The following is a 57,671-nucleotide window of genomic DNA, read 5'->3' on the forward strand; positions in this document are numbered from 1 at the left end:
TAGAATTGATGAAGTTACTAATAAAGTTATTGAAAATAACGATGATGGTTTTTCTTTAAAGGAAGAATTAGATTTAATTCATATTAAAACTAAAAAAATAAATCATTTTGTATTAACACTTGCGTATACTTTTGCTTCAGGTGCATTTAGTCTAATGATTGGTACCAACTGGATTTCATTTGGATTTTCTCTTTTATTAGGTGCGTTGGTTTATTTTATGGTATATCTATCTACTAGATCGTCCTATTTAGAAACTGTTTTAGAATCTCTAGTTTCATTTGTAATAACAGTTCTGGCTTGTTTAATTTATTTAGTTTTCCCTGATTTTAATGTAGGTATAAGTATACTTTCAGCAATTATTATATTTATTCCGGGATTGGCAATTACAACAGCTTTGGAAGAAATCACCTCTAAAAGTTTAGTTTCGGGTGGTGCAAAACTATTCGATTCATTAATATCACTTTTCAAACAGTTTTTTGGTGCTTTATTAGGCGTTACATTAATGTCTTCATTTATAAATTTTCAGCTTTTAAACCATACTTCAGAAATGCCAAATTGGATTATGTTTTGTGCAATTCCAATTTTTTCAATTACTCTTTTACCCATTTTCCAAGTTCGAAGAAAAGATATGTTGTTAGGTGTTCTAACAGGTGTTACAGGATTCTTTTTAACTGTTGCATTTTCTAATTATGGAATACTTATTAGTACTTTTATAGGAACAATTGCAGTTGTTACTATTAGTAAATTATTTAGTAAAATAACAAAATCACCAAAAACAGTTTACTTAATACAAGGAATTATAATGTTGGTTCCAGGTAGCAAATCTTTTATGGGTTTAAGTAATTCTTTTTTAAAGTCATCTATTATAAATACAACAAATTTATTTGAACAAGTTGCTTTTATATTAATGGGAATTATAGGTGGATTAATATTTGCTGGTGTATTTAGACAACCGTCTAATTAAAAATAAAAGCGCTTACAAACTTTGCAAGCGCTCTTAATTATTATAAACTTAAAACCAAATTATTAATCGGTTACAATTATTAATCTTGAAATATTTAACTTATTTGTATTTGAAAGATTAAGAATATATGTTCCACTTGATAATTCTTCAACATTAATAAATGCATCTGACTCCAAACTATTTACTTCTTTCTCTTTAACTAATCTACCATTTAAGCTAAATAATTTTATAGAATTAATACTGTTATTATTTAGAATTTTAATATTTAAATTACCCTTTGCAGGAACAGGATAAACTAAAATATTTTTACTAAATTCATAATCATCTACAGAAAGTACCTTATCTCCATAAAATTCAATTTCTCCAATAGCACTCCATGCGCTTTCTCTATTATCACCACTAGCATTAAATCTTCCATAGCCAATTACTTTTACATATTGCGCTTCAGCAGAAACTTCGTACTCATTAAATTCTGTAGTTCCTGTAGCTGTAAATAATAAATCTCCTGAAGTTGGTAAAATTAAAGAAAAGTCAGAATCTTCTGTACCTGTAGTAGATACTAAAAATTGAAAACCAAAAGCATCACTTTTATTTGTAGTATTAAATTGAATAAAATCTAGTGTGTATATATCACCCAAATTATAAATAATATATTCTCCATCTCCTTTATAATCTCCGGTTAATACATCACCATCATCGGCTGTCCATACAGAACCCATATCTTTATCTAACGTATTTATTGCTAATTCAGATTTAGAAGTATTTTCTTTTGAAACAAAAAATATAGATACTGGATCATCTTCTTCTCCAGTATTAATTAAATTTGAACGAGGAGCACCTTCTTGAGTTATAGTTAATGTTTTTATAATATCACCATCTGTACCTTCACCTGTAAAAGTTACCGTACCAGTTCTAACACTTAATTCAACATTAGCAGTAACTGAAACTAAAACTGTTGCATTACCAGTACCTGAAGTTGTATCACTACCATCAATAGTTATCCAAGTATCGTTAGATTCAGCTGTCCAAATAACATTAGCAGTAACTGAAACTTCATTGTCACTCGATGCTTCATACCCTAATGTAGATAAAGAACCAACAGTTAAAGATTCTGGTATTTCAATATTACAATCACCATCAGAAATATTAAGGCCTTCAAAATCTAAAAAACAAGCACCAATACCGTACCCAACCATTTCATCTGTTGTTGGAGCATAAGAACCCATATCAGCTCCTTTACCTTCAGATCCTGTTCCAGAAAACGTAAAAATATCATCACCAGAAGCTGTAGCCGTAATTCCGGTTTCTTCTGAAAATTCAGTAACATCTAAATCTTCTCCTAAAGTAGTTCCTGTAAAAACATTTCCTGTATAGGTTAATGCTGTACCTAAATTTGCAAAAGAAGTTTCTGTATCACCTGAAATAACATCTGTTATATTTTGGTTACCCGTTTCAAAATAAATTAAATTATTAGCAACTGTTCCTGTTGGATCAGTTGAACCTTTATCTACATTATAAAATAAAGGTGAATATGTGTTCATTATAGTATTATTTGATAAAATAATATTTTCTGTTTGTTGATATCCGTTAGAAGCATCTTCTTCAGAACAATCAACAGCAGGATCAGCACTTCCTCCAATAAATGTAATACCATTATTCCATTTAGCTTGTGATACAGTTGTAACACAGTCTTGGATATAATTATTTGTAATTGTATGATCACTATCAGTAATTCTAATACCTCCTGTACCATCAACATTTTCACCTAAAAAATAATTTCCATCAACAGTGGCATTAGAACCATGACGAAGCACTAAAGATCCTCTAGATCTTCTAAATGTGTTATTAGTATAAGTGTTATTTTTACTTTTATTAGTTATAATTTCATTTTCACCATCGGCCTGAACAAAATAGTTGTTACTAACTGTAGCACCACTATTTACCATTTGATATTCACTTGTACCTATACGTATAGTCTCGCTATCTCCAGCATTTGATATATTACCTTCATCATCTACATAATCAGCATACAGCTCTAACATTTTTTCAAAATTGTAGAAATAATTATTGCTAATTGTATGCCCTACTAAATCACATCTTGTATTGACAGTTTCAAAACCATTATCTGGTTCGCCATCTTCAGGTTCGTCATAAGGTGGTCCCCAAGCATTGTATGCATATTCTGCTAGAATAATAGCACCTGCAGTTTGTTTATTCATAAATGAACAGTTTATTACAGTATTATGTGTTCCATACAAAACAATCCATCTATGTTTTTCTATAGCTGGAGAATCTTCAGGATCTGCCGGATTTAAACCTTCTTCTAATTCTTGTGGATCAACTCCTAACCCATCTATTGCACAATTTTGAATGGTACTATAATGTGCAAAATTATAACCATTTCTAAATTCAATAAAATTACTTGCTCCATAACCACCTTTCCAGTGAAAACCATCTACCACTAAATATTCACCAGTTGCAATTACATCTCCTGTATCATCATCTGTTTCACCTCCAATAGTTAACCTTGGACCACCAGTAAAAATAACACCTCCTGGTGTTTCGGCTCTAAAAACAACTGGATTTTCTTCTGTTCCAGAACCTAGAAATCTCATGCGTTCATCAGTAGTATATGTACCATTTTTTAATATAATTAAATCTCCAGGTTGGTATATAACATCTCTTAATGCTTCAGGGTCATCAATATTATAAGTCATGTTTTGAGAAAACACACTTGTTGAAAATAAAAATAGAATACCAAAAATAAATTTGCTATAAAGTTTTAATAAGTAATAATTTTTCATGTTTAAAAAAATTAGTTGATAATCAGTTAAATATATAGGTTACATCTGGTTTTCCAGATTGGTTAACCAAATATAATACTAATTTTTTAATATTTATACAGAACTACTTAAATATTTAATCGTTACAAAAAACATACTAAATTATATAATAAAGTATTATGAGTAGATATTTTTGATGATTGTATAATCCTTTATTTATTATCTTATAATTTACAAAACACAAATTCTATACTATAACTGAAATTAATTCACAACTATTAAACTTTACTTGCAATCATCTATATTATAACACTTTACAAATATATTGTTATAGAAATAAATGGTAAATAGATTCTTACTTAAACAGAATAATATTTAAAACAAGTAAACAAAATAAATAGGACTTAATTAATCTATCAAAATCTAATACTAAATTATGTTATTTACTTACTTGTAAAATAGTTTTTAATTTCATAATTTGCCGTGCTACACTTAACCAAAAATTATACAATGTCCAAAAAAGTTACTCGATTATTCGATTTTCCTCAATATCAATTAGAAACATTCAATTTATCCAATGCATTTAATACAAAATACAATGGTAAATGGGTTGCAACTTCAACAAAAGAATATATTGAAAAAGCCAACGCAGTGAGCAGAGGCCTTTTAAAATTAGGAGTTAAACCTGGTGATAAAATAGCTGTTTCTTCAACAAACAATAGAACTGAATGGAATATTTTAGATATTGGTATTTTACAAGTTGGCGCTATTGGAGTTCCTATTTACCCTACAATTGCAAAAGATGATTTTGAGTACATATTCAATCATGCTGAAGTAACTCTTTGTTTTATTTCAGATGGAGAATTGTATAAAAAGGTTTCTAAAGTAAAAAAGAATGTACCTACACTTAAAGAAATCTATAGTTTTGAAGATGTTAAAAAATGTAAAAACTGGAACGAAATTATTGAATTAGGTAAGGATACAAGCACTCAATCAGATGTTCAAAAAATAATGGATAGTGTAAAACCTGAAGATTTAGCTACTATTATTTATACATCTGGAACAACTGGAACACCAAAAGGTGTTATGCTATCTCATAGCAATATTGTAAGTAATACTTTAGATTGTCAAAAAGTAATACCTATGGAAAAAGGTAACTTTAAAGCTTTAAGTTTTTTACCTGTTTGCCATATTTTTGAAAGAATGTTATTATACTATTATCAATATGCGGGTGGTCAAATATATTTTGCTGAAGCTATTGACAAAATTGGAGATAACTTAAAAGAAGTTAAACCTAATTTTATGACCGTTGTTCCTCGTCTTTTAGAAAAAGTGTATGATGGAATTATAAATAAGGGTTCTGAATTAAAAGGTATTAAAAAAGCTCTATTCTTTTGGGCGGTAGATTTAGGTTTAAAATGGGAACCTTATGGAAAAAACGGTTGGTGGTATCATCAAAAATTAAAAATTGCCGATAAATTAATTTTTAGCAAATGGCGAGAAGCACTTGGTGGAGAATTAAAAGATATGGTTTCTGGTAGTGCAGCCTTACAACCAAGACTGGCAAAAGTTTTTTCAGCAGCTGGAATGATTATTATTGAAGGTTACGGATTATCTGAAACTTCACCTGTAATTTCTGTTAACATGTACAAAAATAACATGATGAAAATTGGTTCAGTTGGTAAAGTTATTGATAATGTTGAAGTTAAAATTGCAGAAGATGGAGAAATACTTGTAAAAGGACCAAATGTAATGATGGGTTATTATAAAGATCCTGAAAGAACAGCTAGTGTTATGACTGGCGATTATTTTCATACAGGAGACAAAGGTGAATTAGATGAAAATGGATTCCTTTCAATTACAGGTCGAAAAAAAGAAATTTTTAAAACTTCTGGTGGAAAATATATTGTTCCTGCACTTTTAGAAAATTCAATGAAAGAATCTCGATTTATTGAACAAGCTACAGTAATTGGTGAAGGTCAAAAATTACCTGCTGCAATTATTCAACCTGCATTTGACTTTTTACGTGATTGGGCAAAAATTCATCACGAACCAATTCCAGGTAGTAATCAAGATTTAATAGAAAATCCACATATTATTGCGCGTATTGAAAAAGAAATAAAAAAGGCTAATAAAGGGTTTGGAAAATGGGAGAAAATTAAGAAATTTGAATTAACACCAGATCTTTGGGGAATTGAAAATGGGTTGTTAACCCCAACTATGAAACCTAAAAGAGATGAAATATTAAAAAAATATAAACATTTATATAATAAAATTTATGAAATTTCTGAATAGAAACTTTTCTATCAGAATAGGTTTGTTATTTTTGTGTAAAATTAACTAGATGGAACAATTTATAGTATCGGCACGTAAATATAGACCTCAAACTTTTGGGGATGTAGTTGGGCAAAAAGCAATTACAAATACGCTAGAAAATGCTATAAAAAATAATCATTTAGCGCAAGCACTTTTATTTACGGGTCCAAGAGGTGTTGGAAAAACTACATGTGCTAGAATATTAGCAAAAAAAATAAATGAGCATGCTGGTGAAACTAGTGAAGATGATTTTGCTTTTAATATTTTTGAATTAGATGCTGCTTCTAATAACTCTGTTGATGATATACGAAGCCTTTCAGACCAAGTTAGAATTCCTCCACAAACTGGAAAATATAAAGTTTATATTATTGATGAGGTTCATATGTTATCACAATCGGCTTTTAATGCCTTTTTAAAAACATTGGAAGAACCACCTGCACACGCAATATTTATTCTTGCAACAACAGAAAAACACAAAATTATTCCAACCATTCTTTCTCGATGTCAAATATTTGATTTTAAACGAATTGGAGTTTTAGACGCTAAAGAATATTTAGCAAAAATTGCAGCACAAGAAAATGTAAATGCTGATGATGATGCTTTGCATATTATTGCTCAAAAAGCTGATGGAGCAATGCGAGATGCGCTTTCGATTTTTGATAGAGTTGTTAGTTTTTCTGGTAGTGAATTAACAAGAAAAGCCGTTACAGAAAACTTAAACGTTCTAGATTATGATGAATATTTTAAAACTACCGATTTAATTCTTGAAAATAATATTCCTCAAGTTTTAGTTCATTTTAATACTATTTTATCTAAAGGATTCGACGCTCACCATTTTATTGCTGGTTTAGCCAGTCACTTCAGAGACTTATTAGTTGCAAAAGATGGAGTTACTGTAGAATTATTAGAAGTTGGAGATAATGCAAAAAAGAAATATTTAGAACAATCTAAAAAATGTGATTTACGTTTTTTAATTAAAGCAATAGAGTTAAGTAATGATTGTGATTTAAAGTATAAAACATCTAAAAATCAACGATTACTAGTTGAACTTACCCTAATGCAATTAGCCTCTATCACATTTGATGGAGAAAAAAAAAACAATAAACCATACATAATTGCAGCGCTTCATTTTAACAAAGGAACTATAAAAGCTGTTTCAAAAAATAAAAAAAATCAACTTTTAGAAATTAAACAAAAAGTAAAAAAACAAGCAGTTACCGAGACTAAACCTACTGTTAAATTACAAGAAAACAAACCATTACCCAAACCAAAACTTAATATAAAAAACAGAAGACCTTCTGCCCTTTCATTAACAAGTATTGATCGAAAAAAGAAACTAGAAGAAATTGAAGTTGATATTGAAGTAGTTCCAAATAAACCTACTGATGATTTTGCCGAAAACAAAGCTATTTTACTTTGGAAAAAATACAGCGATCAATTAAATAAAAAAGGTAAAAAAAGTGCTTCATCTGTTATGAGATCCAATCAACCTAAAATAATTGATAACAATATTCATTTTATTGTAGCATCTGGTATGATGAAATCTCAATTAGAACAGGTGAAATATGGCTTAATGGAGTTTATTCATAAAAACTTAAACAACTTTAAAGTTGAGCTGATTATTGAGGTTAATGAAGAAGAAAATAAAAAATACGCATATACTCCTCACGAAAAATACCAGAAATTACTTGAAAAGAATAGCGCAATAGATTTATTTAAAAAGAAATTCGATTTAGATTTATAACTTCTAAAAAATAGAATAGATATGATGTTAGGATTACAGTTTGAAACTGAAACTTCGTGGGCTGAAATAGCAAAAAATGATTTACAAGAAATATTAACCGACCATGCTTATGCTGAACAAAAAGCATCTGCGAATGCAACATCAATTATTATTAACTATTCTGAAGAAACAGAATTAGTACAAGAAATGGCGTTGATTGCTATCGAAGAAATGGAGCATTTTAAAATGGTACATGATATAATGGTAAAAAGAGGTATGGTTTTAGGCCGACAAAATAAAAACGATTATGCTGCGCACCTTCAAAAATATTTCCCAAAAACTAAAGACAGAAACGAAAGTTTAATTCAAAGGCTATTAGTTGCTGCGCTTATTGAAGCAAGAAGTTGTGAACGTTTTAAAGTGTTTGCAGATAATATGAAAGATGAAGAATTATCTAAATTCTATTTCGATTTAATGATTTCTGAAGCAAATCACTACACTACTTTTTTAGGTTTTGCTCGTAAATATCAAGATAGAAATATTGTAGATGAAAAATGGAAAGGTTTATTACAATATGAAGCCGATTTTATGAAATCTAGAGGAATTACCGCTAAAGTTCACGGATAATATATGTTTAGTAAAGAAGAATCAGCAAGATTAAGAAAAGAATTTTGGACTAGTTACGGAAAATCATTTCCACGTAAATGGATTTTATACAATACAAGAATTAAAGATTTCAGTTTTAAATTTGTTGCAGACACAAAAAAAGCAATGGTTGTACTTGATATTGAATCTTTTGATAAAACTAAAAACCAATTACTTTTTGAACAACTTTTAGAATTAAAAAGTAATCTGCTTGAAGATTACTTACCCGATGCAATTTTTGATGAGTTATACCTATTAGAAAATGGTAAATTTATTCACAGAGTGTATGTAAAATACAACGGAGAATTTAATATATACAATAAAGATACTTGGCAAGGCGTATATTTATTTTTTAATGAAGCTATGCATCAATTCGAAGAGTTTTTTGAAGACTTTGAAGACTTTATAAGACGTGCAATTTTTTAATTTTTTAAAGCCTCTAAATATTGACTTACAAATTCTTTTACACCATCAGATAATTTAGTTTGTGGTTTAAAATTAATATAATTAAACAAACTTTCAACATTAGCATAAGTAGATTGTACATCTCCAGGTTGCATTGGTTTAAAAACAATTTTACCTTTTTTACCTAATGCTTTTTCAATTTCATTTACAAAATCCATTAAAGCAACAGGACTATTATTTCCAATATTAAACAATTGATATGCTTTAGAACTTTTTGAAGTTTTTGGTTTTTTAGGATCAAAATCAGTACGATTTTCTTTAGGAGCTAATGGCAATAAACGTTTAATACTTTCAACAATATCAGCAATATATGTAAAATCTCTACTCATATCACCATTGTTAAACACTTCAAACTCTCTATCTTCAACAATAGCTTTTGTAAAAATATGCAATGCCATATCTGGCCTTCCGTATGGGCCGTAAACCGTAAAAAAACGTAAACCAGTTGAAGGAATATTGTATAAATTAGCATACGAATGCGCCATCATTTCATTGGCTTTTTTACTTGCAGCATACATAGCTAATGGATGATCAGTACAATTATCTTCTTGAAAAGGAACATCTTCACTTAAACCATATACAGAACTAGATGAAGCAAAAACTAAATGCTCTACAGGAAAAGCTCTACAGCTTTCTAAAATATTTAAAAATCCAGTAATATTACTATCTACATAACTATGTGGATTCTCTAAAGAATACCTCACTCCTGCTTGTGCAGCAAGATTTACCACATAATCAAATTTTTCTTTCTTAAAAAGAGCTTTCAAATTTTCTAAATCAGTTAAATCTAATTTTATAAACGAACAGCTCTCAATGGTAAGTAATTCATTATAAACAATTTCAGAAGTATCAAAACCTAAATTTTGAAGTCTTGCAAATTTTAAATTAGGATCATAATAATCATTTATATTATCTAACCCAACAACATTATAATTGTTTTTAAGTAATAATTTGGCTAAATGAAATCCAATAAACCCAGCCATTCCAGTAACTAATACTTTTTTCATAAAAAAATTGCTTTAGAACAAAAATAGAATTAAATACTAAAAACAGCTAAAATAAATATGAAGTATTTTAAAATAGTAACAATAATTTCAAATCAAACTTACTAAATTTGAATACCAAATATTAACATTATGAAGAAACAATTAATAGAATGCGTTCCTAATATAAGTGAAGGAAGAGATATAAATAAAATAAATACCATTGCTAAAGTTGTAGAAACAGTTGAAGGTGTTAAGTTATTAGATATTGATCCTGGTAAAGCTACAAACCGAACAGTAATTACATTTGTTGGTGAACCTGAAAATGTAATTGAAGCTGCTTTTAGATTGATTAAAAAAGCTTCAGAATTAATTGATATGAGTAAACATAGCGGAGAACATCCACGTTTTGGAGCAACCGATGTTTGTCCATTAGTTCCAATTTCCAATATTGCATTAGATGAAGCTGCAGTTTATGCACATAAATTAGGTGAACGAGTAGGAAAAGAATTAGGAATACCGGGTTATTTTTATGAAAATGCAGCTAGAGAAGATAAACGTAAAAATTTAGCAAGTTGTAGATCTGGAGAATATGAAGGATTAAAAGAAAAGTTAGTAAACCCAGATTGGAAACCAGATTTTGGACCTTCAGAATTTAATAATTCCGTTGCTAAATCTGGAGCTATTGCAATTTCAGCAAGAGATTTTTTAATTGCCTATAACGTAAATTTAAACACTACTTCTACCCGACGTGCAAATGCAATTGCTTTTGATATTAGAGAAGCTGGAAGAATAAAACGTGATGGAAATCCTTCAACAGGTAAAAAAGTTTTAGATAAAAATGGAGAACCTATTAGAATTCCAGGAAAACTAAAAGCTGTAAAAGGTATTGGTTGGTATATTGAAGAGTATGGAATTGCGCAAATTTCATACAATCTTACAAATATTTCTATAACATCTATGCATAAAGCTTTTGATGAAACTGTTAAAGCTGCAACTGATAGAGGTTTAAGAGTAACCGGTTCAGAGTTAATTGGATTAATTCCCTTACAAGCAATGCTAGATGCTGGGAATTTCTTTTTACAAAAACAACAACGTTCTTTAGGAATTTCAGAAGATGAAAAAATTAAAATAGCAGTAAAGTCGTTAGGTTTAGATGATTTAAAACCCTTCAACCCAAAAGAAAAAATTATTGAATACTTATTAGACGATGATTCAAAAAAACTAATTGACTTATCAGTTAAAGATTTTGCCGAAGAAACTGCAGGAGAATCTATAGCTCCAGGCGGTGGATCAATTTCAGCTTATGTTGGTACTTTAGGAGTCTCATTAGGAACTATGGTGGCAAACCTTTCGGCTCATAAAGCTGGTTGGGATAATAAATGGGAGTTTTATTCAAAATGGGCAGAAAAAGGACAAGCTTATAAAAACAAATTATTGTTTTTAGTAGATGAAGACACCAATGCGTTTAATAAAATTATTGCAGGTTTTAGGTTACATAAAGGAAATACTAAAGAAATACAATTAAGAACTGAAGCTATACAAAATGCCACAAAATATGCTACTGAAATTCCTTTTCAAGTAATGGAAACAAGTTATAATTCTATGGAAGTTATGGAAGCAATGTTAAAAGAAGGGTTACAAACTTCACTTTCTGATGCTGGTGTTGGTGTTTTATGTGCCAGAACTGCAATAATTGGAGCTTATTATAATGTTAGAATTAATGCGAAAGATATAAAAGATAAGGTTTTTACTGAAGATATTTTGGCTAAAGCAAAAACTATTTATAATAAAACACTAAAAAAAGAAAAAGAATTAATGGCTATTATAGATTCAAAAATATAAGGTTTAAATACTATTAATTAGTGTAAACAAAAAAAGGTCTGAATTAATTCAGACCTTTTTACTTTTGGGTGGAAGACCGGATTCGAACCGGCGACCCTCGGTACCACAAACCGATGCTCTAACCAACTGAGCTACAACCACCATTTCAACGGATGCAAATTTAAAAACATTTATGTTTCTATACAAGCATTTTTTATATTAATTTATCTAGCGATTTTATAGCTACATAACGCTCTGATGTAAAGCCTTCTGCGTGTTCTACACCAATCAATCTTCCTAAATCTTGAGCTCTATATGTTATACTATCTAAAAAATTCTTGCTTGAAATCGGCGAAGTTGGCTCTTTACTTGTCGGATCAAAAAATTGTGACTTATACGCTAAAACTGCTTCTACTTTCTTATTCATAAAATTAGATACATCCACAACAAAATCTGGTTCAATATTTTTCCATTGTATATAATGGTATACATATTTTGGTCTCCAATGCTCCTGCTTAATCCCATTTTCTTCTGTTTCTATTTTTCTTAAACCAGATAAAAAACATGCATTAGAAGTTAATTTACTTCCTTTTGAATGATCAATATGTCTATCATCAATTGCATTACATAAAACAATTTCAGGTTTATATTTTCTAATAACTTCTATAATTTTTAATTGATTTTCTTTATTATTTTCAAAAAAACCATCTGCTAAAGCTAAATTTTCTCGAACATCAACACCTAAAATTTTTGCAGCATTAGTTGATTCTGAATCTCTAATTTCTGCAGAGCCACGAGTTCCTAATTCTCCTCTAGTTAAGTCTAAAATTCCGACTTTTTTACCTAAAGAAATTTCTTTTGCAATAGTTGCTCCGCAACCTAATTCAACATCGTCTGGGTGTGCTCCTATTGCTAATATATCTAATTTCATAAAATATTATTATCTAATTATTGCAAATATAGGTAATTTTTAGTGCTTAATATCTAGGCATTAAAATACTAATAACTCTTAAATAACTAAATACTAGAAAATTAACATATACAGTTTAAAATTAAAATAAACGGTATGGTTTTTACAATAAATGGTAAAATAAATTAGGTTAACTAAAAGTTATTTTCTAAATTAGCCATTGTTAAGTAATTATAAAACCCCTTAACCCCATGAAAAAAGTATTAACATTACTACTCGTTTTAATTTCTACTTCGTTTGTGTTTTCACAAATTTCAAATTCTGAAAAAGAAGCTTTATTAGATTTATATAGTTCAACAAATGGAAATGATTGGAATAATTCTTGGGAATTAAATTCTGATGTTAAAACATGGCACGGTATTACTATCCAAAATAATAAAGTTATTGAAGTTAACTTAAGTATGAATGGTTTGGTTGGTGTAATTCCAGCATCAATTTCTAATCTAAAAAATTTAGAAGTTTTAGATTTAGGTTTTAATAAATTAAGTGGTCAAATTCCTTCAGAAATTTCAGAATTAAAATCTTTAACAACACTTAAATTATTTATGAATTCACTTACTGGTGAAATTCCAAGTACAATTGGTAACTTAACTAATTTAGAAGAATTTACTTGTTTTAATAATAATTTATCTGGAGTACTACCATCTTCTATTTATAATTTAAAAGAATTAAAAATTCTTCATTTAAGTAGTAATCATTTAAATGGTGAATTAGATTATAGAATTGGAGAATTAAAAAATTTAAAAGTATTGAGTTTATTTGACAATAGTTTTGTAGGTACACTGCCTATTGAAATTGGTTTATTAGTTAATTTAACTGAATTAACATTATCAAATAATTCTTTTGAAGGAAATGTACCTAATGAGTTATCTAACCTTTCAAAACTTAAAACACTTTACATAAATAATAATCAATTTATAGGAACCTTAAGTAAAAACATAAAAAATTTACCACATTTAACTATGCTAGAATTTGATTTAAATTTAGATATAATTAATGATGCTAAAGCTAACCCAATATCACTTTCTACTATTAGTCCTAATTAAAAATATCCTTAAAAACATATAAAATATCCTTCAATTTAGTTTGAGGGATTTTTTTTTAACATTAATTAACATAGTTGTATATGCAACTATTGTTTTTTATAATACATTTGCTAAAAATTAAAAAAATGTCTTTTGAAGATAATCTTATACCTTGGATTGGTAAAACCGGTAAATTAATTGGGGCTACTTTAAATAAAATTTTAAAGGATAAAAACATAAATCTTACACGAGAACAATTTGTAATACTAAAATTACTAAAAAAAAACAATGGTATACCGCAACATGATTTAGCCTTTATAACTGAAAGTGATAAAACTTCACTTTCAAGGTTAATTTCAAACATGGAAAAAAATAATTTACTAATAAGAAAATCTACTAAAGAAGATAAAAGAATAAAAAATGTTTATTTAACAGAGTTTGGATTAGAAATTTTTAAAATAACAGAACCTATAATTTTAGAATCTATCCAAAAATTTCAAAAAGGTATAACAGATAACGAAATAAATCAAGCAATACAAACAATAAGTAAATTACAAAACAATATTATAAAAGAACATTCAATTAAACTATGCGACAAAAAATAATAATTGCTGGAAGTATACTACTTCTAGTATTAGCAGTATTTGCAGGGACAAAAATTGCTGAAATGGGGTCTAAAGAAAAACCTAAATTCAATAAAGTTGTTAAAACCGTTTACACTAAAACAGTTAATAATAAAGCTATTCCAGTAAAAATAATTACAAGTGGAAATTTAGCAGCTAAAAACAAAATTGATTTATATACTGAAGTACAAGGTATATTAAATCCTATGAAGAAAGAATTTAGAGCAGGAACTAAATTTTATAAAGGACAAACTATTTTATCCATAAATAGTGATGAGTTTTATGCAAATTTACAAGCGCAAAAAAGTGCTTTTTTTAATAGTTTAACCTCCGTAATGCCAGATATTCAATTAGATTTCCCTAACCAATATGTAAAATGGCAAAACTATCTTAACTCGTTAGATATTAATAAAACTACTCCAAAATTACCTTCAACCAATTCTGATAAAGAAAAATTTTTTATCTCTGGAAGAGGAATTTTAACCAGTTATTATAATGTTAAAAATTTAGAAGCTAAATTAATTAAATACAATATTAGAGCTCCATTTAATGGAACTTTAACAGAAACTTTAGTTGCCGAAGGATCTTTAGTTAGATCTGGACAAAAACTTGGTGAATTTATAAATACTGATGTATTTGAACTTGAAGTAAACGTAAATGAAGCCTATGCAGATTTACTAAAAATTGGAAACAAAGTTACCGTTAGCAATATTAATAATACAAAATCTTGGGAAGCTACAGTAATTAGAGTTAATGCAAAAGTAGACCAAACAACACAAAGTATAAAAGCTTATTTACAAATTAAAGGTGAAGGTTTACGAGACGGTATGTATCTAAATGCGGCTTTACAAACTAAAAAAATTGAAAATGCAACTGAAATTCCAAGAAAGCTTTTAGTTGAAGACACAAAAGTATTTATAATAAATGACACTATTTTAAACCTAAAAACAATAAATCCTGTTTATTTTAATAATGAAACAGTAATAATTAAAGGTTTAGAAAACGGAACTACAATGCTTTCAAGAAGCCTTCCTGGAGCTTATGATGGAATGTTAGTTAAAACAATAAATGAAACAGAATAATGAAAAAGGTTATAACATATTTTATAAAATATCCAGTAGCTGTTAATATTTTCATATTTGCATTTATTATATTTGGAGCCTTTGGATTTTTAAGTTTAAAATCCTCGTTTTTCCCATTAACAGATTCAGATATTATAAATATCTCTATTTCTTATCCTGGTGCTTCACCAGAAGAAATGGAAGAAGGTATAGTGCTTAAAATTGAAGATAATTTAAAAGGTATTATAGGTGTAGATAGAGTAACTTCAGTTTCTAGTGAAAATTCAGCATCAATTACTGTTGAAGTTGAAAAGGGTAAAAAAATTGATGTAGTTTTAGTAGATGTTAAAAATGCTGTAGATAGAGTTCCCTCCTATCCTTCTGGTATGGAGCCTCCAGTAGTTGCTAAAGTTGAAACAGTTAGGCAAACAATTTCTTTTACAGTAAGTGGTGAAAATTTATCATTAGCAACTATAAAACAATACGCTAGAAATATTGAAAATGATTTAAGAGGAATTAAAGGAATTTCACAAGTTTCATTAAGCGGATTTCCAGATGAAGAAATTGATATTGCAATTAAAGAAAGTGATTTACGTGCTTACAATTTATCTTTTCAAGAAGTAGCAAATGCTGTTACTAAAGCAAATATTTTAATTTCAGGAGGAAATATTAAAACCTCAAGTGAAGATTATTTAATTAGAGCCAGAAATAAAAAATACCAAGGTATAGAACTATTAAATATTGTTGTAAAAACAGATGCTTCTGGAAATATTATTCGTTTAAGCGATATAGCAACAGTAAAAGATACTTGGTCTGAAACACCAGACAGAATTTTTTACAATGGAGCAATGGCTATAAATATTGCTGTAACCAACACAAATAGTGAAGATTTATTACTCTCTGCTGAAGCTGTAAATGAATATATCCACAAATTCAATCAAGAGCATAATAATATAACTGTTAATGTTGCAAGTGATAGTTCAACTACCTTAAACCAACGTACCGAATTACTATTAAAAAACGGTATTATGGGAATATTATTGGTATTACTATTTTTATCGTTATTCTTAAACCCTAGACTTGCTTTTTGGGTTGCAGCTGGTTTACCAATATCCTTTTTTGGTATGTTTGTATTTGCCCCTTTATTAGGTGTAACAATTAATGTATTATCACTATTTGGGATGATTATTGTTATTGGTATTCTAGTAGATGATGGAATTGTAATTGGTGAAAATATTTATCACCATTACGAAAAAGGAAAAACACCTATAAGAGCAGCTATTGATGGAACTTTAGAAGTAATTCCTCCTATTGTATCTGCAATTGTAACAACACTTTTAGCATTTTCAACTTTCTTTTATTTAGATGGAAGAATTGGAAAGTTTTTTAGCGAAGTTGCAACTATAGTTATTTTAACACTTACAATATCTTTAATTGAAGCTTTATTAATTCTACCTGCACACATTGCACATTCAAAAGCTTTAGCAAAAAAAGAAAAAAAGAAATCAAAAATTAATCAATTTTTCTATAAAATAAATGAAACATCAGAAGGTTTCTTGTTTTATATAAGAGATAAAATTTATGCGCCATTTTTAAAATTCTTTTTACGAAATAAATTCTTTGGATTTGCAATACCAATTGCACTTTTAATTTTAACAATTGCAAGTATAAAAGGAGGAATAATTAAAACAGATTTCTTTCCTAAAATTGCCAGTGATAGAATATCTATAACTTTAAAAATGCCGCAAGGTACCAACGAAAAAATTACAGATTCTATTATTTCTGAAATTGAAAAATCAGTTTGGTTAATAAATGATGAATACACCAAAAAACAATCTGATAATCAACAAGTTGTACAGAACATAATAAAACGTATTGGACCGGGAACATCGAACGCTTCTTTAACTGTTAACTTATTACCTGGTGAATCTAGAGAATTTTCATCTCCCGAAATAACTTCAGCCATAAGAAATAAAGCTGGTGAATTTTATGGTTATGAAAGTTTAAGTTATGGTTCTGGTGGAAATTTTGGAGGTAGTCCAGTTTCTATTTCATTATTAGGTAATAATATTAACGAACTTAAAGCTGCTAAAGATGAATTAAAAGCTGCAATGAATCAAGACCCTGATTTAAAAGATATTTCAGATAATGATCCTTTAGGTATAAAAGAAGTTCAAATTAAATTAAAAGACAATGCATACCTTTTAGGTCTTGATTTATCAACTGTTATGAGTCAAGTGCGTTCTGGTTTCTTTGGATTTCAGGCACAGCGTTTTCAACGTGGACAAGATGAAATAAAAGTTTGGGTACGTTACAAAAAAGAAGATAGATCATCCATAAAAGATTTAGATGATATGTGGATTTCAACACCTCAAGGAGGCAACGTACCATTCTCTGAAATTGCTACCTATACTATTAAACGTGGTGAAGTTGCCATAAATCATTTAGAAGGAAAAAGAGAAATTCAAGTAAACTCCGAATTAAAAGATCCTGAAGCTAGTGCAACAGATGCAATTGCAGCAATTCAAGAAACTATAATACCAGAAATTTTATCAAAATACACAACAGTTTCAGTATTATATGAAGGGCAAAACCGAGAAGCAGAAAAAACTTCAAATTCTGCCAAACTAGTTTTTCCAATTATTTTAGCACTAATTTATATTACTATTGCTTTTACATTTAGAAGTTTTGATCAACCTTTATTATTAATGGTAATGATTCCTTTTAGCCTTATTGGAGTTGGTTGGGGGCATTATATTCATGGTTTTCCAATAAACATTTTATCTGGATTAGGTATAATTGCATTAATTGGTATTTTAGTGAATGATGGTTTGGTTTTAATTGGAAAATTCAATTCATACTTAAAAGCTGGTTTAAAATACGATCAAGCATTATATAAAGCAGGCCTATCAAGATTTAGAGCTATTTTCTTAACCTCATTAACTACTATAGCTGGTCTTTTACCACTTCTATGGGAATCTAGTAGACAAGCAAAATTTTTACAACCAATGGCCGTTTCAATTTCTTATGGAATTGGAATAGCAACAGTTTTAACATTAGTTATGCTTCCTCTATTACTATCATTAGGTAATTCAATAAAAGTATTTATTAAGTGGATTAAAACAGGTGAAAAAGTAACAAAAGAAGAAGTTGAAAGAGCAATTATTGAACAAAAATCAGAACACGATGCTGAATTATAAATATACACTTATAGCCATCTTGTTTAGCGTAACAATAAGTTTCGCACAAGATTCTGAAATACTTACAAAAAACAAAGCAGTTAGAATAGCATTAGAAAATAACTACGGAATTAAAATGGCAAATAATGCTGTTGTAATTGCAAAAAACAATGCTAGTATTTATAATAGCGGTTATTTACCAACTGTAAGTGCAAGTGCAGGAGCAAGTTATAGCAATTCAACAAGTGATTTAACTGCTCAAGATGGAACAGAAACAAAATTAGATAACGCAGAAACAAAAGCATATAATGCGTCTATAGGATTAAATTATACATTATTTGATGGTTTTGGAAGAAAATACAACTATCAAAAATTAAAAGAAACCCATAACCTATCTGAACTAGAAGCTAAAACTGTAATAGAAAATTCATTATTACAATTATTTACTATTTATTATGAAGTGGCTAGGTTAACTGAAAATAATAAAAATTTGTCGCAATCTTTAAGTGTTTCTAAAAACAGATTAAAAAGAAGTCAATACGCTTATGAGTATGGTCAAAGTACTAAACTAGATGTATTAAATGCCGAAGTTGATGTAAATAACGATAGTATAAACTATATCAACTCTCAACGCTTATTAGCAAACTCAAAAAGAGATTTAAATGTTTTATTAGGAAGAAATGCTCAAGAAATATTTGAAGTTGATACTAATGTAAATTTTGAATTAACTTTTGATAATAAAACACTTCAAAATAAAGCTAAACAACATAACATTGAAATTTTAAAAGCAAATAAAAATATTGAATTAAGCGATTTTGATATAAAAATTAACAAATCAGGGTTTTTACCAAGTTTATCAGTAAGTACCTCCTATGCTTTAAATCAATACGATAATGCTGCAACCTCACTTTTTGCTGAACAGTATTCAAAAGGAATAAATGCAGGATTAACATTAAGCTGGAATATTTTTGATGGTGGAAGTACAAAAACAAATGTTGCCAATGCTAAAATTTATACTGAAAACATTAAAATTGAAAAAGAACAAATTGAAAATCAATTAGAACGTGATGTAGCAAATGCATTAGAAATTTATAACAATTCTCTATTTATTCTATCTTCGGAAAAGAAAAACGTAGAAACAAACCAACGTAATTTTGACAGATCTGAAGAACGTTTTAAATTAGGACAAATTACATCCATAGAGTTTAGACAAGCACAAATAAACCTTTTAAATTCAAAATCTAGTTTAAACACTGCTAAATACAATGCTAAAAATGCAGAGTTAAGCCTTCTTCAACTTACAGGAGAATTATTAAACAACACTTTTTAATAATCTTATAAAATAAACAAAAAGCATATACTTAAAATTTAAGTATATGCTTTTTATTACGCTACATTTTAACGTATTCTTAATGTAACAATAATTACTTTAGGATAAAATCACTAAAATCAATGATATAAATCATAACTTTTAAAACTTACTCTGTGTAAATTTGGTTACTTATCAAATAAATATTTTCATAACCAAAAATTAAATTAACGATGGAGACGGTACAAGAAGTTAAAACTAGAGTTTATAAATTCGGGAATAAATCAGCCGATGGTAATAGTACAATGAAAAACTTACTAGGTGGTAAAGGAGCCAATTTAGCTGAAATGAGCTTAATAGGAATTCCTGTTCCTCCTGGGTTTACAATTACAACAGAAGTATGTACAGAGTACAATCAATTGGGGCAAGAGACTGCAATTGGAATGATTACTAAAGAAGTAGAAACCTCTATTGAAAACATAGAAAATATTATGGGCTCTAAATTTGGCGACAAAGAAAACCCATTATTAGTTTCTGTTAGATCTGGAGCACGAGTTTCTATGCCTGGTATGATGGATACCGTTTTAAATTTAGGTTTAAACGATGATGTTGTAATTGGTTTAGCTGAAAAATCTGGAAACGAACGTTTTGCTTGGGATTCATATAGAAGATTTATTCAAATGTATGGTGATGTAGTATTAGGCATGAAACCTGAATCTAAAGAAGATATTGATCCTTTCGAAGAAATAATGGAAGCGTTAAAACATAAACGTGAGATTGAATTAGATACAGATTTTACAATTCAAGATTTAAAAGATTTAGTCTACGATTTTAAAGATGCCGTAAAAAAACGTACCGGCCACGATTTCCCAACAAACCCTTGGGATCAATTATGGGGAGCAGTAGTTGCAGTATTTAATAGTTGGAACGGTGATAGAGCTGTATATTATAGAAATATGCATGGTTACCCAAGTGAATGGGGAACTGCTGTAAATGTACAAGCAATGGTTTATGGTAATATGGGTGAAAATTCTGGTACAGGAGTTTGCTTTACTCGTGATGCAGGTACAGGAGAAAACGTATTTAATGGCGAATATTTAATAAATGCACAAGGAGAAGATGTTGTTGCAGGTGTTAGAACACCACAACAAATTACTAAATTAGGTTCTGAACGTTGGGCAGTTTTAGCAAAAGTTGAAGAAGCTGAAAGAGCAGAATTATATCCTTCATTAGAAGAATTAATGCCTTCTATCTACAAAGAATTAAATGAATATCAAGAAAAATTAGAATTACATTACCGCGATATGCAAGATATGGAATTTACTATGCAAGATGGTAAACTCTGGATTCTTCAAACACGTAACGGTAAACGTACAGGTGCTGCAATGGTAAAAATTGCAATGGACTCTTTAAAAGAAGGGCTAATTTCTGAAAAAGAAGCATTATTACAAATAGAACCTAATAAATTAGATGAATTATTACACCCTATATTCGACCCAAAAGCATTAAAAAAATCAAATGTAATTGCACAAGGTTTACCTGCATCTCCAGGAGCTGCAACTGGTAAAATTGTTTTCTTTGCAGATGAAGCAGCAAAATATAAAAGCAGTATACTTGTTCGTATCGAAACTTCTCCTGAAGATTTAGAGGGAATGAATATTGCCAAAGGTATTTTAACTGCTCGTGGAGGTATGACTTCTCACGCAGCCGTAGTTGCACGTGGTATGGGAAAATGTTGTGTTTCTGGTGCAGGAGCATTAAAAATTAATTATAAAAATAGAACTTTAACTGTAGACGGTCACGAATATCATGAAGGTGATTGGATTTCTTTAAACGGTTCTACTGGTAATATTATCGAAGGTAAAGTAGCAACTATTGAGCCTGAATTAAGTGGTGAATTTGCAGAAGTTATGGAATTAGCAGATAAATTTGCTACTATGCAAGTTAGAACAAATGCCGACTCTCCAAAAGATGCTAAAATAGCTCGTGCATTTGGAGCACAAGGTATTGGCTTAACTAGAACAGAGCACATGTTTTTTGAAACAGATCGAATTAAAGCAATGCGTGAAATGATTTTAGCTGATACTTTAAAAGGTAGAAAAGAAGCTTTAAATGAATTATTACCAATGCAACGTGCCGATTTTGAAGGTATTTTTGAAGCAATGGCTGGTTTACCTGTAACTGTTCGTTTACTAGACCCACCTTTACACGAATTTGTTCCTCATCAATTAGAAACTCAACGTAGTTTAGCTGAAGATATGCACATTACTTTAGAAGCTGTAAAAATTAAAGTTGCTGAACTAGAGGAATTTAATCCAATGTTAGGTCATAGAGGTTGTAGATTAGGTATTACGTATCCAGAAATTACTGAAATGCAAGCAAGAGCTATTATTGAAGCTGCTTTAAACTTAAAGAAAAAAGGTATTATAGCAAAACCAGAAATTATGGTACCTTTAATTGGTACTATTCAAGAGTTTGAAAGTCAAGAAGCTATTATTAGAGCTACTGCAGAAAAAGTTTTTGAAGAATATAACGACACAATTGAATATTTAGTTGGAACTATGATTGAAATTCCTAGAGCTGCTTTAACTGCTGATTTAATTGCAAAAAAAGCAGATTTCTTCTCTTTTGGAACAAATGATTTAACTCAAATGGCTTTTGGTTATTCTAGAGATGATGCTGGTAAGTTTTTACCAGTATATCTTAAAAAAGGTATTTTAAAAGTAGATCCTTTTGAAGTATTAGACCAAGAAGGTGTTGGACAATTAGTGCAAATGGGAACAACTAAAGGTAGAAGTACTAAAAAAGATTTAAAAGTTGGAATTTGTGGTGAACATGGTGGTGAACCAAGTTCAGTAGAGTTCTGTTATAAAACAGGTATGAATTATGTAAGTTGCTCTCCTTATAGAGTACCAATTGCTCGAATAGCATCAGCTCAAGCTGCAGTAAAAGAACAAGCATAATTTAATTTTTAAAATATATAAAATCCGTTTTTTTAATTAAAAACGGATTTTTTTTACATAAACATCATATTTATTGTTGGCTAACAATTAAACTTATATTACTATCTTAGCAATATGATTAAAATTGTGCTTTTAGGAGGCGGAAATGTTGCTCATCATTTAGCTAAAGTTTTTATTCAATCTTCTGAAATTGAATTAGTTCAAATATACAATAGAACTCTTAAAAATATTGAAACATTTAATAATCAAACAACTATAACTAATAAAATATCTGAACTAAAAAAAGCTGATACATATATTATTTCAGTTTCTGACAATCAAATTGCAAACATTTCATCAAAACTTAATTTAAAAAACAAACTTGTTGTACATACATCTGGTGCTATGAGTTTAGACGAAATTAAATCAAACTCAAACAAAGGTGTCTTCTACCCGCTTCAATCTTTCTCTAAAAATAAAGAAATAGATTTTTCAGAAGTTCCATTTTGTTTAGAAACAAACAACACAAAAGATTACAATTTATTAAAAAAAATTGCTTCAGCTATTGGAAGTCCTTTCTATAAAATAGATTCCAACCAAAGACAACAATTACATGTTGGCGCGGTATTTGTAAATAATTTTGCAAATTACATGTATCAATTAGGAAATGAAATTTGTAAAGAAAATAATATTCCATTCAAAATATTAATGCCTTTAATAAAAGAAACTTCAAGTAAAATTACTGAATTACAGCCATTTGAAGCCCAAACAGGTCCGGCAAAACGTGGAGATACAAAAACTATTAATAACCATTTAAAAATACTATCAAAAAATAAGCAAGAAATTTATACATTGCTAACTAAATCTATTGGGAAATTATATGGAAAAAAGTTATAAAGAAATACTACCAAAAATAACAACATTTATGTTTGATGTAGATGGTGTTTTAACAAACGGACTAGTTCACATATCGTCAACAGGAGAATTAACTAGATTAATGAATACTAAAGACGGATATGCTCTTAAAACAGCTCTGTTAGCTGGGTATAACATTTGCATAATATCTGGAGGTAATAATGAAGGTGTAAGAAAAAGACTTGAAAACTTAGGTATTAAGGATATTTATCTAGGCGCACATGCCAAAATTGAATTATTTAATGATTATATTAAAAAAAATAACATCAACCCAAGTGAAATTTTATATATGGGAGATGATATTCCAGATTACCCTGTAATGAAATTAGCAGGTTTAGCTTCATGCCCAAAAGATGCTGTTGCCGAAATACAAGAAATTTCAAATTATATTTCTCAAAAAAAAGGAGGTATGGGTTGCGTTAGAGATGTAATTGAACAAGTTCTAAAAGTTCAAGGTAAATGGGATGGCCAATACAATGCTTAAAATAAAAAACACCAATTATATAAATTAAATTAAAACTACAAAAAATGAAAAAACACCTAACAATTACACTTATGCTTGCTTTAGCTATTTCGTTTACTGCAAGTTCACAATCTATTTTTGGAAAATGGAAAACTATAGATGATGAAACAGGAAAAGAAAAATCTATTGTAGAAGTTTATAAAAAAGATGGAAAAGCCTATGCAAAAATTCTTCAATTATTAGAAAAAGGAAAAGAAAACAAATTATGTGAAGAATGTAAAGGAAATAAAAAAAATAAACCAATTAAAGGAATGGTAATTATTGATGGTTTAAAAGAAGATGGAGATGAATGGAATGGAGCTAAAATTTTAGATCCAAAAACGGGTAAAGAATATAAATGCTATATTACTTTAGATGGTAATAACAAACTTAAAGTTAGAGGCTATATTGGCTTTGCTTTAATTGGTAGAACCCAACATTGGAGTAGAGTTCAATAAATAAAAAAAGAGTCTGAAATTTCAGACTCTTTTTTTTTAACTATTATTGTTTTATTTAGCACATCTAAATCCCATATTAAATAAAGAAGTATCTATTGAATTTTGACTTCTAAAAGTGGTAGTATAACTATTTTCCAAAGCCTGATCAAACATAAAAGATCCGCCTCTAGTTGAACGCACATTAGGGCTTTGAGGTGCTTGAGATTTATTATATGGATATGGTTTAAAATAATTATCGCACCATTGCCATACATTTCCGCCCATATCAAATAAACCCATTTCTGAAGCTGGATACACTCCAACAGGTGATGTTAATAAAAATCCATCTAGTACTTCTTGCTCTTGAATTGAGTTTCCTTGCCAAACATTAGCTTGGTATTTACCTTCAACTACAATTGAATTTCCCCATGCATATTTATTGTTACTATTTTTTCCGTTTTTAGCTGCAAATTCCCATTCAAACTCTGTTGGTAACCTTTTCCCTTTCCAAGCAGCATAAGCTTTTGCATCATTCCAACTCACATGTGTTACCGGATGATTATCAATGGCTTTAGGCTTATCTTTTCCTAAAGGAAACTCCCAATTAGCACCTTTTAAAAGTTCCCAATTTCCTTTTTCAAAAGAAAACACACCAGAATCTCCAAACTTTTCAGCTTCAGTTGTATAAGATGTTTCGTTAACAAAAATTCTAAATTCAGCAACAGTCACCAAATTTTTATCTAAATAAAATGGTTGAATTTCCATTTCAAAAGCTGGTTGTTCATTTGGTAAATTTTGAGAACCAATTTTAATTGTCCCTCCTTCAAAATAAACCATTTCTAAACTATCTTTATTTTTTTCAATTTGTACTTCCTTTATAGCTTCTTTATTCTCTAATTGCTTTTCTTTTTTTACCTCTTTACAAGAAATAAACAAAAAAGCTACCACTAATACTAAATATATTGTTTTCATAAAATATCTTTAATTCTTTTCTTTTAACATAGGTACAAACCTAAAATCACCTAACTCATGTTTTTTAAAATCTTTTTCACTTGTTCTAACAAATAATGTCATTACTTGGACATCATCTCCAATAGGAATTACCAACTTACCTCCTACTTTTAACTGACCTAGTAAAGCTTTTGGTAAAAATGGTGCTCCAGCTGTGACAATTATTCCATCAAAAGGCGCTTCTTCTTTTAAGCCAATATAACCATCGCCAAATATTAATTTTTTTGCTTTATACCCTATTTTAGGAAGAAATAACTTTGTTTTTTTAAATAATTCTTGCTGGCGTTCAATAGAATACACTTTAGCTCCCAACTCAATTAATACAGCTGTTTGATAACCCGAACCAGTTCCTATTTCTAAAATTTTATCCCCTTTTTTAATTTCTAACAATTCAGTTTGAAATGCAACTGTGTACGGTTGAGAAATAGTCTGTTCTGCTGCAATTGGAAAAGCCTTATCTTGATAAGCAAAATCAGCAAAACTTGAATCCATAAATAAATGACGTGGAATTTTACTTATTGCTTCCAATACATTTTTATCATTTATACCTTTTGAAACTAATGTTTTTACTAACTGATTTCGAAGTCCTTGGTGTTTATGCGTATCCTTCACTAATTATTGAAATTTGAGTTGTTAAAAATAGGAATAAATGCCTAAAGATTGTTATTTTTGTTGTCACATTTTTAAACAAAATAACATGCTTAAAGCTGGAGTATTAGGTGCAGGACACCTCGGGAAAATACATTTACGATTATTAAATCAATCAGAAAAATACGATTTAGTTGGTTTTTATGACCCTATAAAAGAGAATGCTGAAAAAGTTTCAGAAGAATTTGGTTACAAAGCGTTTGATTCTATAGAAGAATTAATTGATGCTGTTGATGTTGTTGATATTGTAACTCCAACTCTTTCTCACTTTGATTGTGCAAAACAAACTATTGAAAAAGGAAAACATATTTTTATTGAAAAACCTATTACAAAAACTGTAGATGAAGCTGAAACTATTATAGCATTAGCCAACAAATACAATGTAAAAGGTCAGGTTGGACATGTTGAGCGTTTTAACCCAGCTTTTACAGCTGTAAAAGACTCTATCAACACACCAATGTTTATTGAAACACATAGATTAGCTGAATTCAATCCAAGAGGTACTGATGTGCCTGTAGTTTTAGATTTAATGATACATGATATTGATGTAGTTTTAAGTGTTGTAAAATCTAAAGTAAAAAATGTTAATGCTAGTGGTGTCTCTGTAATTAGTGATACACCAGATATTGCAAATGCTCGTATAGAATTTGAAAATGGTTGTGTTGCTAACTTAACTGCAAGTAGAATTTCATTAAAAAATATGCGTAAATCTCGTTTTTTTCAAAAAGATGCTTACATAGCTGTTGACTTTTTTGAAAAAGCTACTGAAGTTGTTAAAATGCAAGATGCTCCTGAAAATCCTGGAGATTTTGATATGATTTTACAAAATGCAGAAGGAATTAAAAAACAAATCTATTTTGAAAACCCAACTGTTGAAGCTAATAATGCTATTTTAGACGAACTAGAAACTTTTGCAGATGCTATTAATAACAACACTACGCCTATTGTTAGTTTAGAACAAGGTACAGAAGCTTTGCGTGTTGCTCAAATGATTATTAACGATTTTTAAACCAGTTATTAAATCAATTTAAATAATATTTAAATTTTAGAAGTAATAATTTAATTAATTAAACCTAAATAATAATGAAAAATATTGCCGTAATAGGTGCAGGAACTATGGGAAATGGAATTGCCCATGTTTTTGCTCAAAATAAATATAAGGTTCATTTAATTGATGTGTCAGAAGATGCTTTAGAAAAAGCGTTGGCTATTATTTCTAAAAACTTGGATAGATTAATTACTAAAGATAGAATAGACGAGCATACTAAAATTAGAACTTTAAAAAATTTAATCACTTTCACTTCTATTTCTGACGGAGTAAAAAATGCTGATTTAGTTATTGAAGCTGCTACAGAAAATGAAGATTTAAAATTAAATATTTTTAAACAAATTGATAAAGACGCTCCTAAAAATGCAATTTTAGCTACTAATACTTCCTCTATTTCTATTACAAAAATTGCTTCAGTAACCAATAGATCTGAAAACGTAATAGGTATGCATTTTATGAATCCTGTTCCAATTATGAAATTGGTTGAGGTAATTAGAGGTTATAATACTTCTAATGAAGTTGCAAAAACTATTATGGAACTGTCAAAAAAATTAGACAAGGTACCTATTGAAGTAAATGATTACCCTGGTTTTGTTGCAAATAGAATTTTAATGCCAATGCTTAACGAAGCAATTGAAACATTGTACAATGGAGTTGCTGGTGTTTATGAAATAGATACTGTTATGAAATTAGGAATGGCACATCCAATGGGCCCATTACAATTAGCTGACTTTATTGGTTTAGATGTTTGCTTATCAATTCTAAATGTAATGTATAACGGATTTAAAAATCCAAAATACGCACCATGTCCTTTATTAGTTAATATGGTTAGAGCAGGAAAACTAGGAGTAAAATCTGGTGAAGGTTTTTATAATTATTCTGAAAATAAAAAGGCTGAAATAGTCTCAAAACAATTTATATAAAAAAAGCCGCTTAATGCGGCTTTTTTTATGTACAAGTAAAAATCTATTGTAAATTTTTCAAGAAGAAATCCATCATATCTTCTTTTAATTCATAATGCATTTTTACAAAAACTTTCATTTCATCTTTTAATAAAATTTGCTTTTCATGAAATACAGGCTCTCTTTTGTTTTCGTATTTAGCTTGTGCTATTTCACGTTTTTTCATTCTTATTTTATGTCTTAAATGCCCCATTACTTCACGCTCACGTATTATTTTATTTTGATAACCTTCCAGTTGTACCATTACCTCTTGACCAAAATTACGTAAAGCTACATGCTCTAATTTTTCCTCAAAATAATCCATTTCACTTTCTTGGAATTTTAATTCACGTTTCCATACTTCTAAATTGAAGTTTAAATCACTTAAGAATAATAACTGACTCTCCATATACATTTATCTTTTAAAATTTTATACAATAAATTTCAAACTTTTTAATTAATTTTTAGGTGATAAAAATCATAAAATTAAATCTATTCTTCTTTAAAAAGTTCTACTATAAATATACAAAAAAAGCGTTTCAATAAATATTAAAACGCCTTTTTTTATTTTTGAAAATTAATTACTAATTATTCTCTTCTTTTTCATCTTTTTTGGATGTTTTATTCCAAATTTTAATTTCATCATTTTCTGTTACTCCATCTAAAACTTCAACATTTATTCCATCAGAAATTCCTAATTCAATATCTTTTCGTTCAAATTCTTGATCACCAGTTTTTATTTCTACATAAGCTTGTTCTGTTTTTTTATCAAATTGAAGTAAGGCTTCTTTAATAGAAAGAACACTATCTTTTTTTTCTAAAACTATATCTGCATTTGCACTATAACCAGCTCTAATAAAGTATTCATCATCTAAAGTAACATCTCCTTTTATTTTAAATTGTACTGCTCCATTTTCTTCTGTTCCTTTTGGAGCAATAAAGTTTAATTTAGCTGGGTACTTCTTTTTTTCAATAGCTCCTAAAGACACTTCTAAAACCGTTCCGTTTTGAATTTTTCCAACTTCGGCTTCATCAACCTGACCTTCAAAAATCATTTTAGTCATATCTGCAATGGTTGCAATAGTTGTTCCGGCATTAAACGTATTAGCTTCAATTACTTGATTACCTTTACGTACAGGAATTTCTAATATAGTTCCTGATATTTCAGCTTTTACATAGGTGTTTGCTGTTTTTCCCATACCAGCAGCTGAACCTTTTTGAATAATTTGAAGATTGCTTTGTGCTGTATTTAAATCTTGTCTAGAACTATTGTAATTTAATTCTGCTGTTTCAAATTCTTGACGAGAAATTACACCTTTTTCGTATAGTCCTTTATTTCTTTCGTATAAAGTTTTAGAATTTTCAAAACTTAAGCGAGCGTTTTTAACAGTTCCTTGTGCACTATTTAATGAAGAAACATTTGGTACAACTCTAATGGTTGCTATTAAATCTCCAACTTCTACTTCTGCTCCCTCTTCAACATAAATTTTATCAATAATTCCAGAAACCTTTGGTTTTATTTCAACTTCTTCTAATGGAACTACTTTTCCTGTAGCTACTGTTTTGTTTACAATATTTGTTTTAAAAGGCGTTTCAGTTTCGTATTGGATTGGTGATTTACTATTCTTTTTAGCAAACCATAATAATACTGCAAGTAATAATACTGCTATAGTCCCAAAAATTATTTTTCGTTTCATTAGTAATTGATTTTCTGATTTTTATATATACTTTTTATTCTTCTCTTAATGCTTCTATTGGTCTAACACTAACTGCTGTTTGAGCTGGTATTAACCCAATTAAAGTTCCTAATATTACAAGTGTTAATGCTGCTATTAAAATAACAGGAATATTTACCGTTGGATTTAATAATGCGGCTTCAGGTCCACTTCCTATGGTTACGTCAATTATCATTAAAACAAGTCCTCCAAGAATAATTCCTAGCGCACCTGCAATACTTGTTAAAAATACTGATTCTAATATAATTTGACGTTTCACTTCCCAAGGTGTTGCACCTAATGCACGTCTAATACCTATTTCTTTTGTTCTTTCTTTTACAGTAATTAAAAGTATGTTCCCAATGGCAAATACACCTGCTATTAAAGTTGCTATACCCACAAACCAAGTTAAAAACTGCATTCCAGTTAAAAACCCTGTTACTTTTGCTATTTCTTTTCCTAAATTAAAGCTTCCAATTGCTCTTTCATCTTTTGGGTGCACTTTATGTAAATTCTTTAATAACAATTTTACATCAGCTTCAATTTGGGTTATATCAAATTCAGGTTTACCTGTAATCATCATCCATCCTACTCCATCTCCAATATTATAAACTTGTTGAAATGTTGTAAATGGAATATGAATATTGCCTTGTGGTCCACCACCACCTATTTGACCTTGTTTATACATTCCAACAACATTGTAATTTATATTGTTAATTTTTATATAAGTACCTATTGGGTATACATCTTTATCAAATAATTGCTTGTAAATTTCTTCTTCTATTATACAAACTTTTCTTTTTTTAAGAATATCTTCATCATTAATAAATCTACCATAAACCAAATCTTTTTTTTGTACTTTATCTAGTTCAGGATAATCTCCAAAAACTCCAAAAGTTCCGGTTTTAAAATTATTTACAGCTAATGCTTGTCTTTGTAATCTAGGAACAACAAACTCTAAACCTTTAATCTCGTTTTTAATACTCTCTAAATCAGACATTTTAAGTCTTATTTGCCTACCTTCTTGAAAACCTTTAAAAGGTTCTGCTGTTTGTTGCGCCCAAACAAACACACTATTAGTAGCAAAACTTCCAAATAATTTATTGAAGTTATTTTCAACACCTCTTGCTGCTCCTAATAAAACTACAAGTAGAAAAATTCCCCACATTACGCCTATTATGGTAATTCCAGTACGAACTTTATTTTTACGAATACTTCCGTAAATTTCTTGCCAAGTATCTTTATCTAGTAAAAATTTTATCATCTTATTCGTCGTTTAAGGCTTCGATTGGTTTAATTCCTGCAGCTCTTTTTGCAGGTATATATCCAGCAATAGTTCCTGCAATTATCAAAATAATGGTAGCACCAATAACTGTACTTGTTTCAACACTTGGATTTATTATCCAATATTTTTCTAAACTACTTCCAATTGCTTTTAGAGTACCTACACCAATTAACAACCCTGTATAACCTGCTATAGCGGTTACAAAAATAGATTCCATCATAATCATTCCAACAATAGATTTTGGTGTAGCTCCTAGTGCTTTTCTAATTCCTAATTCTTTGGTTCTTTCTTTTACAATATAAACCATAATGTTGCTTATACCTATAATACCAGCTACTAGTGTTCCAATTCCAATAAAAATAATTATGAAGTTTAACACAAACATAAATTGTTCAACATTTTTTGTTCCTTCAGCATAATTTCTAACTCTAATGGCACCTTGATCTCTAGGATCAACACTGTGCTTTTCTTTTAACATTTTAGTTAATAAATTTGAAAAAGATAACGATTCATCAACAGATAAATCAGGATTAAACGTAAGTCCTATATAATCTAATTCATCATTTGGTTTATACATTCCTTGAGCAGTTGTAAAGGGAGTATAAATATATCGTTCATCATTATCACCTCCAGGGTCTGAAAAAACTCCAACAACCTTGTAAGAAAAACCATCTAAAGAAATATTTTTACCTACTGCATTTAATTCTCCAAATAAATCTTTTTTAACTAACCTTCCAATTGCAATTACTTTAGCTTTATTTTTTACATCTAATACACTTAAAAAACGTCCCTCTTCAATAACAGCTTCTTCAAGTGGTTGATAATCTGGATAAACACCTCTTACTGTGTATCTATTTTGTTCTCCTTTATATATCGCTTGTACATTTCCTCTTTGTATATTTGGACTAAAGTATTGAATCTCATTTTCAAATTTAGAATTCATGAATTTCATATCATCATTTCTATACTGAATTTGTCTACCGCTTTGAAGCCCTTTAAAAGGTTTTGTAGTTCTACCAGAATAAATATAAACTGAATTAGCTGCATCACCTGCAAATTGCTTTTCAAATGTATTTTTTAATCCATTTCCAATTCCAAATAATAAGGTAAATAGTAAAATTGCAAACGCAATGGTAAACCCTGAAAGAATAGTTCTTAATTTATTCTTATTAAGTGTTTGAAATATTTCTATCCAACGATCTAAATCAAACATAATTTAAGCTTTTACTTTTTTATTGGTTAATTCATCACTAATAATTACACCATCTTTTAATCTCACAATTCTATCTGTTTCCTCTGCTATATCTTCTTCGTGCGTAATTACAAAAACGGTCATTCCTTCTCTGTTAATTTCTTTTAACAATTCCATTACTGAATTTGAAGTAGTAGAATCTAATGCTCCTGTTGGTTCATCGGCTAAAACTACTTTAGGCTGTGTTACCAATGCTCTTGCAATTGCAACACGTTGTTTTTGACCTCCCGAAAGTTCACTTGGCAAATGGTGAGCCCATTCTGTTAAACCAACTTTATCTAAATATTTCATTGCTATATCTTGACGTTCTTTACGTCCAATACCTTGGTAGTATAAAGGTAAAGCAACATTTTCTAATGCATTTTTATAATTAATTAAATTAAATGATTGAAATACAAACCCTAAAAATTTATTTCTTAAAATAGCTGCTTTCTTTTCATCTAAATTTTCAATTAATTGTCCATTCAAATAATAATTTCCAGAATCATGAGTATCTAATAAGCCAACAATATTTAATAAGGTAGATTTTCCTGAACCTGAAGATCCCATAATAGAAACAAATTCTCCCTCTTTAATATGAAGGTCTAAACCTTTTAAAACGTGTAATGAGTCTTTTCCTATTGGATAGGATTTGTGAAGTTTCTCAATTTTAATCATTTGGTTGTTGTTTTAAACGAAAATAGGCAAAGCCTTTAATTATTGATATTAATTTTTTGTTAAAGAAATTATATGATAATTTTCTATTTTTGTTTTATGAAGCAATTAAAAAATAAACATATTGTTCTTTTTGATGGTGTTTGTAATCTTTGTAATTCATCTGTTCAATTTATAATTAAACACGATAAAAAAGAACTCTTTTTATTTGCCTCACAACAATCAGACGCTGCAAAGGAACTATTGTTACAGTTCCCTTCAAAAAAAAATGATTTAGATAGTATTTTATATATTGAAAACGGAATTTTATATCACAAATCTACAGCTGCATTGAAAATTGCAAGGCTTTTAAAATTTCCTGTAAATTGTTTATATATATGCATTATTCTCCCTTTATTTATTAGAGATTCTGTATATAATTACATTTCTAAAAATAGATATAAATGGTTTGGAAAAAAAGAAAATTGTATGATTCCTACGGAAAAAGATAAAAATAAATTTATTTAGAAAAGTTATTTCTTGTGATGATAATTATCGTCCCATTCTTTTACTTTAGGTTTATGTAGTTTCCCTATAGTTTTTGCTACAATCATAGAAACTGATGCATCTCCAGTAACATTTACCGTAGTTCTACACATATCTAACGGTCTATCAATAGCAAATATTAGGGCTAAACCAGCTTCAGGAATTCCTGCTTGTCCAAGTACAATTACTAACATTACCATTCCAGCTCCTGGAACCGCAGCAGAACCGATACTTGCAAGTGTTGCTGTAACAATAATTCCTAATTGTGCTCCTAAACTTAAATCCATTCCAAAAGCTTGGGCAATAAATACTGCTGCTACTGCTTGATACAAACTAGTACCATCCATATTTATAGTAGCACCAATTGGTAATACAAAACTACTTACTTCTTCATCTACACCTAAATGTTCTGTTACTCGCTCCATTGTTACTGGTAATGTTGCCGCACTACTACTTGTAGAGAATGCTAACAATTGTGCTGGTGAAATACCTTTTAAAAATGTTGATGGATTTTTTTTAGTTACAGCCCAAACAATAAGGTTATAAAATAAAATCATAATTAACAATCCTAAAACTACTGTAAATGCATACCAAATTAAAGCTTTAAACAAATCAGCACTTGGTGATTCAACAACTAGTGCTGCTAAAAGTGCAAATACACCGTAAGGCGCAGCTAACATAATTAAATCTATAAGTTTTAAAATAACTTCATTAAAACCATCAAAAAAGGATTTTACAGGTTTTGCTTTTTCGTTAGGTATTAAAATAAGTCCTATTCCAAAAAAGATTGCAAAAAATATTATCTGCAACATATTTCTATTTTGAGTTGCAGCACCAAAAATATTCTCTGGAACTATATCTACCAATGCTTGCAAAGGTCCAGAATCTTTCTGTTTTTCTGCTTCGTCTTTATATTTTTGAGCATCACCACTATAATTTTCAACTAGCTCTTGTCTGGTTTTTTCAGAAATTGAATTTCCTGGTTGAATTATATTTACTAATAATAACCCTATAGATACAGCAACTACTGTAGTAATTAAATATATTACTATAGTTCTACCTCCCATTTTAGAGAGTTTTGAAATGTCTTTTAAATCTGAAACACCTTTAATTAATGAAGCTAAAATTAAAGGTACAGCAATTAACTTTAAAGCATTTATAAATATTTTACCTAATGGTTTTATCCAATCTTGTACTATTTCTTTTCCACCTTCAATGTACGTCATTCCTAATCCAAATAACACACCTACAACCATTCCAATTAATATTTGCCAATGCAATGCTAGTCTTTTCATTTAAAAGTTTTAAATTTCTTCGAAAGATATAAAAACCATAAAACTTTTGTAACGTTTTGGCATAAAAAAAAGCGCAATTTGCGCTTTTTTTTAAACTTTTTACTCAATATTACTAAAACTGATATCGAATTGACAATGCTAAATCCAAATCGGTATTATTTCCGTAATCTCCTAACAACTCAATTTCAGGTCTAAAATCTAATGAAATTAATATTGGAATATTAAAATTGTATTCAATACCTACATTTCCATCTGCATTTAAAAATAAACCATCATCATCATCTCCCGTAAAATTATCTCCATAACTCCATGACCCTATTCCAGCTCCAAAACCAGCATACCAATTAAAACCACCATCAATATTCCAAACCCATTGATAAATACCAGTAAGTTTAAAAGCATCATAATCATCGTGATTTCTATAACCTAAATCAACTTCTAGTCTATTCTCATGATTTAATTTTTTTTGGTATGAAATTTCGCCTCCAATACCGTTATTATCTCCAAACCTAATTCCTATAGCATTATCTGCAACTTCTTGAGCATTTGTAAATTGAAAACTTCCTACAATAGCAATTAAAATAATTAGTAATTTTTTCATAATTAAATATTTTTAAATTTCTTGTTTAAATAATCAAATAATATACCAATTTAAGTAATTTATAATTTCAATGTGACTAAACACTTAAATAAGGGTCTTATTAATTGTAATAGAAAATATTTTATTTACATTTAACCTTTTAATTAATACAACAAAAAAATGGCAGGAATTTTAGACTTATTAAACAGTGACCTTGGAAAAACTCTTATTAGTGGAACTAGTAAACAATTTGGACAAGACGAAGGAAAAACAGCAAATGCTTTAGGTGCAGCTTTACCCTTAATTTTAGGAGCTATGAAAAATAATGCTTCAACTCCAGAAGGAGCTTCAGGCTTATTAAGTGCTTTAGGTAATAATAAACATAGTGGTGGAATTTTAGATAATCTTGGTGATGTTCTAGGTGGAAGTGGTGTTAATGAAGATGTATTACAAGATGGTGCAGGAATTTTAGGTCATGTTTTTGGAGGTAAAGAACAAAACGTTGCTAATGCAGTTAGTAAGTCAAGTGGTATTGATTTAGCAAGTGCTATGAATATATTAAAAGTTGCAGGGCCATTAGTAATGGGAGCTTTAGGAAAAGAAACACGTCAAAGTAATGTAACTGACCAAAATGGAATTGGAAATTTATTAAGCGGTATGCTTGGTGGTGCTTCAAATGAACAACAAAGTTTAGTTTCTAAATTATTAGATGCTGATGGAGATGGAAGTATGATTGATGATGTTGCTGGTATGTTACTTGGAGGAAACAAATCTAAAAGTGGGCTTGGTGGATTACTAGGCGGATTATTCGGAAAATAAAATTTCTTAAATAGATATATAAAAGGTCAAGTTTAAAACTTGACCTTTTTTTGTTTAAACTTTTTCATTTGGAAAATAAATGTATTTTTGCTCGACTAAACTAAAAAAATGGAGAAATTAAAACAACGTTGGGGAATTACCTCCAACTTTCAATTATTACTAATATTTGTTGTTTTTTCTATTAATGGAAGTTTTGCTACTATAATTGCAAAACCAGTTACAGAGTTTGTAGGTTTAGATAAAGAAACTACAAACCCTTGGATATTTTGGCCTTTAAGAATTTTAATGATTTTCCCTATTTACCAAATTACTTTACCTATTGTTGGTTTTTGTTTTGGTCAATTTACATTTTTTTGGAATTTCACTAAAAAAATGCTGGCCAGATTTGGTGTGAAATTTAAAGAATCTTAATCTTTTCCTTTTTTTAATAAGTATTTGTAAACCCAAGTTAACGTAAATGTTGGAATAAGATCGGTTCCAAAAATACCAGCTTCTTCAACTAACGATACTAAACCTCCAATTTTACCTTCGGTACCTTTATACATTTTAAAAATAATAAATGCCGAAAGTGGTGCCCAAATTATATCTGCAAAATCACCAATTATGGTTACAGTTGAAGTTAATACTCCTATTCCATCCATTAATAAACCTAGTAATAGCAATTTGTATTTTTTATTCATAAATATTCTTTAATCTCTATATAACAAGAAAAATGCCAAAATTATTGTGCTTTTAACTTCTCTTTAAATTTTTCTCTAAACTTCTTTAATTTTGGGTTTATCACTGCCGTGCAATAGCCTTGAAATTTATTGTTATTGTAATAATTTTGATGGTAATTTTCAGCCTTATAAAAAGTTGATGCTGCAGTAATTTCTGTTACAATTGGTGTATCAAATACTTCAGCTTCAGTTAATGCTTTTATATACGATTTAGCTATTTCTTTTTGAATTTCAGAATTATAAAATATAGCTGACCTATACTGCGAACCAACATCGTAACCTTGTCTATTTAAAGTAGTTGGATTGTGTGTGCTAAAAAAAACATCTAATAATTCTAGATATAAAATTTCTTCAGAATTAAATTCAATTTTAATTGCTTCTGCATGACCAGTTTTACCTGTAGTAATTTCTTTATAAGAAGGATTTTTTAAAGTTCCTCCAATATAACCTGAAGTTACTTTTTTAACTCCTTTTAATTCTTGAAAAACTGCTTCGGTACACCAAAAACATCCATTTGCAAAAATTGCAGTTTCTATATTTGACTTCATAATAGATTTTTTAGATTGTGAAAAACTAATTGTAGAAAATAAAATAATGGCTATTGTTAAATATTTTGTCATTCTTTTTCTAAAGTAAGTCGTTCTAAAACAGAAATAATTACAATGTTAAATATGATCTAATGTTAAAACAACCCTTTCTAACATTTCTTCGGTAAAATCTAAATGTGTTACTAAACGTAATTTTCCATTTCCCATTGAAATCATAGAAATATCTGCATCATGCATTCTACTTATAAAATCATGATCATCAATAGAATCTACAACATTAAAAATAACAATATTGGTTTCTATAGGTTCAACACTTTTTACTAAACTACAATTCTGAAGTGCAGTTCCAATTACTTTTGCTCTAGTATGATCTATAGCTAAACGATCTATATGATTGTCTAATGCATAAATACCTGCAGCAGCTAAATAACCTGCCTGACGCATAGCTCCACCAAATAATTTACGAATTCGTAAGGCTTTTTCCATATGCTCTTTAGTTCCTAAAAGTAAGGATCCTATTGGAGCTCCTAATCCTTTACTTAAACATATTGAAATAGTATCAAACACTTTCCCATATTGTTCTGGTGATTGTTTTTTAGCAACCATAGCATTAAACAATCTAGCGCCATCTAAATGAAAAGCCAAATTATTAGCATCACAAACATTTTTAATTTTTAAAATTTCTTCAAAATCCCAACATGCTCCACCACCTTTATTAGTAGTGTTTTCTAAAGCAACTAGGCGAGAATACGGTGTATGTATATCATTTCTACCACCTAAAACAGCTTCGCTTAATTGCTTTGCAGTAAACATACCTCTATTCCCATCAATTAAATGTGACGTTACTCCTGCGTTAAATGCTGGTCCTCCACCTTCATAATTATATACATGCGCCCATTTATCGCAAAACATTTTATCTCCTGGTTGCGTATGTAGTTTTATACCTGCTTGATTAGCCATAGTTCCAGAAGGAAAAAACAAAGCGTCTTCCATACCAAACATTTCAGCAATTTTAGCTTGAAGTTTATTAACTGTTGGGTCGTTTTTAAAAACATCATCCCCAACTTTAGCAGTCATCATTGCCTCCAACATTCCTTTAGTTGGAACAGTAACTGTATCACTTATTAAATTAATTCCCATATTTAAATTTGAAAAGTTAAATTTGTAATTCTTAAATTTTGAAATGATAACATTAGATTACATAAAAAAACTACAAAACCGAATAGCCAAGTTAAAAACTTACCTTGATATTGACAAGAAAAAAATTGAAATTTCGAACGAGGAAGAAAAAACTGCAAATCCCAATTTTTGGAACAACCCAAAAGAAGCAGAAGTTGTAATGAAACAACTACGTTCTAAAAAAAAATGGGTTGAAGATTTTGAAACTGTTTCAACAAATTTGGAAGATTTAAATGTGTTATTTGAATTTTATTCAGAAGGTGAAGTAAGTGAAGAAGAAATAAATTTATTGTACAATAAAACTATTGAGCTTGCAGAAAATATGGAATTTAAAAATATGCTTTCTGAAGAAGGTGATAGTTTAAGCGCTGTATTACAAATAACTGCTGGTGCTGGTGGAACAGAAAGCTGTGACTGGGCTGAAATGCTAATGCGAATGTACCTAATGTGGAGCGAAAAACAAGGCTTTAAAGTAAAGGAATTAAACTTTCAAGAAGGTGATGTTGCTGGAATTAAAACTGTTACATTAGAAATTGATGGTGAGTATGCATTTGGCTATTTAAAAGGCGAAAATGGCGTGCATAGATTGGTTAGAATTTCTCCTTTTGATAGTAATGCAAAAAGACATACAAGTTTTGCCTCCGTATATGTGTATCCGTTAGTTGATGATAGTATAGAAATTGTTATTAATCCTGCTGATATTGAAATAACAACAGCACGCTCAAGTGGTGCTGGTGGTCAAAATGTTAATAAAGTAGAAACAAAAGTTCAATTAACACACAAACCTAGTGGAATTCAAATACAATGTTCTGAAACTCGCTCACAACATGAAAACCGAGATAGAGCAATGCAAATGTTAAAATCTCAATTGTATGAAATTGAATTGATGAAACAACAAGAAGCGAGAAGCGATATTGAAGCTGGCAAAATGAAAATTGACTTTGGCTCACAAATAAGAAATTACGTAATGCACCCTTATAAATTGGTAAAAGATGTTAGAACCGCTCATGAAACTGGAAACGTAGATGCTGTTATGAATGGTGAAATAGATAGTTTTATCAAAGCTTATTTAATGCAACAAGGTCAAAAAGATACTTCAAACGAACTTTAAAATGAAAAAGATAGATACTATAATATTTGATTTAGGTGGTGTTTTGGTAGATTGGAATCCAGAATATGTTTATAAAAACGTATTTAACACTGAAAAAGAAATGAAATGGTTTTTAACCAATGTTTGTTCACCTGAATGGAACATAGAGCAAGATGGTGGAAGAACAATTGCAGAAGCCGAAAGTCTACTAATAACTCAATTCCCAGAATACAAAAAAGAGATTAAACTTTTTTATGCAGATTGGGAGTTTATGTTTTCAGGCCCAATTAGAGAAAATGTTAAACTATTTCATCAACTAAAAGCTACAAAAAAATATAACTTTTATGCCTTAACAAATTGGTCTTTTGAGAAATGGGACAAAGCACTAGAACTATTTCCTTTTTTTAAAAATTTTGATGGTGTAGTTGTTTCAGGACAAGAAAAGTGCAGAAAACCATTTTCTAAAATTTATAATTTAATTATAGATCGCTATAATATTACACCTGAAAATGCTCTTTTTATTGATGATAATTTTGAAAATATTGAAGGTGCAAAAAAAATAGGATTCAATGGAATTCATATCTCAAAAGGTGAAAAATTAAGCGAAAAACTGAATTTATTTAACATTAAAATTGATTAAAACACTTATAAAATACATTTTTTAATAAACAAATGGTTGTTATTTAACAATATTTTGTATTTTAGCTTTAAAAGATGAAATAATCTGTTTATTAAAAACAATAATTGCTATAAATTTAAATTAACTCAAATGAAAAGAATAATTCTGTTATTTTTTTTGACATTCCCTACAATACTTTTAAGTCAAAGTGAAGAACAAACTTTTTTTAATGTTTCAGGTAAAATAATCGATTCCGAAACAAAAAAACCTTTAGAAGCTGCCTCTATTATTTTTAGAGATATTAATAATAAAATTAAATTTGGTGGAATTACTAACCAACGAGGAAATTTTTCCATAGAAGTTGCTCAAGGAAACTATAATGTTAGTGTTGAGTACATTTCTTACAAAACAAAAAAATTAGATATTTCTAACATTTTAAAAAATTCAAATATTGGAACTATTGAATTAAGTATTGATACTCAACTATTAAATGAAATTGAGATAGTAGCGGAAAAGAAAACTATTGAAATTAAACCCAAAAAAATGGTGGTAAATGTATCTAAAGATATTGTTTCTTCTGGAGGTTTAGCAACAGATGTTTTAAATAACATACCTTCTGTAGAAGTTGATACAGAAGGTAACGTTAGTTTAAGAGGTTCTGAAACAACGGTTATGATTAACGGCAAAATTTCTCCTATGTCTAAAGGTGAAGCATTAAAATCTATTGCTGCTGGTTCTATTGAAAAAATTGAAGTAATAACAAATCCTGGTGTTAATTACACAGCTTCTTATAAAAGCATTGTCAATATTATTCTTAAAAAAGGAAAAGATGAAGGGTTTAACGCTTCTATTACCGCAACAGGAGGTTTTAAAGATATTTATGGAGGTCTACTTACCTTAAATTACAAAACAAAAAAATACAACTTTTATACAACATCAAGTTATGGACATAGTAAATCTGTTAGTATAGCTGATTATAAAAGTGAGTATTTTGAAAATGGAACTACGTCTTCCTATTTAAATGAATCTAATGAAACTAGTAGAAATAAAAATAATTGGTATGGATTATTAGGTGTAGAAATTTATATTTCAGACAACACTACACTTACCCCACAAATAAATTACACAAACTTAAACAATAAGTCTAATAGTGAAACCTTTACAGAATTTTTAGATAATTCAAACTTACTTCAAGCAACAAATAATAGATTTTATAACATTAATTTTAATGATGACATTTTAGAATATTCTATTAATTTGGAACATAATTTTAATGAAAACAAAAACATAACAGCCAACTTTAGTTATTATAATGACACTGAAGATTTTGATAGAATAATAACTAACACAAACTCTGATTTTACTGATGAAGATTATATTGAAAAAAATAAATTAAAAAATTCTGATATTGATATAAAATATAATCAGTCCATTAATGATAATAAAGCATTTGCTTTAGGTTATAAAGGAGAATTTGGTTCTACTAATTTTTTAAATACCGAAATAGATGCAATTAACAGTATAGATTACATAGAAGATAGCCATGCTGTATTTGCCGAATTTGAAAATCAAATTAAAAAGTTTTACTACGCCGTTGGATTGAGAGCGGAGTCTAATAAAATTAAAATTAACTATAAAGATTTAAATTCATCTAACTCAAAAGAATATAACGATTTATTTCCAGCTGTTTATCTAGGATATGATTTTAATGACTATAAATCTTTGTTTTTTAGTTCAACTAGAAGTATTAGTAGACCAAATTATGAAACTTTACAGCCTTTTGAACAAAAAACAAGTGAAACTAGTAGCTATATTGGTAATGAAAGTTTAGAACCTTTATACATCTATCAAAATGATATTAGCTACACCTATTCTGGAAAAAAAATTACCATAATTTCTGCGTTAATGTTTAACATTTTCGATAACTATTGGCAAAATGTAACTTATAATTCTGGAGAACAATTTAATGGTGTTGATAAGTTAATAACAACCTATGCCAACGTAGGTGATTTAAAACAATATGGTTTAAATGTAGCTGTATTTTACAGCCCAACTAAAACATTAAATTTTAGTGGAAATATTTTATTAAATCAATTAGAACAAAAAGGTGTATTTAAAACTATAAACAACGCTAACCAAGCTATTGAAATAGATTATACAGACAATACCTTTACAGGAAACTTAAGCTTGTTAACTCAAATAAAACTACCAAAGCTTTTTAATTTCCAAACAAATGTTACACACTTTTTAGAATCAGAAGGTGCTGTTTCTAAAAGAAAAGCATACACTTATGTAACTGCTGCTTTAACAAAAGAATTATTTAATAATAATGCAACTATAAGTTTAAATGTAGATGATTTATTTTTGTCACGTGAAACAAATAGAGATCGATACATTGAAGGTTTTTTTCAAAAAACAAAATATAAAAATAAATATAGAACTATAAAGCTATCGTTTACCTATCGATTTAACCAAAGTAAAAAACAACGAAAAATTGATTTTGATAAAAAAGATATTCAACCAAATTATTAAATTTGTACTTAAACAAAATCAAAAAATGAAAATATATCACAATCCTCGTTGTAGTAAAAGTCGCCAAGGTTTAGCAATTTTAGAAGAAACTAACGTAAACTTTGAAACTATAAAATATTTAGATACACCTATTTCTAAAGAAGAATTAACTGAAATTATCTCCTTATTAAACATCTCTCCTATTGAATTAGTTAGAAAAAATGAAACTATCTGGAAAGAAAACTTCAAAGGAAAAGTATTATCAGATAAAGAAATTATAAATGCTATGGTTCAAAATCCAAAATTAATTGAGCGTCCTATAGTAATTAATAATGGAAAGGCTGTAATTGGTCGTCCGCCAGAATTAATTAAAAATATACTTTAAAAAATTAAGATTTATTTAACAAATAAACAAACTAAAAACCCTTCAAAAAAACTGAAGGGTTTTTAGTTTAACATACTGTTTAATCAACATTTACACACTAAAAAAAGCACTTTTTTAACGTGTTTTAGTGTTAACACTAGTTAACATATTTTAAAATGAATTAATAGTATTTTTGAACTTCAAAAAAAATCAATTTTATGAGGTCAATTATTACTATTTTAATACTAATTATATCCGTTCAAATTTTTGGTCAGCCTAAACCAACTAATACTTATATATCAAAATTTAAAGTATCAGGTACTGTAATTGATAAAGAAACAAAACAACCATTAGAATATGCTACTGTAGTATTTACGCCATTAAATAACAAACAAATTACTGGAGCAATAACTGATGCTAATGGAATATTTAATGTAGAAGTTACCAAAGGTGTTTATGATATTTCCGTTGAGTTTATTTCGTTTAAAACAAAAACCTTTAAAAACCAGACCATAAATTCAGATAAAAATTTAGGAATTATTCCTTTAGAAATAAACGCTGAAAGCTTAAACGAAATTGAAATAATTGCAGAAAAAAGTACCGTTGAAATACGTTTAGATAAAAAAATATATAACGTTGGTAAAGATATGACTGTTAAAGGTGGTTCTGCTTCAGATGTTTTAGATAATGTACCTTCGGTTACCGTAGATGTTGAAGGAAATGTAAGTTTAAGAGGAAATGATAATGTTAGAATTTTAGTAAATGGAAAACCTTCAGGTTTAGTTGGTTTAAGTGGTACAGATGCGTTACGCCAATTACCTGCTGACGCTATTGAAAAGGTTGAAGTTATTACAAGTCCTTCTGCAAGATACGATGCTGAAGGAACAGCAGGAATATTAAATATTGTACTTAGAAAAGGAAAAGCTACAGGATTTAATGGATCTATTTCAACATCAATTGGTTACCCTGAAAATTATTCTGTTGCTGCAAACTTAAATTACCGTACTAAAAAATTTAATTTATTTACCAATAGTAGTTACAGTTATAGTAATAGCCCAGGAAATTCACTTTCAGAAGTTACTTATTTAGATGATAATGACGCCATAGAATCTTATAGAAATGAAGTAATAGAATATAACCGAGAAAGAAACAGGTTTAATACAAGGTTTGGAATAGAGTATTTTTTAAGCAAAAAAAGTTCTCTTACAGCTTCTGTACTTTATAGAGATTCTGATAGTGATGATATTGCTGAAAATTTTATTGATGAATATAATATAGATTACTTACTATCAGGAGAAACTCTTAGAACTGAAAACGAAACTGAAAAAGATAAAGTACTTGAATATAGCTTAAACTATACAAAAGATTTTAATAAGTCAGGTCATAAACTTACCCTAGATTTCCAATACGGAAATACAGAAGAAAATGAGTATGCTTTTATAACTGATGTTGATACCTACCCTGCTACTGTTGAAAATGATCCTGAAAGAACTGAAACTCTTGAAAAAGAAAAAGAAGTTCAATTTAAAGGAGATTATACATTACCAATTGGTGAAAACGCCCAGTTTGAATTCGGTTTTAATATACAATTAGATGATATAAATACTGATTATTTAGTCGAAAGCTATGAAAGTGGTGAATTTGTAAACAATACAAACTACTCAAACACATTAGATTTTAATCAAGATATTTATGCAGTTTATACTCAATATGGAAAAAAGGTTAATAAATTTTCTTATTTATTTGGTTTAAGAGCTGAAAAAACTGAAAGAAGAATTAATTTACTTCAAACAAATGAAGTTTATAACAAAAATTTTACTGAATTTTTCCCAACAGTTAATTTAGGCCTTGAATTTAGTGAAGATCAAAGTTTAACACTTGGTTATAGCAGAAGATTAAGAAGACCTCGTCACTGGTTTTTAAATCCGTTTGAATCGCTTACAAGTGAAACTTACATTAGAAAAGGTAATGTAAATTTAGACCCAACTTATACAAACTCTTTTGATATTGGCTTCTTAAAAAAATGGAATAAGTTTACCTTAAACTCTTCAATTTACTACCAACATTCAATAAATAATATTGAAATGATTCAAGAAGATGAATGGAGAGACAATAGTGGAAATACAATAACAGATCCAACAGAAACTTCAAGTTTAACAAAAGTAATTATTACTACACCTGTAAATTTAGGAACTCAAGACCGTTATGGATTTGAATTTACAGCAAATTACAATCCGTTTAAATGGTGGAGATTATCAAATAGCTTTAATTTCTTTAAATCTGTAGTTAATGGTGATTATAACAATGAAAGTTTCGATTCTGATGATGTAACTTGGTTTACTAGATTAACTTCAAGAGTAAGCTTACCTGGAGGTATTGATTGGCAAACTAGAGGAATGTATAGAGCACCTTATGAAAGTGCTCAAACTAAACGAGAAGGTATATTAAGTGTTAACCTTGCATTTAGTAAAGATATTTTAAAAGAAAAGGGAACACTTTCTTTAAACGTATCTGATTTATTTAATACTAGAAAAAGAAAATCTGAAAGTTACTCTGCAACTACTTATTCATATAGTGAATTTCAATGGAGAGAACGTCAAATTAAATTAAATTTTACTTATAGATTTAATCAAAAGAAACAAAGACAACGCTCTGAAGGAGAATTTGATGGTGATGGAGAACAAGAAATGTTTTAAAAACCCCATATTGTATTATATTTAATTTATAATGCAAGTAATAAAAACCATTATAATAGAAACATTTTTATTTTTTACAATACAAACTAGCTTTGCTTAAAAAGTAGAAAAATTAAATATAATTATAGAATACGTTAATGAAAATATAGATACATCTACAACTGAATTAATAGATATTCAAGAAATTATAACAAAAGTATCTTCTGATAGAAAAAGTGTTCAAAAAATTACTGGTGATAAAAAGAAAGCTTAATTAAAAGAAATTTACCAAAATAAAAAGTAATTTAGATTTCTATAACAATAAAAAAAGACAGCTAAATAGCTGTCTTTTTTTTATATGTAATATTTTATAATATTATTCTTTTCTTGCTGGTTCTCCACCTTTTCTATATTTCCAAGCTTCTCTAAAATAACCTACTAACCAATAAGGAACTATAAAGGTTAATAATAAAATCATTAGCCAAAATCCCATTGTAAAAACTGTTAAGAAAACTAAAAATCCTGAAAATTGTGATAAATCCATGTGTAGTTATTATTTATTTATAGCAAAAATAATATTTATTTTCAATAAACCAATTTCAAACAATGCTTTTTTAATAATCTTTTTCAAAAAAAATACACTAAAAAATAAAATTCTTTAGTGTATTTTCTTTACTTCTTATTTAATTTCTATTTAAATTCACCAAAAAAATCATTTCCTTTATCATCTACTAATAAAAATGCTGGAAAATCTTCAATTCTAATTTTTCTAACTGCTTCCATTCCTAATTCTGGAAAGTCAACCACTTCAACAGATTTAATACTATTTTTTGCTAAAATTGCTGCTGGACCTCCAATAGAACCAAGGTAAAAACCTCCATTAGCTTTACAAGCGTCTGTTACTTGTTGTGAACGGTTTCCTTTTGCAACCATAACCATACTACCACCAACTTTTTGGAAAGGATCTACATACGGATCCATTCTTCCTGCAGTTGTTGGCCCAAAACTACCTGAAGGCATTCCTTTTGGTGTTTTTGCTGGTCCTGCATAATATACAGGATGATTTTTGAAATATTCAGGCATTTCTTCACCATTTGCCAACATTTTACTAATTCTTGCATGTGCCATATCACGCGCAACTATTAATGTTCCTCTTAAATTAAAGCGCGTTTTTACGGGATATTTAGAAAGTACTTCACGAATTTTTTCCATAGGTTGATCTAAATCTAACTCAACAGCACCTGCTAAATGCGGTGCTTCTTTTGGTAAAAATTGTGCTGGATTTTTTTCTAATTGCTCAAGAAAAATACCTTCTTCAGTAATTTTACCTTTAGCATTACGGTCGGCACTACAACTTACTCCTAATCCTACTGGGCAAGATGCTGCATGTCTAGGTAAACGAATTACACGTACATCATGTACAAAATATTTACCTCCAAATTGAGCTCCTACTCCACTTTCTTGACAAATTTTTGTTATTTTTTCTTCCCATTCTAAATCTCTAAAAGCTTGTCCACTATCATTACCTTCTGTTGGTAGATGATCTAAATAACCTGCAGATGCTTTTTTTACAGTTGCCAAATTAGCTTCGGCAGAAGTTCCACCAACAACAAATGCTAAATGGTAAGGCGGACATGCAGAAGTTCCTAAATCCATTATATGCTTTTTAACAAAATTGGTTAAATTCTCTTCTGTTAATAAAGATTTAGTCATCTGATATAAATAAGTTTTATTTGCAGATCCTCCACCTTTTGTTATAAATAAAAACTCGTACTTATTACCTTTTTCTGCATAAATATCTATTTGAGCAGGAAGGTTTGAACCTGAATTTTTTTCTTCTAACATTGTTTGAGGAACAATTTGAGAAAAACGAAGATTATCTGTCTGATATGTGTTAAAAACACCCTTTGAAATATATTCAGCATCGTCTACACCCGTATACACATCTTCACCCTTTTTAGCAACACAAATTGCTGTTCCTGTATCTTGACAGGTTGGTAGTTCGCCTTCTGCTGTTACCATTTGATTTAACAACATTGTATACGCAACAAAACGATCATTATCAGAAGCTTCTGGATCTTTAAGAATAGTCTCTAATTTTTTTAAATGAGTAGCACGTAAATAAAATGATACATCATGGTATGCTGCTTCCGATAACAACTCAAGACCTTCTGGTGCAACTTTTAAAATTTTTCGTCCATCAAACTCCACTACAGAAACATGGTCTTTAGTTAACAAACGGTATTTGGTAGTATCCTTTTGGATTGGAAAAGGCTTTTGATATTTAAATTCAGACATCTTTATATAATTTTATTTATAACTTATTTTTTTGCTCTTGCAAATATACAATGGATGTGTAAAATAGCTAAATTAAAAAAGGTTTATTTATCTTTTATAAAAAAATAAAAGCCTTTCAGATTCATCTGAAAGGCTTTTTAATAAAAAATATATGTGTGTATTTTATTTTTAATTTATAAGTTCAAAAGATTGTTTTGCTATTTCAACTTCTTCATCTGTTGGAATAACCATTATTTTTACTTTAGAATTAACTGCTTGAATTTCTCTAACTTCTTTAGATCTAACTGCATTTTTTTCAACATCTATATCAATTCCAAAATAATCCATGTTTTCACAAACCATTTTACGCATAGGTACAGAATTTTCTCCAATACCAGCAGTAAATACTATAACATCTATTCCGTTTAAAATAGCCATATAAGCACCTAAATATTTTTTAATTCTATAGGCTGCCATATCTAAAGCTAACTGACATTTTTCATCTCCATTTTCTGCTTCAGCTTCAATATCTCTATAATCAGATAAACCATCGGTTAATCCAACCATTCCGCTTTCTTTTTGCAGTATATTGTTTACTTCATTTAAATCATATCCTAAATTATTTACTAAATGGAATATAATTGAAGAATCTATATCACCTGCTCTACCACCCATTATTAAACCAGCAACTGGTCCAAAACCTAATGAAGTATCAACGCTTTTACCATCTTTAATAGCTGTCATGCTACATCCACCACCTAAATGAATTGTAACAATTTTTGAACTATTTTCTGCTCCTAAATATGACATAGCTTTTTCAGCTACATATTTATGGCTAGTTCCGTGAAAACCATATCTACGAATATTATCTTCGTCTAAAAACTTATTAGGAATTGCGTATTTGTATGCTTCAACAGGCATAGTTTGGTGGTATGCTGTGTCAAAAACTGCAACTTGTTTTGCTTCAGGAAAAATTCCTTCTGCAACAACAATTCCTTCATAATTAGCAGGATTATGTAAAGGTGCTAATGAAAATAATTCTTTAATTTTTTCTTTTACTTCTTCATCAATTACTACTGTTTTAGAAAAAGTGCTTCCACCATGAACAACTCTATGACCTACTGCTTGAATTTCAGAAGTAGATTTAATAACTCCTACTTCTTCATCTAATAAAAATTTAACTACTTTTTCTAAACCTGTTTTGTGGTCTGTAATTCTACAAACTTTTTCAATAGAATCTTTACTAGATTTGTATTTAATTTTTGGGTTTTCTAAACCAATTCGTTCAACAATTCCTGAACAAATTACTTCTTCCGAAGGCATATTAAATAATTGATATTTAATAGATGAACTACCTGAATTTATTACTAAAATTTTCATTTATATTCCTTGTGCTTGTATTGCTGTTAATATTACTGTGTTGTATATATCTTCTACTGTACAACCTCTACTTAAATCGTTTACTGGTTTATTTAAACCTTGTAACATAGGTCCAATTGCTAATGCACCTGTTTCACGTTGTACTGCTTTGTATGTGTTATTTCCGGTATTTAAATCAGGGAAAATTAATACGTTTGCTTGTCCTGCAACTTCAGAATCTGGTAATTTACTTTTACCTACTGAAGGATCTACAGCTGCATCGTATTGAATTGGTCCTTCGATTTTTAAATCTGGACGTTTTGCTTTTACAATTTCAGTTGCTGCTCTAACTATATCTACATCTGCTCCTTTTCCAGAAGCTCCAGATGAATATGAAAGCATTGCAATTTTTGGATCAATTCCAAAATTTATACTTGATTCTGCTGAAGATATAGCTATTTCAGCTAATTGTTCTGCATTAGGATTTGGGTTAATGGCACAATCTCCAAAAACAGAAACTCTATCTTCTAAACACATGAAAAATACTGAAGAAACTACTGATACTCCAGGTCTTGTTTTTACAAATTGTAAAGCTGGTAAAATTGTATGTTGTGTTGTATGTGCTGCTCCAGAAACCATTCCATCAGCTAAACCTTTATGCACCATCATGGTTCCAAAGTATGAAACATCTCCCATTAAATCTTCAGCCATGTTAATTGTTAAACCTTTATGTTTACGAAGTTCAAATAAGGTTTGTGAAAAATCTTTATGATATTCTGAAGTTAATGGATCAATAATAGTTACCTTACTTAAATCAAAGTCTAAATCTAGTCTATCAATTGTACTTTTAATAGTATCAAAATCACCTAAAATAGTAATATCAACAACATCTAATTCAACTAATATACCTGCTGCTGTAATAATTCTATCATCATTTCCTTCAGGTAATACAATATGTTTACGTGCTGTTTTTGCTCTTTTCAGTAAATTATACTGAAACATTTTTGGTGTAATACCAGTATTTTCAAATGCTACTAACTTATCGGTTAATTTTTCAACTTCAACATATTTATCAAATACATTTATTGCTTGATTAATTTTACGATTATTTTCAGCATACATATGAGATCTAACTGCTCCAACTCTATTTGCTGTTGCAAATGTACCGTGATCTACTGATAAAATTGGGACAACTTTATCTAAACCATCAATTAGTTTTGTAATTGGCTCTTCAGGAACTAAACCACCTGTTAAAATTATACCAGAAACAGTTGGGTAGTTAGATGATATATTAGCTTGTAAAGCACCTAAAATTATATCTGCTCTATCTCCAGGTGTAATTACAAGTGTATTATCTTTTAAGTGCGTTAAATAGTTGCGTAGTTGCATTGCCCCAACAGTAAAACTTGCACATTCATTATTTAAGTCTTCTTTTCCAAATAAAAATTCTGCATCTATTGCTTTTGCAATTTCTTTAAGTGTTGGATTGTTTAGAGATTCAATTAAAGGAATAACATTTACATAAACATTTTTTGGCAAAACTGCTTCAACACCTTTTTTAGCTATTTCAATATTTTTTTCTTGAACTTTGTTTGCTATTACAGCCAAAACTTCAACTTCTTTATCTTCAAAAGAATCATACGCTAAATGTAAATCAGCAACAAATTCTTCTAATGTTTTTCCAACTCCACTTGAAACTAAAATAGCTGGAATCCCCAAGTTTTTGGCTATTAAAATATTGGCATCTAATTCAACTGCTGTTCCTTCTCCAGAAAAATCAGTTCCTTCAACCAACATAAAATCATTCTGCTCTTCTAAAATTTTATACTTCTCAATTACGGTGTCAATAATTTTACCTTCTTCACCTTTATTCCTTAAGTTTATCATTTCTGAACGCGTAAAAGCATACGCATCTTTAGGCTCTATATTCAAATCGAAATGCGAAAGAACAGTTTTTATATGGTTGTCTCTTTTACCATTTTTTACATCGTCTATTATTGGCCTAAAGTAACCTACTTTAGCTGTTTTTCCCAATAACATTCTCATTAAACCCAAAACAACAATAGATTTACCACTATTGGGTTCACTAGTAGCAATATATATAGCTTTATTCATTAAAATAATTTTAGGCAAATATAACTTATAAAAAATTGGTCAACCAATTTTTTGGTTCTTTTTTTAGTGACAAATATCACGTTTATAGATAAAATAGTATTTAATTCTTATTTATAAATTATCAGTACCTTTGATTTACTATTACAAAAACTATGACTACTTTATTTACTGATATTAAAGAACTTATTCAAGTAGAAGATTATCCAAAAAAAATGGTTTCTGGTAAAAATATGAAAATATTACCAACTTTAAAAAATGCTTTTTTACTTATTGAAAATAATAGTATTAAAGATTTTGGTGAAATGAAAAACTGGAATAACCAAAAGGTAGATAAAACAATTGATGTAACTGGAAAAATAATTTTACCCACTTGGTGCGATAGCCACACACATATTGTTTATGCAGGTAATAGAGAACAAGAATTTGTTGATAGAATTAATGGTTTATCTTATGAAGAAATTGCTAATAGAGGTGGCGGAATTTTAAATTCAGCGAAAAAATTACAAGAAACTTCGGAAGAAGATTTATACCAGCAATCTGCTAGAAGAGTTGAAGAAGTTATGAAATTAGGTACTGGTGCTGTTGAAATTAAATCTGGTTACGGACTTACAAAAGAAGCTGAATTAAAAATGCTTCGTGTTATTAAAAAATTGAACCAAAATTATCCAATCACTATAAAAGCTACTTTTTTAGGTGCACATGCAATTCCTTCAGAATATAAAAATAATAAATCTGCATATTTAGATATTGTTATTAATAAAATTCTTCCTGAAGTTGCAAATGAAAATCTTGCTGAATTTATTGACATTTTTTGTGAAAAAGGCTATTTTGATATTGAAGACACTAAAAAACTTTTAGCAGCAGCTAAAAATTACGGCTTAAAACCTAAAATTCATGTTAACCAGTTTAATGCTTTTGGCGGTGTACAAGTTGGAGTTAAATTTAAAGCTATTTCTGTTGATCATTTAGAAGAAATGAGAGATGAAGATATTGAAATTTTAAAAGGTTCTAAAACCATGCCCGTTGCTTTGCCTTCTTGCTCTTATTATTTAGGAATTCCATATTCTCCTGCTAGAAAAATGATTGATGCTGGGCTACCAATCGCTTTAGCAACAGACTACAATCCAGGTTCAACACCTTCAGGTAATATGAATTTTGTTGTTTCAACAGCGTGTATTAAAATGAAAATGACACCAGAAGAAGCAATAAATGCAGCTACAATAAATGGAGCTTATGCCATGGGGTTAGAAAATTCCCATGGAAGTATTTGTAAAGGTAAAAAAGCTAGTTTTATTATTACTAAAGAAATTCCTAGTTACGGATTTATTCCTTACTCATTTGGAAATCATCAAATTGAACAAGTTTATATAGAAGGAAAACGTATCTAATTATTTCTTTTTAAATAATCTTTTTAGAAAAGGTTTCTTCTTTTCAACTTCATGATAACCATTTGAATATTTACCATAGCCGTATCCATAGCCATAACCGTATCCATAACCATATCCATATTTGTTTTTAACCTTGAAGTCGTTTAAAACAATACTAATATTAGCTATTTCTTCTTTTTTATACTTTTCATTAATTAAACGAAGCATACCTTTATCTGTATAGCCTTGTCTAACTACATAAATAGTAGAATCAGCAAATTTCAACAATTCAATTGCATCACTAACTAAACCTACTGGTGGCGTATCTAATATTATGTATTCATATTCCTCTTTCAAACTATTAATTAGTTCATCCGTTGCTTGACTAATAAGCAATTCAGAAGGATTTGGAGGTATTGGTCCAGATGTTATAACATCTAAATTTGGCACTTTTGTTTTAGTTATAATAGCACTTTTTTCTTCTTCAGCAATTAAATAATTAACAACTCCTTTTTCATTAGTTATACCAAAATCTCCAAATATTTTTGGCTTTCGTAAATCCAATCCAACCAAAATTGTTTTTTTCCCACCTAAAGCAAAAACAGTTGCCATATTAATAGAAACAAATGTTTTTCCTTCTCCACTTACTGAAGATGTTACTACTATTGTTTTACATTTATCTCGTGATTGTCTTCCAAATAAAAACTGAATATTAGAACGTAAGGCTCTAAAAGATTCTGAAACGGTAGATTTTGGTTTTAAGAATACAGCTAAATTATTTTCAGCAGTATTTTTTCCAACAACACCTAATAATGGAATTGGAGATATTTTTTCAACATCTTCTGCTCTATGTATTTTAGTATCTAAAATTTCTTTTGCTACTATTAAAAATAATGGAAAAATGGTTCCTAACAACAAAGCAATTATATAGTTAAATGATTTTCTAGGAAGAATAGAACCTTGCCCTGTATCTTTTGCTGAATCTAAAACAGAAATATCTGATACGCTAGCTGCAATAGCTATATCTGCTTCATAACGTTTTTGCATTAAAAAAACGTAATTGGATTCTGTTAAATTGTACTTACGTTGAAAATTCAATAACCTTTGTTCCTTATTAGGTAATTTATCTAATTTGTAATTGTATGAATTTAATCGTTTTCTACTATTTGTTAAAGTAACATTGGTGGTACTTTTTAATGAAGAAATATTTTCTAATAATACATTTCTTGCAGTTTCAATCTCCTGATTTACAAGTTTTAATGAAGGATGATTCGAAGTAACTTCGTTTGATAATTTTTCTTTTTGAATAGAAAGTTCAGTTAAATTTCCAACCATTCCTGTAATTGCAGCGTCTTCAATATTAATAATTGCAGGTGCTGGAATTTTAGAATAATTAGAATGAGAGTTAATATAGCTTTCTAAATTATTAAAGTACTCTATTCTATCAACCAATTGCTTTTGCATTTGATCTAGACCTGTTGTTTGAGAAAAAATTTCACTTCCTTGAGCCGACAAATTATAAATATCGTTTTGCTTTTTAAACTCACCTATTGTATTCTCAAGTAATTTTAAACTATCAGAAGTGTTTTTAAATTGTGCATCAATAAAAGCCTTTGTACTTCTAGCGTAGTTCGTTTTTTGCTCTAATTCATAATTAGATAATACTTCTACAGTTTTGTTTAAATAATCAACTATTCTATTTTTATTAGCACCTTGCATAGAAAGTTCTACTAACGATGTACCTGCTAAACCTTTTGCATTAACATTTTTATAAATATTAGTAGCTTGTGTGATTGAATTTAATCGAATAAAATAAACAGCTCCATTAGTTGGTTTAAAATCTTCAACTTGTTTTAACTGACCTTTTAAATAAGGTAAATTTATATATTGATTAAATGAATATGGTTGGGTTTCTAATACTTTTGGTTTATAAGTATTAACCTTATCTGTTTTATAATTTATTAGGTTATAATTAAGTTCATTATCAAAATCAACAGAAATATTAAAACTATTATTAGAAATAAATTCTATTTTAATATTTGTGTTTAATAATTGAAATTGATTATTCTGAAGTTCTAAAGTAAAAGGAGTTTTTCCATACACATCTTCCAATCTAAATCTCCCTTCTTTTAAATAATCTACATAAAAATCGAGTTGCTTAACAACTTTCTCATTGTGAGAACGTGAGGTTAATGATTTTCTAATTGACTCTACTTTATCACTTACTCCACCCCAATTAAAAGCAATATTAGTTCCTGAAGCAAACAATGGATTTTGTTGTTCTTTTACAGCAATTGTTGTAGTTAACCCATAAACTCTTTCTGCTGAAATATTTACATAATATGCAATTGCAAAAGCAATAATAATACTAACTGCAAACCATTTCCAATTAGAAAGAATTCTAAAAATATAATCTTTAATATCTGAAATTTGTTCTTGTGGATTCTCTATAAACTTGAACTTATTCTCCATAAATTCTTATAAATTTTTAATCAATAAAATTGAACTAGTTAAAAAAGACAATACTGTTACAACAGTTGTAAATGTTTGCAAACCAGTTGTTCCAGTACCCCAAGCTTTTTGTTTTAATGGTGGCACATAAATAATGTCGTTAGGTTGAATGTAAAAATTTTCGGAATTAAAAACAGACATATCTGTCATATCAATTTTAAATTTTTTTACTCCATCTAATGTTTTTCTAATAACTTCTACTTCTTTTCGATTTCCAACAGTTGTTATTTCACCTGCATTGGCAAGTGCATCAATTATTGAAACTTGATTTTGCATTAAACTAACGGTTCCTGGAGAGCCTACTTCACCAGTAACTAAAAAGTTAATTCCTCCTAGCTTTACCGTTACAAATATCAATTCAGGATTTTTAAAAAATTTCCCTAATTCAGTTTCAACCTTTTCCCTTGTTTCTTTTTCAGTATATCCTAAAACATTTATATCTCCAATAAATGGCATTCTAATATTCCCATGTCTATCAATTGTATAACCTGTAAAATATAAGCTTCCTGATTGGTTAGAAGAACTTGCTTGCGCTTCACTTGCTTTAAACATTGAAACTATTTCAGCATTATCTGCTTTAATATCAATATATAAAATATCATTTACTTGCAAACGATATGGAGCATTATTCAATCTATAAATTTCGTTTTTTGGAACAGGATCACCCTGAAAATAAGTTAGTTGTTTATTACTTACACAAGAAGATAATAAAACAACAGAAATAAGGATACTAATTATTCTTTTCATAAAAAATTAATGAGGTCAGACAAATATAATTTTAAATAGCTTATTAAAATAATTTTTCCATTAATTTCGCAAAAAATCAATTATCATGTGGTTTAAAATTAAACTATACATTAATTATTTAATAAATTCCACCAATCAACATGGTGTACATTCTCCTTTTGTATTTAATTTAGTTACAAAATGTTTATATCAAAAAACACCTAAAAAAAAAATTAATCCGTATAAACGTATTAAATCTATTTTAAATAAAAACAGTACAGTTATAACTATTCAAGATTTTGGAAAAGGAAGTAAAATTTTTAAATCAAACAATAGAAAAGTTAGTGACATTGCTAAAGTTGCTGGAATTTCATTAAAAAAGGCAAAACTTTTAATAAATTTAGTAACGTATTTTAAACCTTTAAATATTTTAGAAATTGGAACATCTGTGGGGCTAGCATCAGCAACAATGGCTACTTTAAACCCTAAATCTAGAATTACAACATTAGAAGGTTGCAAAGAAACAAGTAAAGTTGCACAAAACTTATTTTACAAATTAAATTTAAACAATATTACTATTATTGAAGGTGAATTTAAAAATACACTTCATAAAACAACATCAAATAGTAATTTTGATTTTATTTATATTGATGGTAATCATCAAAAAAAAACTACACTAGCATATTTTGAACAATGCTTAAATTCAATACATAACAATTCATTTATTATTTTTGACGATATTAATTGGACAGAGGAAATGAATGAGGCTTGGAAAATAATAAAACAACATCCAAAAGTTACTGTAACTATAGATTTGTACTTTTGGGGAATTGTTTTTTTTAGAAAAGAACAAGTTAAACAACATTTTATAATAAGAATTTAATTAAAAATTTAAATGAAAATATATACAAAAACTGGAGATAAAGGTACAACTGCGTTAATTGGTGGTGTTAGAGTTTCAAAACACCATATTAGAATTGAAGCTTACGGAACCGTTGATGAATTAAATTCTTACATAGGATTAATACGCGATCAAAAAATTGGAGAACATTTATCAAATGTTTTAATTAAAATCCAAACGCAATTATTTACAATTGGTGCTATGTTAGCAACTCCTTCGGAAAAAGAATTTCTAAAAAGTGGAAAAGAAAGGCTAAAAATTGAAAAAATAA

49 protein-coding genes and 1 tRNA gene (2 of these 50 running past the window's edge) are annotated in these 57,671 nt (G+C 28.8%); 28 read left to right on the forward strand and 22 right to left on the reverse strand.

Features of this window, described 5'->3' with window-relative positions; genetic code table 11:
• Positions 1–964 carry the 3' portion of a threonine/serine exporter ThrE family protein gene (locus R3X25_RS13780; RefSeq protein WP_317675525.1) on the forward strand. 236 nt of this gene lie to the left of the window's left edge, so 964 of the gene's 1,200 nt are visible here — the last part of the coding sequence; its start codon lies beyond the left edge, outside the window; its stop codon occupies positions 962–964.
• 62 nt (positions 965–1,026) lie between these two features.
• Here the strand turns inward: R3X25_RS13780 and R3X25_RS13785 are convergent, their stop codons facing one another.
• The gene (locus R3X25_RS13785) at positions 1,027–3,768 is read right to left on the reverse strand and encodes a chondroitinase-B domain-containing protein (RefSeq protein ID WP_317675526.1); all 2,742 of its coding nucleotides are present in this window, start codon (positions 3,766–3,768) and stop codon (positions 1,027–1,029) included.
• A 489-nt stretch (positions 3,769–4,257) separates the two neighbouring features.
• On the opposite strand from R3X25_RS13785, the gene R3X25_RS13790 reads away from it, so the two are divergent.
• From R3X25_RS13790 to R3X25_RS13805, 4 genes are read left to right on the forward strand one after another with little or no spacing between them, the layout of a single operon-like run.
• A complete protein-coding gene (locus R3X25_RS13790; protein ID WP_317675528.1) occupies positions 4,258–6,042 on the forward strand; it encodes an AMP-dependent synthetase/ligase in 1,785 nt (594 codons plus the stop codon).
• Positions 6,043–6,091: 49 nt separating this feature from the next.
• Positions 6,092–7,807 carry a DNA polymerase III subunit gamma/tau gene (gene dnaX, locus R3X25_RS13795; RefSeq protein ID WP_317675529.1) on the forward strand — a complete coding sequence of 572 codons (1,716 nt, stop codon included), beginning with the start codon at positions 6,092–6,094 and terminating at the stop codon, positions 7,805–7,807.
• Between the two features lie 24 nt (positions 7,808–7,831).
• On the forward strand, positions 7,832–8,413 hold the full coding sequence (locus R3X25_RS13800) for a tRNA-(ms[2]io[6]A)-hydroxylase (RefSeq protein WP_317675621.1): 582 nt from the start codon (positions 7,832–7,834) through the stop codon (positions 8,411–8,413).
• Positions 8,414–8,416: 3 nt separating this feature from the next.
• Positions 8,417–8,857 (forward strand): DUF4268 domain-containing protein, encoded by a 441-nt coding sequence (locus R3X25_RS13805; protein ID WP_317675531.1) that lies wholly within the window; start codon positions 8,417–8,419, stop codon positions 8,855–8,857.
• On the opposite strand, the gene R3X25_RS13810 is transcribed toward R3X25_RS13805, so the two are convergent.
• Complete coding sequence (locus tag R3X25_RS13810) at positions 8,854–9,903, reverse strand: NAD-dependent epimerase/dehydratase family protein (protein WP_317675532.1); 1,050 nt, start codon at positions 9,901–9,903, stop codon at positions 8,854–8,856. The genes R3X25_RS13805 and R3X25_RS13810 overlap by 4 nt on opposite strands.
• A gap of 129 nt (positions 9,904–10,032) precedes the next feature.
• Here R3X25_RS13810 and ftcD point away from each other — a divergent pair, with 129 nt between their 5' ends.
• A complete protein-coding gene (gene ftcD, locus R3X25_RS13815; RefSeq protein ID WP_317675533.1) occupies positions 10,033–11,724 on the forward strand; it encodes a glutamate formimidoyltransferase in 1,692 nt (563 codons plus the stop codon).
• Positions 11,725–11,790: 66 nt separating this feature from the next.
• Here ftcD and R3X25_RS13820 read toward each other — a convergent pair.
• Together R3X25_RS13820 and bshB1 are read right to left on the reverse strand one after the other, a co-directional pair.
• Positions 11,791–11,866: transfer RNA gene (locus R3X25_RS13820), tRNA-His, on the reverse strand.
• A 51-nt stretch (positions 11,867–11,917) separates the two neighbouring features.
• The gene (bshB1, locus tag R3X25_RS13825; protein WP_317675534.1) at positions 11,918–12,634 is read right to left on the reverse strand and encodes a bacillithiol biosynthesis deacetylase BshB1; all 717 of its coding nucleotides are present in this window, start codon (positions 12,632–12,634) and stop codon (positions 11,918–11,920) included.
• Positions 12,635–12,864: 230 nt separating this feature from the next.
• Between bshB1 and R3X25_RS13830 the strand changes: the two genes are divergently transcribed.
• The 9 genes from R3X25_RS13830 to R3X25_RS13870 all read left to right on the forward strand — a co-directional run bounded on the left by R3X25_RS13830 (position 12,865) and on the right by R3X25_RS13870 (position 24,687).
• Positions 12,865–13,719 (forward strand): Two component regulator three Y domain protein, encoded by an 855-nt coding sequence (locus R3X25_RS13830; protein ID WP_317675536.1) that lies wholly within the window; start codon positions 12,865–12,867, stop codon positions 13,717–13,719.
• A 125-nt stretch (positions 13,720–13,844) separates the two neighbouring features.
• Positions 13,845–14,303 carry a MarR family winged helix-turn-helix transcriptional regulator gene (locus R3X25_RS13835; RefSeq protein ID WP_317675538.1) on the forward strand — a complete coding sequence of 153 codons (459 nt, stop codon included), beginning with the start codon at positions 13,845–13,847 and terminating at the stop codon, positions 14,301–14,303.
• Positions 14,288–15,403, forward strand: coding sequence for an efflux RND transporter periplasmic adaptor subunit (locus R3X25_RS13840; RefSeq protein ID WP_317675539.1), 1,116 nt, complete (start codon positions 14,288–14,290; stop codon positions 15,401–15,403). The genes R3X25_RS13835 and R3X25_RS13840 overlap by 16 nt, the downstream gene beginning before the upstream one ends.
• The gene (locus R3X25_RS13845) at positions 15,403–18,582 is read left to right on the forward strand and encodes an efflux RND transporter permease subunit (RefSeq protein WP_317675540.1); all 3,180 of its coding nucleotides are present in this window, start codon (positions 15,403–15,405) and stop codon (positions 18,580–18,582) included. The genes R3X25_RS13840 and R3X25_RS13845 overlap by 1 nt, the downstream gene beginning before the upstream one ends.
• Positions 18,569–19,891: a TolC family protein gene (locus R3X25_RS13850; RefSeq protein WP_317675542.1), complete on the forward strand. Its 1,323-nt coding sequence runs from the start codon at positions 18,569–18,571 to the stop codon at positions 19,889–19,891. The genes R3X25_RS13845 and R3X25_RS13850 overlap by 14 nt, the downstream gene beginning before the upstream one ends.
• 212 nt (positions 19,892–20,103) lie before the next feature.
• Positions 20,104–22,833: a pyruvate, phosphate dikinase gene (gene ppdK, locus R3X25_RS13855; RefSeq protein WP_317675543.1), complete on the forward strand. Its 2,730-nt coding sequence runs from the start codon at positions 20,104–20,106 to the stop codon at positions 22,831–22,833.
• Positions 22,834–22,947: 114 nt separating this feature from the next.
• Positions 22,948–23,709, forward strand: coding sequence for a Rossmann-like and DUF2520 domain-containing protein (locus tag R3X25_RS13860; RefSeq protein ID WP_317675544.1), 762 nt, complete (start codon positions 22,948–22,950; stop codon positions 23,707–23,709).
• Positions 23,693–24,211 carry an HAD-IIIA family hydrolase gene (locus tag R3X25_RS13865; RefSeq protein ID WP_317675545.1) on the forward strand — a complete coding sequence of 173 codons (519 nt, stop codon included), beginning with the start codon at positions 23,693–23,695 and terminating at the stop codon, positions 24,209–24,211. Before R3X25_RS13860 ends, R3X25_RS13865 begins: the two co-directional genes overlap by 17 nt.
• A 44-nt stretch (positions 24,212–24,255) precedes the next feature.
• Positions 24,256–24,687: a DUF2147 domain-containing protein gene (locus R3X25_RS13870; RefSeq protein ID WP_317675546.1), complete on the forward strand. Its 432-nt coding sequence runs from the start codon at positions 24,256–24,258 to the stop codon at positions 24,685–24,687.
• Positions 24,688–24,738: 51 nt separating this feature from the next.
• On the opposite strand, the gene R3X25_RS13875 is transcribed toward R3X25_RS13870, so the two are convergent.
• Together R3X25_RS13875 and R3X25_RS13880 are read right to left on the reverse strand one after the other, a co-directional pair.
• Positions 24,739–25,638, reverse strand: coding sequence for a formylglycine-generating enzyme family protein (locus R3X25_RS13875; protein ID WP_317675547.1), 900 nt, complete (start codon positions 25,636–25,638; stop codon positions 24,739–24,741).
• A 9-nt stretch (positions 25,639–25,647) separates the two neighbouring features.
• Complete coding sequence (locus R3X25_RS13880; protein ID WP_317675548.1) at positions 25,648–26,289, reverse strand: protein-L-isoaspartate(D-aspartate) O-methyltransferase; 642 nt, start codon at positions 26,287–26,289, stop codon at positions 25,648–25,650.
• 85 nt (positions 26,290–26,374) lie between these two features.
• Between R3X25_RS13880 and R3X25_RS13885 the strand changes: the two genes are divergently transcribed.
• Both R3X25_RS13885 and R3X25_RS13890 read left to right on the forward strand, forming a co-directional pair.
• Positions 26,375–27,334, forward strand: a complete 960-nt coding sequence (locus tag R3X25_RS13885) for a Gfo/Idh/MocA family oxidoreductase (RefSeq protein ID WP_317675549.1) — start codon at positions 26,375–26,377, stop codon at positions 27,332–27,334.
• A 74-nt stretch (positions 27,335–27,408) separates the two neighbouring features.
• On the forward strand, positions 27,409–28,296 hold the full coding sequence (locus tag R3X25_RS13890; protein WP_317675550.1) for a 3-hydroxybutyryl-CoA dehydrogenase: 888 nt from the start codon (positions 27,409–27,411) through the stop codon (positions 28,294–28,296).
• 43 nt (positions 28,297–28,339) lie between these two features.
• Here the strand turns inward: R3X25_RS13890 and R3X25_RS13895 are convergent, their stop codons facing one another.
• The 5 genes from R3X25_RS13895 to R3X25_RS13915 form a co-directional block, all read right to left on the reverse strand.
• Positions 28,340–28,723, reverse strand: a complete 384-nt coding sequence (locus tag R3X25_RS13895; RefSeq protein ID WP_317675551.1) for a hypothetical protein — start codon at positions 28,721–28,723, stop codon at positions 28,340–28,342.
• A 175-nt stretch (positions 28,724–28,898) separates the two neighbouring features.
• Positions 28,899–30,011: an efflux RND transporter periplasmic adaptor subunit gene (locus R3X25_RS13900; RefSeq protein ID WP_317675552.1), complete on the reverse strand. Its 1,113-nt coding sequence runs from the start codon at positions 30,009–30,011 to the stop codon at positions 28,899–28,901.
• A 34-nt stretch (positions 30,012–30,045) separates the two neighbouring features.
• Positions 30,046–31,290, reverse strand: a complete 1,245-nt coding sequence (locus R3X25_RS13905) for an ABC transporter permease (RefSeq protein ID WP_317675622.1) — start codon at positions 31,288–31,290, stop codon at positions 30,046–30,048.
• A gap of 4 nt (positions 31,291–31,294) precedes the next feature.
• The gene (locus tag R3X25_RS13910; RefSeq protein WP_317675553.1) at positions 31,295–32,527 is read right to left on the reverse strand and encodes an ABC transporter permease; all 1,233 of its coding nucleotides are present in this window, start codon (positions 32,525–32,527) and stop codon (positions 31,295–31,297) included.
• A 3-nt stretch (positions 32,528–32,530) separates the two neighbouring features.
• Complete coding sequence (locus tag R3X25_RS13915) at positions 32,531–33,223, reverse strand: ABC transporter ATP-binding protein (RefSeq protein ID WP_317675554.1); 693 nt, start codon at positions 33,221–33,223, stop codon at positions 32,531–32,533.
• A gap of 96 nt (positions 33,224–33,319) precedes the next feature.
• On the opposite strand from R3X25_RS13915, the gene R3X25_RS13920 reads away from it, so the two are divergent.
• Positions 33,320–33,727 (forward strand): DUF393 domain-containing protein, encoded by a 408-nt coding sequence (locus R3X25_RS13920; RefSeq protein WP_317675555.1) that lies wholly within the window; start codon positions 33,320–33,322, stop codon positions 33,725–33,727.
• A gap of 5 nt (positions 33,728–33,732) precedes the next feature.
• Here R3X25_RS13920 and R3X25_RS13925 read toward each other — a convergent pair whose 3' ends face one another.
• Together R3X25_RS13925 and R3X25_RS13930 are read right to left on the reverse strand one after the other, a co-directional pair.
• The gene (locus tag R3X25_RS13925; RefSeq protein ID WP_317675556.1) at positions 33,733–35,040 is read right to left on the reverse strand and encodes a dicarboxylate/amino acid:cation symporter; all 1,308 of its coding nucleotides are present in this window, start codon (positions 35,038–35,040) and stop codon (positions 33,733–33,735) included.
• 112 nt (positions 35,041–35,152) lie between these two features.
• Entirely contained in the window at positions 35,153–35,641 is a 489-nt protein-coding gene (locus R3X25_RS13930) for a hypothetical protein (RefSeq protein WP_317675557.1), read from the reverse strand.
• 159 nt (positions 35,642–35,800) lie between these two features.
• Between R3X25_RS13930 and R3X25_RS13935 the strand changes: the two genes are divergently transcribed.
• Positions 35,801–36,439 (forward strand): DUF937 domain-containing protein, encoded by a 639-nt coding sequence (locus tag R3X25_RS13935; RefSeq protein WP_317675558.1) that lies wholly within the window; start codon positions 35,801–35,803, stop codon positions 36,437–36,439.
• A gap of 108 nt (positions 36,440–36,547) precedes the next feature.
• Positions 36,548–36,850: a DUF6787 family protein gene (locus R3X25_RS13940; protein ID WP_317675559.1), complete on the forward strand. Its 303-nt coding sequence runs from the start codon at positions 36,548–36,550 to the stop codon at positions 36,848–36,850.
• Here the strand turns inward: R3X25_RS13940 and R3X25_RS13945 are convergent.
• The 3 genes from R3X25_RS13945 to R3X25_RS13955 form a co-directional block, all read right to left on the reverse strand.
• Positions 36,847–37,119, reverse strand: a complete 273-nt coding sequence (locus R3X25_RS13945) for a hypothetical protein (protein ID WP_317675560.1) — start codon at positions 37,117–37,119, stop codon at positions 36,847–36,849. The genes R3X25_RS13940 and R3X25_RS13945 overlap by 4 nt on opposite strands.
• 41 nt (positions 37,120–37,160) lie before the next feature.
• Positions 37,161–37,706: a peptide-methionine (S)-S-oxide reductase MsrA gene (msrA, locus tag R3X25_RS13950; protein ID WP_317675562.1), complete on the reverse strand. Its 546-nt coding sequence runs from the start codon at positions 37,704–37,706 to the stop codon at positions 37,161–37,163.
• 117 nt (positions 37,707–37,823) lie between these two features.
• Entirely contained in the window at positions 37,824–38,846 is a 1,023-nt protein-coding gene (locus R3X25_RS13955; RefSeq protein WP_317675563.1) for a GntG family PLP-dependent aldolase, read from the reverse strand.
• A gap of 43 nt (positions 38,847–38,889) precedes the next feature.
• Here R3X25_RS13955 and prfB point away from each other — a divergent pair, with 43 nt between their 5' ends.
• The 5 genes from prfB to R3X25_RS13980 all read left to right on the forward strand — a co-directional run bounded on the left by prfB (position 38,890) and on the right by R3X25_RS13980 (position 46,165).
• Entirely contained in the window at positions 38,890–39,996 is a 1,107-nt protein-coding gene (gene prfB / locus R3X25_RS13960) for a peptide chain release factor 2 (protein WP_317675565.1), read from the forward strand.
• Between the two features lies 1 nt (position 39,997).
• Positions 39,998–40,615, forward strand: coding sequence for an HAD family phosphatase (locus R3X25_RS13965; protein WP_317675566.1), 618 nt, complete (start codon positions 39,998–40,000; stop codon positions 40,613–40,615).
• Between the two features lie 129 nt (positions 40,616–40,744).
• Positions 40,745–43,126, forward strand: coding sequence for an outer membrane beta-barrel family protein (locus tag R3X25_RS13970; RefSeq protein ID WP_317675567.1), 2,382 nt, complete (start codon positions 40,745–40,747; stop codon positions 43,124–43,126).
• Between the two features lie 25 nt (positions 43,127–43,151).
• Entirely contained in the window at positions 43,152–43,490 is a 339-nt protein-coding gene (arsC, locus tag R3X25_RS13975; RefSeq protein WP_317675568.1) for an arsenate reductase (glutaredoxin), read from the forward strand.
• 197 nt (positions 43,491–43,687) lie between these two features.
• The gene (locus tag R3X25_RS13980) at positions 43,688–46,165 is read left to right on the forward strand and encodes an outer membrane beta-barrel family protein (protein WP_317675569.1); all 2,478 of its coding nucleotides are present in this window, start codon (positions 43,688–43,690) and stop codon (positions 46,163–46,165) included.
• 355 nt (positions 46,166–46,520) lie between these two features.
• Here the strand turns inward: R3X25_RS13980 and R3X25_RS13985 are convergent, their stop codons facing one another.
• From R3X25_RS13985 to pta, 4 genes are all read right to left on the reverse strand, one after another.
• A complete protein-coding gene (locus R3X25_RS13985) occupies positions 46,521–46,688 on the reverse strand; it encodes a hypothetical protein (protein WP_317675570.1) in 168 nt (55 codons plus the stop codon).
• A 146-nt stretch (positions 46,689–46,834) separates the two neighbouring features.
• On the reverse strand, positions 46,835–48,442 hold the full coding sequence (locus R3X25_RS13990; RefSeq protein WP_317675571.1) for a fumarate hydratase: 1,608 nt from the start codon (positions 48,440–48,442) through the stop codon (positions 46,835–46,837).
• A 168-nt stretch (positions 48,443–48,610) separates the two neighbouring features.
• The gene (locus R3X25_RS13995; RefSeq protein ID WP_317675572.1) at positions 48,611–49,801 is read right to left on the reverse strand and encodes an acetate kinase; all 1,191 of its coding nucleotides are present in this window, start codon (positions 49,799–49,801) and stop codon (positions 48,611–48,613) included.
• Positions 49,802–51,895: a phosphate acetyltransferase gene (gene pta / locus R3X25_RS14000; RefSeq protein ID WP_317675573.1), complete on the reverse strand. Its 2,094-nt coding sequence runs from the start codon at positions 51,893–51,895 to the stop codon at positions 49,802–49,804.
• 152 nt (positions 51,896–52,047) lie between these two features.
• Here pta and hutI point away from each other — a divergent pair, with 152 nt between their 5' ends.
• On the forward strand, positions 52,048–53,283 hold the full coding sequence (gene hutI / locus R3X25_RS14005) for an imidazolonepropionase (RefSeq protein ID WP_317675575.1): 1,236 nt from the start codon (positions 52,048–52,050) through the stop codon (positions 53,281–53,283).
• Here hutI and R3X25_RS14010 read toward each other — a convergent pair whose 3' ends face one another.
• Both R3X25_RS14010 and R3X25_RS14015 read right to left on the reverse strand, forming a co-directional pair.
• Positions 53,284–55,734, reverse strand: coding sequence for a polysaccharide biosynthesis tyrosine autokinase (locus tag R3X25_RS14010; RefSeq protein ID WP_317675577.1), 2,451 nt, complete (start codon positions 55,732–55,734; stop codon positions 53,284–53,286).
• Between the two features lie 6 nt (positions 55,735–55,740).
• A complete protein-coding gene (locus R3X25_RS14015; protein WP_317675578.1) occupies positions 55,741–56,520 on the reverse strand; it encodes a polysaccharide biosynthesis/export family protein in 780 nt (259 codons plus the stop codon).
• Between the two features lie 85 nt (positions 56,521–56,605).
• Between R3X25_RS14015 and R3X25_RS14020 the strand changes: the two genes are divergently transcribed.
• A complete protein-coding gene (locus R3X25_RS14020) occupies positions 56,606–57,382 on the forward strand; it encodes an O-methyltransferase (protein WP_317675579.1) in 777 nt (258 codons plus the stop codon).
• A 12-nt stretch (positions 57,383–57,394) separates the two neighbouring features.
• Positions 57,395–57,671, forward strand: partial view of a cob(I)yrinic acid a,c-diamide adenosyltransferase gene (locus R3X25_RS14025; protein WP_317675580.1) — the 5' end (the start) only. It continues 299 nt past the right edge of the window; the window shows 277 of its 576 coding nt (coding positions 1–277); it begins with the start codon at positions 57,395–57,397; the stop codon falls past the right edge of the window.

It is taken from the genome of Lutibacter sp. TH_r2 (assembly GCF_033101135.1).
In the GTDB taxonomy this organism is placed as follows: domain Bacteria; phylum Bacteroidota; class Bacteroidia; order Flavobacteriales; family Flavobacteriaceae; genus Lutibacter.

Excerpts from the sequence above, each read along its gene's own strand:
- R3X25_RS13870 (WP_317675546.1), top strand. The coding sequence starts at position 24,256 with ATGAAAAAACACCTAACAATTACACTTATGCTTGCTTTAGCTATTTCG.
- R3X25_RS13785 (WP_317675526.1), bottom strand. The coding sequence starts at position 3,768 with ATGAAAAATTATTACTTATTAAAACTTTATAGCAAATTTATTTTTGGT.
- R3X25_RS13840 (WP_317675539.1), top strand. The coding sequence starts at position 14,288 with ATGCGACAAAAAATAATAATTGCTGGAAGTATACTACTTCTAGTATTA.
- R3X25_RS13930 (WP_317675557.1), bottom strand. The coding sequence starts at position 35,641 with ATGAAAAAATTACTAATTATTTTAATTGCTATTGTAGGAAGTTTTCAA.
- R3X25_RS13790 (WP_317675528.1), top strand. The coding sequence starts at position 4,258 with ATGTCCAAAAAAGTTACTCGATTATTCGATTTTCCTCAATATCAATTA.
- R3X25_RS14015 (WP_317675578.1), bottom strand. The coding sequence starts at position 56,520 with ATGAAAAGAATAATTAGTATCCTTATTTCTGTTGTTTTATTATCTTCT.
- R3X25_RS13935 (WP_317675558.1), top strand. The coding sequence starts at position 35,801 with ATGGCAGGAATTTTAGACTTATTAAACAGTGACCTTGGAAAAACTCTT.
- R3X25_RS13895 (WP_317675551.1), bottom strand. The coding sequence starts at position 28,723 with ATGGAGAGTCAGTTATTATTCTTAAGTGATTTAAACTTCAATTTAGAA.
- R3X25_RS13920 (WP_317675555.1), top strand. The coding sequence starts at position 33,320 with ATGAAGCAATTAAAAAATAAACATATTGTTCTTTTTGATGGTGTTTGT.
- hutI (WP_317675575.1), top strand. The coding sequence starts at position 52,048 with ATGACTACTTTATTTACTGATATTAAAGAACTTATTCAAGTAGAAGAT.
- dnaX (WP_317675529.1), top strand. The coding sequence starts at position 6,092 with ATGGAACAATTTATAGTATCGGCACGTAAATATAGACCTCAAACTTTT.
- R3X25_RS13830 (WP_317675536.1), top strand. The coding sequence starts at position 12,865 with ATGAAAAAAGTATTAACATTACTACTCGTTTTAATTTCTACTTCGTTT.
- R3X25_RS13985 (WP_317675570.1), bottom strand. The coding sequence starts at position 46,688 with ATGGATTTATCACAATTTTCAGGATTTTTAGTTTTCTTAACAGTTTTT.
- msrA (WP_317675562.1), bottom strand. The coding sequence starts at position 37,706 with ATGAAGTCAAATATAGAAACTGCAATTTTTGCAAATGGATGTTTTTGG.
- R3X25_RS13865 (WP_317675545.1), top strand. The coding sequence starts at position 23,693 with ATGGAAAAAAGTTATAAAGAAATACTACCAAAAATAACAACATTTATG.
- R3X25_RS13940 (WP_317675559.1), top strand. The coding sequence starts at position 36,548 with ATGGAGAAATTAAAACAACGTTGGGGAATTACCTCCAACTTTCAATTA.
- R3X25_RS13995 (WP_317675572.1), bottom strand. The coding sequence starts at position 49,801 with ATGAAAATTTTAGTAATAAATTCAGGTAGTTCATCTATTAAATATCAA.
- R3X25_RS13965 (WP_317675566.1), top strand. The coding sequence starts at position 39,998 with ATGAAAAAGATAGATACTATAATATTTGATTTAGGTGGTGTTTTGGTA.
- R3X25_RS13955 (WP_317675563.1), bottom strand. The coding sequence starts at position 38,846 with ATGGGAATTAATTTAATAAGTGATACAGTTACTGTTCCAACTAAAGGA.
- R3X25_RS13875 (WP_317675547.1), bottom strand. The coding sequence starts at position 25,638 with ATGAAAACAATATATTTAGTATTAGTGGTAGCTTTTTTGTTTATTTCT.
- arsC (WP_317675568.1), top strand. The coding sequence starts at position 43,152 with ATGAAAATATATCACAATCCTCGTTGTAGTAAAAGTCGCCAAGGTTTA.
- R3X25_RS13910 (WP_317675553.1), bottom strand. The coding sequence starts at position 32,527 with ATGTTTGATTTAGATCGTTGGATAGAAATATTTCAAACACTTAATAAG.
- ftcD (WP_317675533.1), top strand. The coding sequence starts at position 10,033 with ATGAAGAAACAATTAATAGAATGCGTTCCTAATATAAGTGAAGGAAGA.
- prfB (WP_317675565.1), top strand. The coding sequence starts at position 38,890 with ATGATAACATTAGATTACATAAAAAAACTACAAAACCGAATAGCCAAG.
- R3X25_RS13800 (WP_317675621.1), top strand. The coding sequence starts at position 7,832 with ATGTTAGGATTACAGTTTGAAACTGAAACTTCGTGGGCTGAAATAGCA.
- R3X25_RS13885 (WP_317675549.1), top strand. The coding sequence starts at position 26,375 with ATGCTTAAAGCTGGAGTATTAGGTGCAGGACACCTCGGGAAAATACAT.
- R3X25_RS13945 (WP_317675560.1), bottom strand. The coding sequence starts at position 37,119 with ATGAATAAAAAATACAAATTGCTATTACTAGGTTTATTAATGGATGGA.
- bshB1 (WP_317675534.1), bottom strand. The coding sequence starts at position 12,634 with ATGAAATTAGATATATTAGCAATAGGAGCACACCCAGACGATGTTGAA.
- R3X25_RS13915 (WP_317675554.1), bottom strand. The coding sequence starts at position 33,223 with ATGATTAAAATTGAGAAACTTCACAAATCCTATCCAATAGGAAAAGAC.
- R3X25_RS13900 (WP_317675552.1), bottom strand. The coding sequence starts at position 30,011 with ATGAAACGAAAAATAATTTTTGGGACTATAGCAGTATTATTACTTGCA.
- R3X25_RS13860 (WP_317675544.1), top strand. The coding sequence starts at position 22,948 with ATGATTAAAATTGTGCTTTTAGGAGGCGGAAATGTTGCTCATCATTTA.
- R3X25_RS14010 (WP_317675577.1), bottom strand. The coding sequence starts at position 55,734 with ATGGAGAATAAGTTCAAGTTTATAGAGAATCCACAAGAACAAATTTCA.
- R3X25_RS13850 (WP_317675542.1), top strand. The coding sequence starts at position 18,569 with ATGCTGAATTATAAATATACACTTATAGCCATCTTGTTTAGCGTAACA.
- R3X25_RS13980 (WP_317675569.1), top strand. The coding sequence starts at position 43,688 with ATGAGGTCAATTATTACTATTTTAATACTAATTATATCCGTTCAAATT.
- R3X25_RS13990 (WP_317675571.1), bottom strand. The coding sequence starts at position 48,442 with ATGTCTGAATTTAAATATCAAAAGCCTTTTCCAATCCAAAAGGATACT.
- R3X25_RS13925 (WP_317675556.1), bottom strand. The coding sequence starts at position 35,040 with ATGAAAAGACTAGCATTGCATTGGCAAATATTAATTGGAATGGTTGTA.
- ppdK (WP_317675543.1), top strand. The coding sequence starts at position 20,104 with ATGGAGACGGTACAAGAAGTTAAAACTAGAGTTTATAAATTCGGGAAT.
- pta (WP_317675573.1), bottom strand. The coding sequence starts at position 51,895 with ATGAATAAAGCTATATATATTGCTACTAGTGAACCCAATAGTGGTAAA.
- R3X25_RS13845 (WP_317675540.1), top strand. The coding sequence starts at position 15,403 with ATGAAAAAGGTTATAACATATTTTATAAAATATCCAGTAGCTGTTAAT.
- R3X25_RS13805 (WP_317675531.1), top strand. The coding sequence starts at position 8,417 with ATGTTTAGTAAAGAAGAATCAGCAAGATTAAGAAAAGAATTTTGGACT.
- R3X25_RS13890 (WP_317675550.1), top strand. The coding sequence starts at position 27,409 with ATGAAAAATATTGCCGTAATAGGTGCAGGAACTATGGGAAATGGAATT.
- R3X25_RS13835 (WP_317675538.1), top strand. The coding sequence starts at position 13,845 with ATGTCTTTTGAAGATAATCTTATACCTTGGATTGGTAAAACCGGTAAA.
- R3X25_RS13970 (WP_317675567.1), top strand. The coding sequence starts at position 40,745 with ATGAAAAGAATAATTCTGTTATTTTTTTTGACATTCCCTACAATACTT.
- R3X25_RS14020 (WP_317675579.1), top strand. The coding sequence starts at position 56,606 with ATGTGGTTTAAAATTAAACTATACATTAATTATTTAATAAATTCCACC.
- R3X25_RS13810 (WP_317675532.1), bottom strand. The coding sequence starts at position 9,903 with ATGAAAAAAGTATTAGTTACTGGAATGGCTGGGTTTATTGGATTTCAT.